Source organism: Rhizobium sp. L51/94 (assembly GCF_019355555.1).
GTDB classification, from domain to species: domain Bacteria; phylum Pseudomonadota; class Alphaproteobacteria; order Rhizobiales; family Rhizobiaceae; genus Rhizobium; species Rhizobium rhododendri.
In genome coordinates, this window is sequence record NZ_CP072141.1 from 2490960 (window position 1) to 2548630 (window position 57671).

The 57671-nt window shown below is 60.8% G+C and carries 55 protein-coding genes and 1 tRNA gene (2 of these 56 cut by a window edge); 35 read left to right on the plus strand and 21 right to left on the minus strand.

Annotated elements, in window-relative coordinates; translation table 11 throughout:
• The 5 genes from cysG to J5274_RS12305 all read left to right on the plus strand — a co-directional run.
• Positions 1–855: the 3' portion of a siroheme synthase CysG gene (gene cysG / locus J5274_RS12285; protein ID WP_142822589.1), read on the plus strand. Its footprint begins 582 nt before the window's first position; only the last 855 of its 1437 coding nucleotides appear in the window; its start codon lies beyond the left edge, outside the window; the stop codon is at positions 853–855.
• A 1-nt stretch (position 856) separates the two neighbouring features.
• Positions 857–1171, plus strand: a complete 315-nt coding sequence (locus tag J5274_RS12290; RefSeq protein ID WP_142822590.1) for a DUF2849 domain-containing protein — start codon at positions 857–859, stop codon at positions 1169–1171.
• 8 nt (positions 1172–1179) lie between these two features.
• Positions 1180–2850, plus strand: a complete 1671-nt coding sequence (locus J5274_RS12295) for a nitrite/sulfite reductase (RefSeq protein WP_142822592.1) — start codon at positions 1180–1182, stop codon at positions 2848–2850.
• Between the two features lie 9 nt (positions 2851–2859).
• Positions 2860–3372, plus strand: coding sequence for a DUF934 domain-containing protein (locus J5274_RS12300; protein ID WP_142822594.1), 513 nt, complete (start codon positions 2860–2862; stop codon positions 3370–3372).
• 175 nt (positions 3373–3547) lie between these two features.
• Entirely contained in the window at positions 3548–4360 is an 813-nt protein-coding gene (locus J5274_RS12305) for a ferredoxin--NADP reductase (protein WP_142822596.1), read from the plus strand.
• An 83-nt stretch (positions 4361–4443) separates the two neighbouring features.
• Here J5274_RS12305 and J5274_RS12310 read toward each other — a convergent pair whose 3' ends face one another.
• From J5274_RS12310 to J5274_RS12325, 4 genes are all read right to left on the minus strand, one after another.
• Positions 4444–4650: a hypothetical protein gene (locus tag J5274_RS12310; protein WP_142822598.1), complete on the minus strand. Its 207-nt coding sequence runs from the start codon at positions 4648–4650 to the stop codon at positions 4444–4446.
• A gap of 32 nt (positions 4651–4682) precedes the next feature.
• Entirely contained in the window at positions 4683–4937 is a 255-nt protein-coding gene (locus J5274_RS12315) for a GlsB/YeaQ/YmgE family stress response membrane protein (protein WP_111215590.1), read from the minus strand.
• Positions 4938–4951: 14 nt separating this feature from the next.
• Entirely contained in the window at positions 4952–5161 is a 210-nt protein-coding gene (locus tag J5274_RS12320; RefSeq protein WP_142822600.1) for a hypothetical protein, read from the minus strand.
• 38 nt (positions 5162–5199) lie between these two features.
• Positions 5200–5275 (minus strand) — tRNA-Lys (locus tag J5274_RS12325).
• A gap of 196 nt (positions 5276–5471) precedes the next feature.
• On the opposite strand from J5274_RS12325, the gene J5274_RS12330 reads away from it, so the two are divergent.
• Both J5274_RS12330 and J5274_RS12335 read left to right on the plus strand, forming a co-directional pair.
• Entirely contained in the window at positions 5472–6224 is a 753-nt protein-coding gene (locus J5274_RS12330) for a cytochrome c biogenesis CcdA family protein (RefSeq protein WP_142822601.1), read from the plus strand.
• Between the two features lie 45 nt (positions 6225–6269).
• Positions 6270–7232 carry an AEC family transporter gene (locus tag J5274_RS12335; RefSeq protein ID WP_142822603.1) on the plus strand — a complete coding sequence of 321 codons (963 nt, stop codon included), beginning with the start codon at positions 6270–6272 and terminating at the stop codon, positions 7230–7232.
• Here the strand turns inward: J5274_RS12335 and J5274_RS12340 are convergent.
• Positions 7200–8411, minus strand: coding sequence for a UbiH/UbiF family hydroxylase (locus tag J5274_RS12340; protein WP_142828851.1), 1212 nt, complete (start codon positions 8409–8411; stop codon positions 7200–7202). The two genes, J5274_RS12335 and J5274_RS12340, sit on opposite strands and share 33 nt — an antisense overlap.
• A 202-nt stretch (positions 8412–8613) precedes the next feature.
• Between J5274_RS12340 and pcsA the strand changes: the two genes are divergently transcribed.
• The 13 genes from pcsA (at position 8614) to J5274_RS12405 (ending at position 24054) form a co-directional block, all read left to right on the plus strand.
• Positions 8614–9339, plus strand: a complete 726-nt coding sequence (pcsA, locus tag J5274_RS12345) for a phosphatidylcholine synthase (protein ID WP_111215597.1) — start codon at positions 8614–8616, stop codon at positions 9337–9339.
• Between the two features lie 190 nt (positions 9340–9529).
• Positions 9530–11104, plus strand: a complete 1575-nt coding sequence (locus tag J5274_RS12350; RefSeq protein WP_142822608.1) for an ABC transporter ATP-binding protein — start codon at positions 9530–9532, stop codon at positions 11102–11104.
• Positions 11094–12188 (plus strand): ABC transporter permease, encoded by a 1095-nt coding sequence (locus tag J5274_RS12355; RefSeq protein WP_142822610.1) that lies wholly within the window; start codon positions 11094–11096, stop codon positions 12186–12188. Before J5274_RS12350 ends, J5274_RS12355 begins: the two co-directional genes overlap by 11 nt.
• On the plus strand, positions 12185–13105 hold the full coding sequence (locus tag J5274_RS12360; protein WP_142822612.1) for an ABC transporter permease: 921 nt from the start codon (positions 12185–12187) through the stop codon (positions 13103–13105). The genes J5274_RS12355 and J5274_RS12360 overlap by 4 nt, the downstream gene beginning before the upstream one ends.
• A 52-nt stretch (positions 13106–13157) precedes the next feature.
• On the plus strand, positions 13158–14231 hold the full coding sequence (locus tag J5274_RS12365; RefSeq protein ID WP_142822613.1) for a BMP family ABC transporter substrate-binding protein: 1074 nt from the start codon (positions 13158–13160) through the stop codon (positions 14229–14231).
• A gap of 145 nt (positions 14232–14376) precedes the next feature.
• On the plus strand, positions 14377–15339 hold the full coding sequence (gene ytfQ / locus J5274_RS12370; protein WP_142822615.1) for a galactofuranose ABC transporter, galactofuranose-binding protein YtfQ: 963 nt from the start codon (positions 14377–14379) through the stop codon (positions 15337–15339).
• Between the two features lie 120 nt (positions 15340–15459).
• Positions 15460–16983, plus strand: a complete 1524-nt coding sequence (gene ytfR / locus J5274_RS12375) for a galactofuranose ABC transporter, ATP-binding protein YtfR (RefSeq protein ID WP_142822617.1) — start codon at positions 15460–15462, stop codon at positions 16981–16983.
• A complete protein-coding gene (locus J5274_RS12380; RefSeq protein WP_142822618.1) occupies positions 16980–18023 on the plus strand; it encodes an ABC transporter permease in 1044 nt (347 codons plus the stop codon). The genes ytfR and J5274_RS12380 overlap by 4 nt, the downstream gene beginning before the upstream one ends.
• Positions 18020–18988 (plus strand): galactofuranose ABC transporter, permease protein YjfF, encoded by a 969-nt coding sequence (gene yjfF, locus J5274_RS12385; RefSeq protein WP_142822620.1) that lies wholly within the window; start codon positions 18020–18022, stop codon positions 18986–18988. The genes J5274_RS12380 and yjfF overlap by 4 nt, the downstream gene beginning before the upstream one ends.
• Positions 18989–19000: 12 nt before the next feature.
• Entirely contained in the window at positions 19001–19747 is a 747-nt protein-coding gene (locus J5274_RS12390) for a FadR/GntR family transcriptional regulator (protein WP_142822622.1), read from the plus strand.
• A gap of 98 nt (positions 19748–19845) precedes the next feature.
• Positions 19846–21207: a bifunctional UDP-N-acetylglucosamine diphosphorylase/glucosamine-1-phosphate N-acetyltransferase GlmU gene (gene glmU / locus J5274_RS12395; RefSeq protein ID WP_142822623.1), complete on the plus strand. Its 1362-nt coding sequence runs from the start codon at positions 19846–19848 to the stop codon at positions 21205–21207.
• Between the two features lie 108 nt (positions 21208–21315).
• The gene (gene glmS, locus J5274_RS12400; RefSeq protein ID WP_219274612.1) at positions 21316–23142 is read left to right on the plus strand and encodes a glutamine--fructose-6-phosphate transaminase (isomerizing); all 1827 of its coding nucleotides are present in this window, start codon (positions 21316–21318) and stop codon (positions 23140–23142) included.
• 165 nt (positions 23143–23307) lie between these two features.
• Complete coding sequence (locus tag J5274_RS12405; protein ID WP_142822627.1) at positions 23308–24054, plus strand: DUF502 domain-containing protein; 747 nt, start codon at positions 23308–23310, stop codon at positions 24052–24054.
• Here J5274_RS12405 and recG read toward each other — a convergent pair.
• Positions 24010–26112 (minus strand): ATP-dependent DNA helicase RecG, encoded by a 2103-nt coding sequence (recG, locus tag J5274_RS12410; protein WP_142823582.1) that lies wholly within the window; start codon positions 26110–26112, stop codon positions 24010–24012. The two genes, J5274_RS12405 and recG, sit on opposite strands and share 45 nt — an antisense overlap.
• A 176-nt stretch (positions 26113–26288) precedes the next feature.
• Here recG and J5274_RS12415 point away from each other — a divergent pair, with 176 nt between their 5' ends.
• Together J5274_RS12415 and mfd are read left to right on the plus strand one after the other, a co-directional pair.
• Entirely contained in the window at positions 26289–26606 is a 318-nt protein-coding gene (locus J5274_RS12415) for a succinate dehydrogenase assembly factor 2 (protein WP_111215621.1), read from the plus strand.
• Positions 26603–30103 (plus strand): transcription-repair coupling factor, encoded by a 3501-nt coding sequence (mfd, locus tag J5274_RS12420; protein ID WP_142822629.1) that lies wholly within the window; start codon positions 26603–26605, stop codon positions 30101–30103. Before J5274_RS12415 ends, mfd begins: the two co-directional genes overlap by 4 nt.
• A 63-nt stretch (positions 30104–30166) precedes the next feature.
• On the opposite strand, the gene J5274_RS12425 is transcribed toward mfd, so the two are convergent.
• Together J5274_RS12425 and J5274_RS12430 are read right to left on the minus strand one after the other, a co-directional pair.
• The gene (locus J5274_RS12425; protein WP_219274613.1) at positions 30167–30838 is read right to left on the minus strand and encodes a DsbA family oxidoreductase; all 672 of its coding nucleotides are present in this window, start codon (positions 30836–30838) and stop codon (positions 30167–30169) included.
• Between the two features lie 81 nt (positions 30839–30919).
• Positions 30920–32731: an extracellular solute-binding protein gene (locus J5274_RS12430; protein WP_142822632.1), complete on the minus strand. Its 1812-nt coding sequence runs from the start codon at positions 32729–32731 to the stop codon at positions 30920–30922.
• A 268-nt stretch (positions 32732–32999) separates the two neighbouring features.
• Between J5274_RS12430 and J5274_RS12435 the strand changes: the two genes are divergently transcribed.
• Positions 33000–33644: an invasion associated locus B family protein gene (locus tag J5274_RS12435; RefSeq protein ID WP_142822634.1), complete on the plus strand. Its 645-nt coding sequence runs from the start codon at positions 33000–33002 to the stop codon at positions 33642–33644.
• Positions 33645–33768: 124 nt separating this feature from the next.
• On the opposite strand, the gene hspQ is transcribed toward J5274_RS12435, so the two are convergent.
• The 3 genes from hspQ to J5274_RS12450 form a co-directional block, all read right to left on the minus strand.
• Positions 33769–34098 (minus strand): heat shock protein HspQ, encoded by a 330-nt coding sequence (gene hspQ / locus J5274_RS12440; protein WP_111215626.1) that lies wholly within the window; start codon positions 34096–34098, stop codon positions 33769–33771.
• A 177-nt stretch (positions 34099–34275) separates the two neighbouring features.
• Positions 34276–35685, minus strand: coding sequence for a type I glutamate--ammonia ligase (glnA, locus tag J5274_RS12445; RefSeq protein WP_142822635.1), 1410 nt, complete (start codon positions 35683–35685; stop codon positions 34276–34278).
• Between the two features lie 53 nt (positions 35686–35738).
• A complete protein-coding gene (locus J5274_RS12450; protein ID WP_003579240.1) occupies positions 35739–36077 on the minus strand; it encodes a P-II family nitrogen regulator in 339 nt (112 codons plus the stop codon).
• A gap of 341 nt (positions 36078–36418) precedes the next feature.
• On the opposite strand from J5274_RS12450, the gene J5274_RS12455 reads away from it, so the two are divergent.
• Positions 36419–37894, plus strand: a complete 1476-nt coding sequence (locus J5274_RS12455) for an NAD(P)H-hydrate dehydratase (protein ID WP_142822637.1) — start codon at positions 36419–36421, stop codon at positions 37892–37894.
• Between the two features lie 6 nt (positions 37895–37900).
• Here the strand turns inward: J5274_RS12455 and J5274_RS12460 are convergent, their stop codons facing one another.
• On the minus strand, positions 37901–38710 hold the full coding sequence (locus J5274_RS12460; protein WP_142822638.1) for a DUF72 domain-containing protein: 810 nt from the start codon (positions 38708–38710) through the stop codon (positions 37901–37903).
• A 63-nt stretch (positions 38711–38773) separates the two neighbouring features.
• Positions 38774–41698, minus strand: coding sequence for an excinuclease ABC subunit UvrA (uvrA, locus tag J5274_RS12465; protein ID WP_142822640.1), 2925 nt, complete (start codon positions 41696–41698; stop codon positions 38774–38776).
• Between the two features lie 248 nt (positions 41699–41946).
• Here uvrA and J5274_RS12470 point away from each other — a divergent pair, with 248 nt between their 5' ends.
• Together J5274_RS12470 and J5274_RS12475 are read left to right on the plus strand one after the other, a co-directional pair.
• Positions 41947–42504, plus strand: a complete 558-nt coding sequence (locus J5274_RS12470) for a single-stranded DNA-binding protein (protein WP_219274614.1) — start codon at positions 41947–41949, stop codon at positions 42502–42504.
• Between the two features lie 71 nt (positions 42505–42575).
• Complete coding sequence (locus tag J5274_RS12475; protein ID WP_142822644.1) at positions 42576–42830, plus strand: RDD family protein; 255 nt, start codon at positions 42576–42578, stop codon at positions 42828–42830.
• A gap of 15 nt (positions 42831–42845) precedes the next feature.
• Here J5274_RS12475 and J5274_RS12480 read toward each other — a convergent pair whose 3' ends face one another.
• Complete coding sequence (locus tag J5274_RS12480; protein WP_142822645.1) at positions 42846–43475, minus strand: MarC family protein; 630 nt, start codon at positions 43473–43475, stop codon at positions 42846–42848.
• Positions 43476–43700: 225 nt separating this feature from the next.
• On the opposite strand from J5274_RS12480, the gene gyrA reads away from it, so the two are divergent.
• Positions 43701–46523, plus strand: a complete 2823-nt coding sequence (gyrA, locus tag J5274_RS12485) for a DNA gyrase subunit A (RefSeq protein WP_224127673.1) — start codon at positions 43701–43703, stop codon at positions 46521–46523.
• A 172-nt stretch (positions 46524–46695) separates the two neighbouring features.
• Here gyrA and J5274_RS28790 read toward each other — a convergent pair whose 3' ends face one another.
• The 3 genes from J5274_RS28790 to J5274_RS12495 all read right to left on the minus strand — a co-directional run bounded on the left by J5274_RS28790 (position 46696) and on the right by J5274_RS12495 (position 47339).
• Positions 46696–46830, minus strand: a complete 135-nt coding sequence (locus J5274_RS28790) for a hypothetical protein (RefSeq protein WP_257623361.1) — start codon at positions 46828–46830, stop codon at positions 46696–46698.
• Between the two features lie 39 nt (positions 46831–46869).
• Positions 46870–47025, minus strand: coding sequence for a hypothetical protein (locus J5274_RS12490; protein ID WP_162854755.1), 156 nt, complete (start codon positions 47023–47025; stop codon positions 46870–46872).
• A 131-nt stretch (positions 47026–47156) separates the two neighbouring features.
• The gene (locus J5274_RS12495; RefSeq protein WP_142822647.1) at positions 47157–47339 is read right to left on the minus strand and encodes a hypothetical protein; all 183 of its coding nucleotides are present in this window, start codon (positions 47337–47339) and stop codon (positions 47157–47159) included.
• 201 nt (positions 47340–47540) lie between these two features.
• Here J5274_RS12495 and coaD point away from each other — a divergent pair, with 201 nt between their 5' ends.
• The 5 genes from coaD to tgt all read left to right on the plus strand — a co-directional run bounded on the left by coaD (position 47541) and on the right by tgt (position 51446).
• On the plus strand, positions 47541–48035 hold the full coding sequence (gene coaD / locus J5274_RS12500; RefSeq protein ID WP_142822648.1) for a pantetheine-phosphate adenylyltransferase: 495 nt from the start codon (positions 47541–47543) through the stop codon (positions 48033–48035).
• Between the two features lie 30 nt (positions 48036–48065).
• On the plus strand, positions 48066–48635 hold the full coding sequence (locus tag J5274_RS12505; protein WP_142822649.1) for a peptidylprolyl isomerase: 570 nt from the start codon (positions 48066–48068) through the stop codon (positions 48633–48635).
• A 23-nt stretch (positions 48636–48658) separates the two neighbouring features.
• Positions 48659–49168: a peptidylprolyl isomerase gene (locus J5274_RS12510; RefSeq protein ID WP_142822650.1), complete on the plus strand. Its 510-nt coding sequence runs from the start codon at positions 48659–48661 to the stop codon at positions 49166–49168.
• A 73-nt stretch (positions 49169–49241) separates the two neighbouring features.
• Positions 49242–50315: a tRNA preQ1(34) S-adenosylmethionine ribosyltransferase-isomerase QueA gene (queA, locus tag J5274_RS12515; protein WP_142822651.1), complete on the plus strand. Its 1074-nt coding sequence runs from the start codon at positions 49242–49244 to the stop codon at positions 50313–50315.
• Positions 50316–51446 (plus strand): tRNA guanosine(34) transglycosylase Tgt, encoded by a 1131-nt coding sequence (tgt, locus tag J5274_RS12520; protein ID WP_142828847.1) that lies wholly within the window; start codon positions 50316–50318, stop codon positions 51444–51446.
• 3 nt (positions 51447–51449) lie between these two features.
• Here tgt and J5274_RS12525 read toward each other — a convergent pair whose 3' ends face one another.
• From J5274_RS12525 to J5274_RS12540, 4 genes are all read right to left on the minus strand, one after another.
• Positions 51450–51875, minus strand: a complete 426-nt coding sequence (locus J5274_RS12525) for a DUF4864 domain-containing protein (RefSeq protein ID WP_142822653.1) — start codon at positions 51873–51875, stop codon at positions 51450–51452.
• A 204-nt stretch (positions 51876–52079) separates the two neighbouring features.
• Positions 52080–52442 (minus strand): DUF4189 domain-containing protein, encoded by a 363-nt coding sequence (locus tag J5274_RS12530; RefSeq protein WP_142822654.1) that lies wholly within the window; start codon positions 52440–52442, stop codon positions 52080–52082.
• Positions 52443–52602: 160 nt separating this feature from the next.
• Positions 52603–53559: a bile acid:sodium symporter family protein gene (locus J5274_RS12535; protein ID WP_142822655.1), complete on the minus strand. Its 957-nt coding sequence runs from the start codon at positions 53557–53559 to the stop codon at positions 52603–52605.
• Positions 53560–53716: 157 nt separating this feature from the next.
• Positions 53717–54157 carry a hypothetical protein gene (locus J5274_RS12540; protein ID WP_142822656.1) on the minus strand — a complete coding sequence of 147 codons (441 nt, stop codon included), beginning with the start codon at positions 54155–54157 and terminating at the stop codon, positions 53717–53719.
• Positions 54158–54262: 105 nt separating this feature from the next.
• Here J5274_RS12540 and J5274_RS12545 point away from each other — a divergent pair, with 105 nt between their 5' ends.
• The 3 genes in view from J5274_RS12545 to J5274_RS12555 are tightly spaced (each overlapping or abutting the next) and all read left to right on the plus strand, a layout consistent with a single transcriptional unit that may run on beyond the window.
• The gene (locus J5274_RS12545) at positions 54263–54919 is read left to right on the plus strand and encodes an ABC transporter ATP-binding protein (RefSeq protein ID WP_142822657.1); all 657 of its coding nucleotides are present in this window, start codon (positions 54263–54265) and stop codon (positions 54917–54919) included.
• Positions 54919–57327: an FtsX-like permease family protein gene (locus J5274_RS12550; RefSeq protein ID WP_219274615.1), complete on the plus strand. Its 2409-nt coding sequence runs from the start codon at positions 54919–54921 to the stop codon at positions 57325–57327. Before J5274_RS12545 ends, J5274_RS12550 begins: the two co-directional genes overlap by 1 nt.
• Positions 57317–57671, plus strand: partial view of a lipocalin-like domain-containing protein gene (locus J5274_RS12555; RefSeq protein ID WP_142822659.1) — the beginning only. 722 nt of this gene lie beyond the right edge of the window; 355 of the gene's 1077 nt are visible here — the first part of the coding sequence; it begins with the start codon at positions 57317–57319; the stop codon falls past the right edge of the window. Before J5274_RS12550 ends, J5274_RS12555 begins: the two co-directional genes overlap by 11 nt.

Sequence of the window (57671 nt, forward strand, 5' to 3'; positions counted from 1 at the left end):
GCCGATGCCATGGTCACCGGCGATGTCACGCAGGCACAGCATGTTGCAGACGGGCTGCTCGCACAATCCGGGCGTGCAGAGGGGCACGTCTGGCTGGTTGGCGCAGGACCCGGTGCCGAAGACCTGCTGACGCTGCGAGCCCAGCGGGTGATGATGGAAGCCGACGTGCTGGTCTATGACGCACTTGTTCCGCAGGCCATCGTCGACATGGGCCGCCGCGATGCCGAGCGCCTGTCGGTGGGCAAGCGCAAGGGCTGCCATTCGAAGTCGCAAGCCGAAATCAACGACCTGCTGGTACAGCTCGGCCGCGATGGCAAGCGGGTCGTGCGCCTGAAATCGGGCGATCCGCTGATCTACGGGCGTGCTGCCGAGGAAATGGCCGCACTTCGGGCAGCTGGCATATCCTATGAAATTGTTCCCGGCATTACCTCTGCGCTCGCTGCGGCCGCGGATTTCCAGCTGCCGCTGACATTGCGCGGCGTCGCCTCGTCGCTGGTTTTCACGACAGGCCACGACCTTACCGGCGACGCCTTGCCGGATTGGGCAAGCCTGGCGATATCGGGCGCCACTATCGCCGTCTACATGGGACGTACCGTGGCCGCCTCGGTCGCCGGCCGGCTGATGGAAGCCGGACTTCCGGCGGAGACGACGGTCGCCGTCATTGAGAACGCCAGCCGTGCCGATCGCCGCCTGTTGCACGGCACGCTGAAGGATCTTCCGGATCTGGAGTTCCGCGACGAACTCACCGGTCCGGTCATGGTCATCATCGGCGAAGCCGTGGCGGGCGCCAATTTCGATCACTCCGAGCCGCTGGTGCACCAGCAGTCCGTGGCTCAAGAACGTGCAAGGAACTGAGATGGCAGACAAGGTCCTGACCGCTAACCGCCTGACGGACGGCATTTCCGTCTGGCTTGACGCCAACGGCCAGTGGGCCACGTCTTTGCAGGAAGCGCTTGTCGCGCGCCATGCCGAGGCTGTGGCTGCCCTCGAGGCGATTGGCAAACAGTCCTATGCGGATAACAAGGTCGTTGACGTCAATCTCATCGACGTTCAAGAAACGGACGGTGTCCTGTGGCCGTTGCGTCTTCGCGAGCGCATCCGCGCCGAGGGCCCGACCATGGAATACGCACCGGGCTATCCGGTCGCCGATCCCAAATTCATTGATGCCTGAGGAAGACGATGTATCGCTACGACGAATTTGACCATGCCTTTGTCGCCGAACGCGTCGCCCAGTTTCGCGATCAGGTCGAGCGCCGGCTCTCCGGCGAACTGTCCGAGGATGCCTTCAAGCCGCTGCGCCTGATGAACGGCGTATATCTGCAGCTCCACGCGTACATGCTGCGCATCGCCATTCCCTACGGCACGCTTAGCTCCAAGCAGATGCGTATGCTGGCGCATGTGGCGCGCACCTATGACCGCGGTTACGGCCACTTCACCACGCGCCAGAACCTGCAGTTCAACTGGCCGAAGCTTTCCGACATGCCGGCGGTTCTCGACGACCTGTCGAAGGTCGAGATGCATGCCATCCAGACATCTGGCAACTGTATTCGCAACGTCACCGCAGACCATTTTGCCGGCGCCGCGGCCGACGAAGTTGCCGATCCGCGCCCCTATGCCGAAATCCTGCGCCAGTGGTCGTCCGTTCATCCGGAATTCTCGCTGCTGCCGCGCAAGTTCAAGATTGCCGTCACCGGCGCCGAGCGCGACCGTGCCGCCATCCAGGTGCACGACATCGGCCTGCACCTGAAGAAGAACGACAAGGGTGAGATCGGTTTTGCCGTCTATGTCGGCGGTGGCCAGGGTCGCACGCCGATGATCGCCAAGCTGATCCGCGAATTCCTGCCGGAAGAGGATCTGCTGTCCTACACGACGGCTATCATGCGCGTGTACAATCTGCACGGCCGCCGCGACAACAAGTATAAGGCGCGCATCAAGATCCTGGTGCACGAGACCGGTGCCGAGGAGCTCGCCCGCCAGGTGGAGGTCGAGTTCGCGCAGCTGAAGGACACGGAACTGAGATTGCCGGAGGCCGACGTCCAGGCAATAACATCCTATTTCGCACTGCCTGACATGCCGGAGCGTCCCGAAGGCTGGGAAAGCCTGGCGCGTTGGAAGAAGGCCGATCCGGATTTTGCCCGCTGGGTCCAGCAAAACGTCCAGCCGCACAAGAACCCCGACTATGGCATGGTGACGATCTCCCTGAAGCCGATCGGCGGCATACCGGGCGATGCGACCGATGCGCAGATGGAAATCGTCGCCGACATCGCCGAGGAATTCGCCTTCGACGAGATCCGCGTCAGCCATGAGCAGAACCTCATTCTGCCGCACGTGGCACTGGCGGATCTGGAATCGGTCTATCGCCGACTGCAGGGCACCGGTCTCGAAACGGCCAATGCCGGGTTGATCACCGATATTATTGCCTGTCCCGGGCTGGACTACTGCGCGCTGGCCAATGCCCGTTCGATCCCGCTGGCGCAGGAAATCTCCACGCGCTTCGGCTCGTTCAAGCGTCAGGCGGAAATCGGTGAATTGAAGATCAAGATTTCCGGTTGCATCAACGCCTGCGGCCATCATCATGTCGGTCACATCGGCCTGCTCGGCGTCGAGAAGAAGGGCGCGGAGCTTTACCAGATCACGCTCGGCGGCTCCGGCGACGAAAACACATCCATCGGAGAAATCATCGGTCGCGGTTTCGATCCGGACAAGGTGACCGATGCCATCGAGACGCTGGTCAATACCTATCTCGGTCTGAGGCTGGATCCGTCCGAGATTTTCCTCGCCGCCTACAGGCGTGTCGGGCCGCAGCCCTTCAAGGAAGCGCTCTACGGCTCGGCAGCGGAAGCGGCATAGGGGATGGCCATGACACGTATCTGGAGAGAGACCGGTTTTGTCGACAACGATCCTTGGGTCGCCGAAACCGAAGAAGTCCAAGCAACGGAAAGCCAGACCCGGCTGCTCGACATCGACACGTTGGTGGCACGCGCCGAGGAAAGCAATGACGTCGGTCTCGGCGTGCTGTTGAAGCCTGCCGACGACGTCCTGCGGCTGGAGCCCTATCTCGATCGTCTTGCCATCGTCGCCGTATCGTTTCCGGCTTTCAACGATGGTCGTGGGTTCAGCCAGGCCTCGCTGCTTCGCCAGAGGCTCGGCTACGCCGGCGAGGTTCGCGCCATGGGAGACGTGCTGATCGACCAGGTGCCGCTGATGCTGCGCTGCGGTTTCGACAGCTTTTCCGTGACCAATGCGACGGCCTTGAAGCGCCTTTCGGAAAATAGGCTGCCCGGGATCCAGTACCACTACCAGCCGACGGCCCAGCCGGCAGAGGCAGGGCAGGGTTACAGCTGGCGCCGGATCTCGCCGAAGACGGCCTGATACTGGTTGCGCTTGACCGCATCGCGGTGTCCTGCAGGCTTGAAACTTGACTAGTAGGTGCATATTTCCGCTCCTCGCTGCATTGCGGAACGGCATGCCTTCAAATTGCGGGCATTGTGGAATATCAGCCTGCGATCGATAGAAGTCGCACACGCATTATGGGATCTGAAATCGCATGAACGCCCCCACGACGACAGATGAGTTTGCATCGACCGTACCCGCCGGCGTTTTCGCCGAGACGGTTTTGAGTGTCACCCACTATACCGATCGCCTTTTCCGCTTCACTATGACGAGACCGCAAGGTTTCCGCTTTCGCTCGGGCGAGTTCGCGATGATCGGTCTGATGGTCGACGGCAAGCCGATTTACCGCGCCTATTCGATCGCCAGCCCGGCCTGGGCCGACGAACTCGAATTCTTCTCCATCAAGGTACCGGACGGTCCCCTGACGTCGCACCTGCAGGGCATCAAGCCTGGCGATCAGGTGCTCATGCGCAAGAAGCCCACGGGTACGCTGGTGCTTGATGCGCTCACCCCCGGAAAACGCCTCTATATGTTTTCCACCGGTACCGGCATCGCGCCGTTCGCCAGCCTTATCCGCGACCCAGAGACCTACGAGAAGTTCGACGAAGTCATCCTGACGCACACCTGCCGCGAAATCTCCGAGCTGAAATATGGATTCGATCTCGTCCACGAGATCCAGCACGACGAGTTGCTGAGCGAGATCGTCGGGTCGAAGCTTCGCCACTATGCGACTGTTACACGCGAGGATTTCGAGTATCGCGGCCGGATCACGGATCTCATCTCCTCCGGCAAGCTGTTCACCGATCTTGGCGTCCCGCCCATCGATCCCGCCATCGACCGCGGAATGATTTGCGGGTCTTCAGAGATGCTGAAAGAGACGAAGGAAATCCTGGAGAAGGCCGGTCTCGACGAAGGCGCCAACAACAAGCCGGGCGAGTTCGTCATCGAACGGGCATTCGTCGGGTGATCGTGGCCTAACCGCACAGCAAAAGGGCCGTGCGACGAACACACGGCCCTTTCTAGGACGCAAAACGCTATACGTTCAATCCCTTAGCGATCTACCGTCGTATCGGTTGCCGGCGGCCGTCTCTTGGCCGCCATGAGCAGGTCTAGTTCTGTCGAAGAAGGACCGAACTTGGTGAAGAGGCGCTCAGCCTCTTCTGCTTCGAGACTGTATTTCTCCGCAAACTCGCCGACGCTGTAAGGACGACCCCGGCTGACTTTGCGGTTGGTTGAAGCGATCGATATTTCCGTCATTTCGTTCTCCCCACAAAACGAAGTGCGTCAGGTTAGCGGCGAATAAGACGTCCGACGGCGATCAGGATGCAGGCGCCGATGAAGCCAGCGATCAGGTATGCAATCCAGCCGGTGCCGAGGCTGATGTGAAGTGCGCCGAGGATAAAGTTGGCGACGATAGCGCCGACGATACCGAGAATGATGTTCATGATGATGCCGGTGTTGCTTTTCATGAACATTTCGGCCAGCCAGCCTGCGAGGCCACCGATAACAATTGCTGCGATCCAACCAATTTGTGCGTCTTGCATAATATTCTCTCCGGTTAAGTAAAATCCCACGTAAAATGCACTTCACGCAGATTTGTTCCACGAGCGGCGTGAATTAAATGCGCCAATTCAACTCGGTAGCCGAAGATATTTGCTGCAGCGCAAACGCCGATGCGGTCAACGCTTTGTTTGGTAGACTTGGCAATCGATATTGAGGTGATCAATTTGGATCGGGAGATCGCTTCGTCACCTGCCTCGGCGATCAAGCGATTTGCTATGTCTCGGGAATGGAAAAATATTGAAGTGGTGGGCGGGATGGGACTCGAACCCATGACCATTCGATTAAAAGTCGAATGCTCTACCAGCTGAGCTACCCGCCCCACCGTTGGCCTTGGGTCTCTGAAACGACCCTGCCGGAAGTGCGCGGAACATAGGCAGACGTCCCGATGCGGTCAACCCGGAAAATCGTGCTTTTTCGTCGCACAAACCGGTTTTCTTCTGCCTTCCTCAAAAGGTGATTGGCTTTGGCGGAATGCCGGCGATAGGTAGGCGATCTCGCTGGATCTGGAGTGTTTCGTGTCGATTGCCGATATTTCGCTGCTCAGTGCTCTGCTGGCCGGTGCGTTGTCCTTCCTGTCGCCTTGCGTCCTGCCGCTGGTGCCGCCTTACCTCTGCTACATGGCGGGTATCTCGGTGGAGCAGTTTCGTGGCGGTAACGCAGTGGTCACGGATCGATCGCAGGTGCGCGGCGGCGTGCTGCTTTCGGCGCTGTTCTTCACGCTGGGTTTTTCCACCGTCTTCGTGGCGCTCGGTGCCGGGGCCTCGACTATCGGCCTGATGCTGCGCCAGCATCTCGATCTGCTGGCCCAGGTCGGCGGTTTCATCATCATTGTCATGGGGCTGAATTTCCTTGGCATCTTGCGGTTCGGCCTGCTGTCGCGTGAGGCGCGGTTCCAGGGAGGCGGCAAGCCTGCGACCTGGACCGGCGCCTATATCATGGGTCTGGCCTTTGCCTTCGGCTGGACGCCGTGCATCGGCCCGGTGCTGGGCGCTATCCTCGGAGTTGCCGCCTCGCGTGAAACCGTAGGTGCCGGAGCAGGGCTGTTGGCCGTCTATTCGCTGGGCCTTGCCGTGCCGTTCTGGATTGCCGCCGGATTTTCGGGCGCCTTCATGGGCTTTCTAGCCCGCTTCCGCCGTCATCTCGGCCTGGTCGAAAAGGTGATGGGGGCGTTCCTGGTGCTGACCGGGCTGGCCTTCATGTTCGGCTTCGTCAGTCAAGCCGCGATCTGGTTCCAGCAGACCTTTCCCATCCTCATGCAAATCGGGTAGCAAGGCGAACTAATATTCTCCTGCTTTTCGAATCGGAAATGCCTGATGGCTGACATTGTCGGTCTGCTTTTACCGTTTTTCGGCCTGATCCTGATCGGTGCGATCGCGGCGCGCATTACGAAGCAGCCGGCCGAGGCTCTTGGCTGGCTCAACACCTTCATCGTCTATGCTGCTCTGCCGGCGCTTTTCTTCAAATTGGTGTCGCAGACGCCGATCGAGCAATTGACGCGCCTGGGCTTCATCGGCACCGATCTGGCGGCGACCTATTCCATCTTTGTCCTGCTGCTCATCGTCGGGCGGTTCGTGCGACGAAACTCGTTGCCGGAAAGTACGATGCAGGCCTTTGCCGGGGCCTATGGCAATATCGGCTATATGGGGCCGGCCCTGGCGCTGCTGGCCTTTGGCGAGAAGGCTGCAGTGCCGGTGGCGCTGATCGTCTGCCTGGAGAATGCGCTACATTTCATCGTTGCACCGGCGCTGATGGCAATCGAGGGAAAGGACAAAAGGACGAAGGCGCGTCTTGCTTGCGACGTCGCGCGAAAGGTCCTGTTTCACCCCTTCATCCTGTCCACGGCGCTCGGGTTTGTCGCTGCCGCAACCGCTGTAGATCAGCCATTGGCGTTCCGCCGGTTCGTCGACTATCTCGCGCAGGCTGCAGCGCCTTGCGCCCTGTTTGCGATGGGTGTCACCCTTGCGTTGCGGCCACTGCGGCGTATTCCGGCAGAGATCGGCTACATCGTGCCAGCCAAGCTCATTCTTCACCCGCTTGTCGTCTACCTGGCACTGGAGGCGGTCGGCGGCATAGAGCCGATCTGGATCTATTCCGCCGTACTGCTCGCCGCGTTACCGACTGCCACGAATGTCTTCGTCATGAGCCAGCAATACGGTGTCTGGCAGGAGCGTGCGTCGGCGACCATCCTTATCAGCACGGCGGCCTCGATCGTCACGGTGTCGGCGATCCTCTATATGATCCGCTCAGGAAGCCTGCCGGCGCAGCTTTTCCATTAGGAACGTGGGGATAAAGCGCAAGCCTTTACCGGGCTCGATGCCTTCGCGCATGACGATGTTGCGCAGTGGCGTCAGCGAGGCGAGCACATGCAATCCCGCTGCTCGAAGCACTTGTACCGGCAGGAAATCCGACAGAAGAGAACGGTTGAGCAAATCGACGCTTGCTGTCCGGCTGAGGATATCGGCACGCCGCTTGCGGTCGAAGCGATCGCCTGAAAGCGGTGAAATTGCCTCCTGCGGATTGTCGCAAAGAATGTCGGTGAGCGCCATGATATCGCGCAGGCTGAGGTTGAGGCCTTGCGCGCCGATGGGCGGGAACACATGGGCTGCTTCGCCGATCAGCGCCGCGCGACCCTTGCCGAAATGCGCAGCGGTCATCCCGGAAAGTGGCCACACCTGCACGCCGTCCGCGACCGTCACCTTGCCCAGCAGCGACTGCATCCGTTCCTCGACGAGGACGCTAAGATCTTCAGGCGTCCTGGCTGCATTGCGCGCAGCCTCGTCCGGCTTCTGGACCCAGACCAGGCTCGATCGGTTGCCGGGAAGGGGCACTTGCGTGAATGGCCCGCTCTCGGTGTGGAATTCGGTAGAGACGTTACGATGGGGAAGGGAATGCTCGAAATTCAGCACCATCGCAGACTGCGGGTAGGACCAGGTCTTTACCGAGATGTCGGCAGCGTCTCTCACCATCGAACTCCGACCATCGGCGCCGACGACGAAATCGGATCGCACGGTCTCACCGGTGTCGAGCGTCACGATGACACAATCGTCGCGGATGTCGATGCCAGCGGCTGTCGCCTCTACGGACCTGATGTTGCGTTCTTCACTGACGGCCTTGGCAAGTGCGGCCAGCAGCACCGAGTTCGGCATGTTGTACCCAAATGCCTCGAGGCCGATCTCGGCTGAATGGAAAGCGACGGTGGGTGAGCGCAGGAGGCGGGTGGTGCCGTCGATGATCTGCATGGTCGTCAAGGCAGCGGTGGACGGTGCAATCTCCTGCCACACGCCCAGCCTCTCGAGAAAGCGAATCGACTGGTCCATCAAAGCCGTGGTGCGCCGATCGGTTTTCGCCGGCGCCGGCGCGACGAAGGCAACTTGCCTGCCACCGCGGCCAAGCGCAATGGCGGCAATCATGCCAGCAGGGCCACCGCCGACAATCGTGATATCCATCTGCTCCATAGGTCCCGTCCTGTTGTTTCAGGCATCAGAGGTAGTCTCTCGCACCGGCGAAATCCATGGGATGAAATGGCGCAGGCAGCGAAAATCGGCGGGCACAACGGTTATAAATTGTGCTTTTGCGCTGGCAGCGTTGAACAAAGGATGCATATTGGGCAAAACATGCCTGCCGGGACGGGCTGATAGGGTGGCGATACGGGGACGCATGAAAATCTTTAAGTACAGGCGGGTGCCTTATGCGGAGATCCGTGCGTTCTCCGTCCACATCCTGACAGCCTCCGGCTCGTTCCTGGCGTTCCTCGGCGTCGTGGCGGCGGCCGAGCATCGTTTCGTGGTGATGTTCTGGTGGCTCGGGCTGGCACTGCTGGTGGACGGGATAGACGGTCCCATCGCCAGAAAGGTGCGCGTCAAGGAGGTCCTGCCGAACTGGTCGGGCGATACGCTCGACAACATCATCGACTATGTGACCTATGTCCTGCTGCCGGCCTTTGCGCTTTACGAGAGCGGCATGATCGGCGAGCCGCTTTCCTTTGCCGCCGCCGGCATGATCGTCGTCTCGAGCGCGATCTACTACGCCGACACCGGCATGAAGACGGAAGAGTATTTCTTCTCCGGCTTCCCCGTCGTCTGGAACATGGTGGTATTCACGCTTTTCGTCATCCAGCCCGGAGCGACGACCGCCATGGTCATCGTCAGTTTCTCGGTCGTGCTGACATTCCTGCCGATCAATTTTCTTCATCCGGTGCGCGTCAAGCGGCTGCGACCGCTCAATCTCTTCGTGTTCCTGCTGTGGTCGGCGCTCGGCATCTATTCGCTGCTGAGGGACTTCGTCATGCCCCAGTGGGCCCTCGTCCTGTTCATCCTGAGCGGCATCTATCTCTATTGCATCGGTGCCGTTCTGCAGTTCTTCCCGTCACTCGGTCGCCGCTGACGGGAAGTTCATCCACAGGATGAGCTTCGAGCCATTATTTGCTGTTGTGCAAAGCAACAAAGTCGGTATCAATATCAACCAGACGTCGCCGTGGCCCGTGCTTGCGGTTGCATGAGAACAGAGTGGAACGAGACTGCTGAGGCCTAGAAGATCCTGAGAGGACGAGGGCTGCAGGGAAAATGAGGAATCCGTGTCGTCATCCGATGCGTCGCCGAACGGCGCGTTACTGTCGGTCCGAAAGCTGACGAAACTGTTTGGCAGTTTCGCTGCCTGCAACGAAATAGATATCGACATCCAGCCCGGCGAAATTCATGCGCTGCTAGGCGAAAACGGCGCGGGCAAGTCGACGCTCGTCAAGATGCTGTTCGGCGTCCTGGAGCCCAGCGACGGCGATATCGTCTGGCAGGGCAACGCTGTGTCGATCCCTTCGCCCGGCGACGCCCGCAGGCTCGGCATCGGCATGGTATTCCAGCATTTTTCCCTGTTCGAGGCGCTGACGGTGGCCGAGAACATCGCACTTTCGCTGGACGACAATATCCCGATTGCCAAGATCGCCGAGGAAGCCGCCGCCCTGTCAGAGGCGTACGGACTGCCGCTCGACCCCTTTGCCCATGTTGCCGATCTCTCCGTTGGCGAACGCCAGAGGATCGAGATCGTCCGGGCGCTGCTGCAGAACCCGAAACTGATCATTCTCGATGAACCGACGTCGGTGCTGACGCCGCAGGAGGCCGATCGCCTGTTCGAAACGCTGTTCAAGCTGCGTGCGGAAGGTCGCTCGGTGCTTTACATCAGCCATCGTCTTGAAGAAGTGCAGCGTATCTGCGACCGCGCCACCGTGCTGCGCCATGGGCGCGTCACCGGCGCCTGCGATCCGAAGCAGGAGACGACAGGCTCGCTGGCGCGCATGATGGTCGGCAGCGACGTTGCCAGCATCAAGCACGGCGATCGCGGCGAAAAGGGCGAGATCCAGCTCGAGATTGCCGGTCTTTCCGTGCACGCGCGAACGCCGTTCGCCATTTCGCTGAGCCAGGTGTCGCTCCGCGTCCGCGCCGGCGAAATCCTTGCTATCGCCGGGGTTGCCGGCAACGGCCAGGGCGAACTTTTCGACGTCATCTCCGGCGAGTTCCCGGTGGTCTCCGACGACCTTATTTTCATCCGCGGCGAGCCGGTGGGGACAAGGGGCATAACCGCCCGCCGCCTGCTTGGCGCCGGTTTCGTGCCCGAGGAGCGCCACGGCCACGCTGCCGTCACGACCCTAAGCCTTTCCGACAATCTGGTGCTGGCCCGCAGCCAGTCCGACCGCAAGGCGTTTCTCGGCGGCGGCGCGTTGCAGATCATTCGTCGCGCTGCGGTGACGCTGGCGACAAAGCGGATTTCCGAGGCCATGGACGTGCGCAAGAGCGGCGAAGACCCGATGGCCGGCTCGCTCTCCGGCGGCAACCTGCAGAAGTTCATCGTCGGTCGTGAGCTCGATCGCCAGCCGGACGTGCTAGTTGTCAACCAGCCCACCTGGGGTGTCGACGCCGGCGCTGCGAGCCGTATCCGCCAAGCCCTGGTCGATCTCGCCAAGGCCGGATCGGCGGTACTGGTGATCAGCCAGGACCTCGACGAAATCTTCGAGGTCGCCACCGAGATTGCCGTCATATCGGACGGGCATCTGTCCCCGTCCTATCCGGCAGGCGAGATGACACGTGAAAAGATAGGACTGTTGATGGGTGGCACCCACGGCGTGTCGACAGAGGCGGAGCCGGCCCATGCGCATTGAACTCGAGAAGCGCGGCGGAGTCTCCAGGCTGTTCGGCCTGCTGTCGCCGCTTCTGGCCCTGCTGCTCACCCTGATTGCCGGGGGCATCATGTTCCTGCTCCTCGGCAAGGATCCGCTCGGTTCGCTCTATGCTTTGCTCGTGGAACCGCTGTTCGATCCCTGGTCGCTGAACGAGCTTGCCAAGAAGGCCGCACCGCTGATCCTGATCGCCGTCGGCCTGTCGGTTTGCTACCGCTCGAACAACTGGAACATTGGCGCGGAAGGCCAGTACAGCGTCGGTGCCATCGTTGGCTCGATGATCCCCGTCTATTTCTACGACTGGCAGTCGCCGCTGGTCCTGCCGCTGATGCTGGTCATGGGCGCGCTCGGCGGCGCCCTGTTTGCGACGATCCCGGCACTGCTGAAGACGCATTTCAACACCAACGAAATTCTCACCAGCCTGATGCTCACCTATATCGCCCAGCTGTTTCTCGACTGGCTGACTCGCGGTCCCTGGCGCAATCCCGATGGGCACGGCTTTTACGGGACGCGCGATTTCACGCCAGACCAAGTGCTGCCGCCGATCTGGGACGATATCGTCACGGCCCATTGGGGACTGATATTCGCCATCGTTGCGGCGGTGCTCATCTGGTTCATGATGCGCTTTACCCTGAAGGGCTTCGAGGTCGTGGTACTCGGCCAATCCGAACGGGCAGGGCGGTTTGCCGGCTTTTCGCCCCGTAAGATGGTTTGGTTCAGCTTCATCCTCTCGGGTGCGCTGGCGGGCCTTGCAGGGATCTCCGAAGTTTCAGGCTCCATCGGCCATCTGCAGCCCGATATCTCGCCCAGCTACGGCTTCACGGCCATCATCGTCGCCTTTCTCGGCAGGCTCAATCCGCTCGGCATCATTGCATCGGGCTTCGTCCTGGCGCTCACCTACATCGGCGGCGAGGCGGCACAGTTGTCGATCGGTGTTTCGGACAAGGTGACGCGCGTCTTCCAAGGCTTCCTGCTGTTCTTCGTGCTCTCCTGCGATACGCTGATCTACTACAAGGTGCGCATCGTCTGGTCGCGCATCCGGGCCCGGACAGGAGCCGCATCATGACCTTTTTCGAAGCCGTCCTGCTGACCATCATCACCGCATCGACTCCGCTCGTCATTGCCGCCATCGGCGAACTGGTGACGGAGCGGGCCGGCGTCCTCAATCTCGGCGTCGAGGGCATGGTGGTCATCGGCTCCGTCAGCGCCTTCGCCGCAGCACAACTGAGCGGCTCCGCCTATATTGGATTGCTGGCAGGGATTGCCGGCGGCGCGTTTTTCTCGCTGCTGTTCAGCTTTCTCACCCTGACGCTGGTTGCAAACCAGGTGGCGACGGGGCTGGCGCTGACGATTATGGGGCTCGGCGCCTCCGGCATGATCGGCGAGTCCTATGTCAGCGTTCCCGGCATCCGGCTACTTCCGATCGAGATCCCGCTGCTGTCGCAAATACCCTACATCGGCACCGTGCTGTTCAAGCAGGACATCGTCTTTTACGTATCCATCTTGCTCGTCATCGCCGTCAACTGGTTCCTGTTCCGCAGCCGGGCGGGGCTTAAACTCCGAGCCATCGGCGACAGCCACGGATCGGCCCATGCCCTCGGCATTCCTGTCATCAGGACGCGCTATCTGGCCGTGATGTTCGGCGGTGCCTGCGCCGGGCTGGCTGGCGCGCAGCTGTCGCTGATCTATACGCCGCAATGGACGGAGAACATGTCCGGCGGCCGTGGCTGGATCGCCCTGGCGCTCGTGGTGTTCTCGTCCTGGCGTCCGTGGCGCATATTAGCGGGCGGCTACCTGTTCGGGGCGGTGACGATCCTGCAGCTGCATGCACAGGCGTTCGGCATCGGCATTCCAGCCCAGTTTCTGTCGATGCTTCCCTATGCGGCGACAGTGATCGTGCTTATCATCATTTCTCAAAATCGGCGTATGACTCTCATCAATACGCCGGCATCGCTCGGCAAATCCTTCGTGCCGGACCGGTGATAAAATGCCAGAAGACGGGCTCTCGCCAACTTTACAAACAACAGGGGTTCTTATGAAAAAAATTGCAATTGCACTGGCAGCAACCGCCGCCGTGATCATCGGTTTCGGCTCGTCGGCCGAAGCGGCTGGCAAGACCAAGGTCTGCTTCGTCTATGTCGGTTCCCACACCGACGGCGGCTGGTCGCAGGCCCACGACATGGGCCGCCTTGCGGTCGAAAAGGAATTCGGCAGCAAAGTCGAAACCGCCTACCTCGAAAACGTTGCCGAAGGCCCGGACTCCGAGCGCGCCATCGAGCGCATGGCCCGTTCGAATTGCTCGATCGTCTTCACGACGTCGTTCGGCTTCATGGACTCGACGGTTGCAGTTGCCAAGAAGTTCCCGAAGGTCAAGTTTGAACACGCGACCGGATTCAAGACTGCCGACAACCTCGCGACCTACAATTCGCGCTTCTACGAAGGCCGCTACATCAACGGCCAGATTGCCGGCAAGATGTCGAAGAAGGGTATCGCCGGATACATCGCAACCTTCCCGGTTCCGGAAGTCGTCATGGGCATCAACGCCTTCGAGCAGGGCGCCAAGTCGGTCAACCCGAATTTCAAGATGAAGGTCATCTGGATCAACACCTGGTTCGACCCGGGCAAGGAAGCCGATGCGGCAAAGGCGCTGATCGACCAGGGGGTCGACGTGCTGACCCAGCACACCGATACCACGGCACCGATGCAGGTTGCCGAACAGCGCGGCGTCTATGCTTTCGGTCAGTCCTCGGACATGATCAAGGCCGGCCCCAAGGTACAGCTGACGGCGATCGAGGACACCTGGGGTCCCTACTACATCAAGCGCGTCAAGGCGCTGATGGACGGCACCTGGAAGTCCGAGCAGTCCTTCGACGGACTGAAGGCCGGCAACCTCACCATGGCGCCTTACACCAACATGCCGGATGACGTGAAGAAGATGGCTGAAGACACCGAAGCCAAGATCAGGTCCGGAGAGCTTGCACCGTTTACCGGCCCGATAAACAAGCAGGACGGTACGCCTTGGCTCAAGGCTGGCGAGAAGGCCGACGACGGCACGCTGCTGGGCATGAACTTCTACGTCGAAGGCGTCGACGACAAACTGCCGAAGTGAACAGTATATTCCATTGAACTAACGGAAAGGGCGCCGATTTGGCGCCCTTTTTGCTGCAGTGCGTCACACTATCCGCATTTACAAAAGTATTACTATATGATTTTTTAACGTTGGCCGCGTGGAGGCGGCCCAATGGGAGGAAATCATGAGATTGAAGACCGCACTCGCGAGTGCAACAATTCTTGCTGCCTGCATGTTTAATTCGGCCTACGCCAAGCCATTGGTCGTCGGCTTCTCGCAGATCGGTTCCGAATCGGGCTGGCGCGCTGCCGAGACGACGCTGACGAAGAACGAAGCCAAGAAGCGCGGCATCGATCTGAAGTTTGCCGATGCGCAGCAGAAGCAGGAAAACCAGATCAAGGCCATCCGTTCCTTCATTGCCCAGGGCGTCGATGCCATCCTGATCGCGCCGATCGTTGCAACAGGCTGGGACGCTGTCCTGAAGGAAGCCAAGGAAGCCAAGATCCCGGTCATCCTGCTCGACCGTGACATCGACGCACCGAAGGACCTGTACCTGACGGCCGTTACCTCCGACCAGGTCTACGAAGGCAAGGTTGCCGGCGACTGGCTGGTAAAGACCGTCGGCACGAAGAAGTGCGATATCGTCGAGCTTCAGGGGACAACCGGTTCATCGCCTGCCATCGCCCGCAAGAAGGGCTTCGAGCAAGCCATTGCCGGCCATGACAACCTGAAGATCGTCCGCAGCCAGACTGGCGACTTTACCCGTTCCAAGGGCAAGGAAGTCATGGAAAGCTTCCTGAAGGCCGAAAATGGCGGCAAGGACATCTGCGCCGTCTACGCACATAACGACGACATGGCTGTCGGCGCCATCCAGGCAATCAAGGAAGCCGGCCTGAAGCCAGGCAAGGACATCCTCACAGTGTCGATCGACTCGGTGCCGGATCTGTTCAAGGCAATGGCAGCCGGCGAAGCCAATGCCACGGTCGAGCTGACGCCGAACATGGCGGGACCAGCCTTCGACGCTCTCGAAGCCTACCTGAAGGACAAGAAAGAGCCTAAGAAGTGGATCCAGACGGACTCCAAGCTCTACACGCAGGCTGACGACCCGCAGAAGGTCTACGAAGCCAAAAAGGGCCTCGGCTACTGATTTGAACCATAGAACCGCACCGGCCCATCATGGGCCGGTGCGGAACAGCCTTGGCATCGTATCGGACATCATGTCCGCCGCCGTGGCCTGAACGCTCAATATCAGGAAACATATCCTTCCATGGCTCACGATTTCGAGAACATTCTCGCGGCCACCGATTTCTGCAAATATTTCCCTGGCTCAACCGCCCTCGATCACGTCAATTTCACATTGCGACGCGGCGAAGTGCATGCGCTGCTCGGCGAAAACGGCGCAGGCAAATCGACGTTGATCAAATGCATGACCGGCGCCTACCGCCCCGATGCCGGCACCCTCGTTCTCGATGGTGCTGAAATCCAGCCACACGACACGCTGTCGGCGCAAAAGCTCGGGATCGGAACTGTCTATCAGGAAGTTAATCTGCTGCCCAACCTGAGCGTCGCCGAGAACCTGTTTCTAGGGCGTCAACCGCGCAAGTTTGGCATGGTCAGCAGCCGCAAGATGAACGAGCAGGCCCGTACGCTGCTGGCGCAATACGGCATCGATCTCGATGTCGGCCGACAGCTCGACCGCTTTTCCGTTGCCATCCAGCAGGTCATCGCCATCGCCCGTGCCGTCGATCTCTCCGGCAAGGTGCTGATCCTTGACGAGCCGACTGCCAGCCTCGACGCCCAGGAAGTTGCGATGCTTTTCGGCATCATCAAGAACCTGAGGGCTCGCGGCCTAGGCATTATATTCATTACGCATTTTCTCGAACAAGTGTTCGAGATCAGCGACCGTATCACTGTTCTTCGCAACGGCAAGCTGGTCGGGACGCGCGACCGCGAGGGACTGGAGCGCCAGGCCCTGATCGAGATGATGCTCGGCCGTGAGCTGGCCGCAGCCGAGGCTGCCGTCCGGGTGGATCAGGACGCTGCCGGGCCGGTCAAGTTCCAGTTCAGGAATTTCGGCAAGCGCGGCAAAATCATGCCGTTCGATCTCGATGTTCGCGCCGGCGAAGTGGTCGGCGTTGCCGGCCTGCTCGGCTCTGGCCGGACGGAGACGGCGGAGGTCATGTTCGGCGTCGAACGAGCCGACAGCGGCGAGGCGACGGCAGACGGCAAGCCCCTGGCACTGTCCACACCACGCGCTGCCATCAAGAGCGGCTTCGGCTTTTGCCCGGAAGACCGCAAGACCGACGGCATCATCGGCGACCTGTCGATCCGCGAAAATATCGTCGTGGCGCTGCAGGCACGCCGCGGCTGGGCGCGGCCCCTTGCACGGAGCGAACAGAACGCTATCGCCGACCGCTACATCAAGGCCCTCGATATTCGCACGACCGACCGCGAAAAGCCCATCCGGCTTCTGTCCGGCGGCAACCAGCAAAAGGCCATCCTTGCCCGCTGGCTGGCGACCAACCCGAGCTTCCTCATACTCGACGAGCCGACGCGCGGCATCGATGTGGGTGCGCATGCCGAGATCATCCATCTCATCGAGGATCTCTGCGCCCAAGGCATGTCGCTGATCGTCATCTCGTCCGAGCTCGACGAACTCGTCGCCTACAGCTCGCGCGTCGTCGTCTTGCGCGACCGCGAACACATCGCCGAACTGACCGGCGCCGAAATCTCGGCCAACCGCATCGTCGAGGCAATTGCCGGCACATCCAGCAAAAAGGTGGATGCATGACTTCCGCATTCAAGCCGCTGCTGATCAGGCTGGCTCCGCAGCTGATCGCACTCGCTCTCATTCTTCTATTGAATTTCATCATGTTCCCGCAGTTCTTTCATCTGGAAATTCAGAATGAGAGGCTTTACGGGAGCCTGATCGACGTCCTCAACCGCGGCGCGCCGGTGGCGCTGCTGGCAATTGGCATGACGCTGGTGATCGCCACCAAGGGCATCGATCTGTCGGTCGGTGCTGTCATCGCGATCTGCGGCGCTGTTGCGGCATCCTCGATCGTCTCGGGCAATTCGGTCGGCTACACCCTAGTGCTGGCACTGGGTACAGGTCTGCTCTGCGGCGTCTGGAACGGCTTCCTCGTCGCAGTCCTCGACATACAGCCGATCATCGCTACCCTGGTGCTGATGGTGGCAGGTCGCGGCATCGCCCAGTTGGTGACCGAAGGCGTCATAATGACCTTCAACAATGACGGGCTGATCTTTTTTGGCAGCGGCTCGATTGCAGCCCTGCCGATGCCGGTCGTCATCTGGATCGTCGCCGGCATCGTCATCACGCTGTTGGTGCGACGGACCGCGCTCGGCATGCTGGTCGAAGCCATCGGCATCAACAGGCGGGCGAGCACGCTGTCGGGCATCCAGACACCGGTGCTGCTGATGGCTGTCTATGCACTGAGCGGCCTATGCGCCTCGGTCGCAGGCGTCGTCGTCGCTGCGGACATCAAAGGCGCCGATGCGAATAATGCGGGCCTCTGGCTGGAGCTCGATGCGATCCTTGCTGTGGTCGTCGGTGGAAACTCACTGCTCGGCGGCCGGTTCAGCATCGTCGGCTCGTTGCTGGGTGCGATAATCATCCAGTCCGTCAATACGGGCATTCTGCTGTCGGGCTTTCCGCCGGAGTTCAATCTGGTGATCAAGGCGGTCATCGTGATCGTAATCCTCGTCATCCAGTCGCCGGCCCTGAAATCCGTCGGTATTTTCTTTACTCGCCGCCCGGAGCGGCAGGTCGATATACCCAAGCCCGATAGCCAGAGGGAGCCGGCCAAGTGAACTCCAAATACCTGCCCTTGCTGGCCACCATCGTCATCTTCATCCTGGCCTACGCGCTCTGCGCGGTCCAGTATCCGACCATCCTCTCGACCCGGGTCGTCGGCAACCTCTTTACCGACAATGCCTTCCTCGGTATCGCGGCCGTCGGCATGACCTTCGTCATCCTTTCCGGCGGCATCGATCTGTCGATCGGCTCTGTGATCGCCTTCACCGGCGTGTTTCTGGCAGTCGTGCTGCGCGATACATCGATCCATCCGCTGGTCGCATTTGCGATCGTGCTCCTCATCACCAGCACCTTCGGCGCCGCGATGGGGGCGACGATCCACTATCTGCAAATGCCGCCCTTCATCGTGACGCTTGCCGGCATGTTTCTGGCCCGTGGTATCGCCTTCGTGGTTTCGATCGATAGCATTCCGATCAACAACGACTTCTACACGCAGCTCAGCGATTTCTATCTGCTTCTGCCCGGCGGTGGCAGGTTGACGTGCATCGGTTTCATTATGCTCGTCGTCTTTGCTGTCGGCATGCTGCTCGCCCACCGCACGCGTTTCGGCGCAAACGTCTATGCGCTTGGCGGCGGAGTGCAGACGGCAGCGCTGATGGGCGTTCCGGTGGCACGCACGACCATCCTGATCTACGCGCTTTCCGGTTTCCTGGCAGGCCTCTCCGGGATCGTCTTCTCGCTCTACACCTCAGCCGGCTATTCGCTGGCAACGGTCGGGGTGGAGCTCGATGCGATTGCGGCCGTGGTGATCGGCGGCACGCTGCTCACGGGCGGCGCCGGCTTTGTCGGAGGCACGCTGATCGGTATCCTGATCCAGGGCCTCATCCAGACCTACATCACCTTCGACGGCACGCTGTCGAGCTGGTGGACCAAGATCCTCATCGGCTTTCTGCTTTTTGCCTTCATCCTGCTGCAAAAGGGCCTGCTCCTGCTGTCACGCTATAACCGGCGTTTTGCTTGAGAGGATAACAAGTTGCGCAGCCGTTTGATCGACAGACAACAGCCGAACGGCAAATCGCGGAACAGCCATTCCCAGGTCGTCGACGATCTCGGCAAGGCCATCGTCAGCGGCTCCTTCGCCGTTGGCGAGATCCTGCCCGGCGACGGCGATCTGCTGCAGCGCTTCAAGGTGTCGCGCACCGTGCTGCGGGAGAGCATGAAGACCCTGGCGGCCAAGGGGCTTGTCGTGCCGCGAGCGCGCGTCGGCACCAAGGTCACTGAAAAGATCCACTGGAACATGTTCGACAGCGAGGTGCTGACATGGCATTTCGACAGCGGTGTCAATCGTGAATTCCTGTTGCATCTCTATGACATACGGCTTGCTTTTGAACCTTTTGCTGCAGGTCTGGTGGCCGAGCGCGCCGTCGAGTCGGAGATCGAGGATCTGCGGCTGCTGGCGACCGAGATGGCGGCCACGAACCACACGAGAGACAGTCTCGCCGTCGCCGACCTCAAGTTCCACATGGCCATCGCCGATATCTCCCACAACCCGTTCATGCGGACGCTCGGAAGCCTGATCGAGGCGGCGCTGGTCGGAATGTTCCGGATGAGCACGCCGCCTTCGAGCGAGGGCTTCAGCAACATTTCAGTCACCCACATGCAGATCGTCGACGCCATCGGCGCCCGCGATGTGAAGGCGGCCCGTGCGGCCATGGAATATGTGATTCTCGATGGTCGCGGCCATGTGCTGGAGGCTTTCGAGGCGCTGAGCAAACCCTGATCGGCCATCGCTTTTTGCTCTTGGTACCGCTCCGGTCTAGCTGCTATGAGACGCCCAAGCGGTGTTGACCGCACCAGATCCAGTCGCCGGAGCTCGCCATGGAACGCACCTGCCTTGCCGTCATTCTTGCTGCCGGCGACAGCACCCGTATGAAGTCGTCGATGTCGAAGGTGCTGCATCCCATCGCTGGTCGCCCGATGATCGCGCATGTGATGGAAGCCATTGCCAGGACCGATATTGGAGCGACAGCGCTCGTCGTCGGGCGCGATGCCGAGGCTGTCACCCGGGCAGCCCGGCGCGACGGCATGGAGATCCAGGCTTTCCTCCAGAAGGAGCGACGCGGAACCGGCCACGCCGTGCTGGCAGCGAAAGAGGCGATTGCATCCGGCTACGACGATATCCTGATTGCCTATGGCGATGTTCCGCTGATCACCGATGGACCGCTCCGGGCGGCGCGGGCAGGGCTTGCTGCCGGCAACGATGTCGTCGTGATCGGCTTTCACACGGACAAGCCGAGCGGTTACGGACGGCTTCTGGTCAGGGACGACGAACTGATCGCGATCCGCGAGGAGAAGGACGCGACCGATGAAGAGCGCGCCGTGACCTGGTGCAACAGCGGCTTGATGGCAATCAACGGTGCCAAAGCGCTGGACCTGTTGTCGCGTATCACCAACGAAAATGCCAAGGGCGAATATTATCTGACCGACCTCGTCGAGATCGCCCGCTCCGAGGGCGGCCGCGTGGTTGCGGTCGATGCGCCCGAGTCAGAGGTCATCGGTTGCAACAATCGCGCTGAACTGGCCGTCATCGAGCGCCTCTGGCAACAGCGACGCCGATACGAGGTCATGCTGTCGGGCGTGACGATGATCGCCCCGGAGACCGTTTATCTCTCCTACGACACGATCATCGGCCCCGATGCGCTGATCGAGCCGAATGTCGTCTTCGGCCCCGGTGCTGTGGTCGAGGGCGGGGCGGTGATCCACGCCTTCTCCCATGTCGAAGGTGCGCGCATCAGCGAGGGTGCAACTGTCGGTCCGTTTGCGCGCCTGCGTCCCGGCGCCGATCTGGCGACAGGCGCCAAGGTCGGCAATTTCGTCGAGATCAAGAACGCGAAGATCGGCGAGGGCGCCAAGGTCAGCCACCTCACCTATATCGGCGATGCCACCGTTGGGGCCGACAGCAACATCGGCGCGGGCACCGTGACCTGCAACTACGATGGCATCAACAAGCACCACACGACCATCGGCGCCGGCAGCTTCATCGGCTCGAACTCGTCCCTCGTCGCCCCGGTCACCATCGGTGATGGCGCCTATGTGGCATCCGGCAGCGTGATCACTGCCGACGTGCCGGCCGACGCTCTGGCGCTCGGACGCGCGCGGCAGGAGATCAAGCCGGAGCGTGCGCGGCTGATCCGCGAACGGTCGCGAGCGCTGAAGGCGGCAAGGTCGGCAAAATCCTGAAAATCGGCTGCGTAACGGTCGGAAATTCAATGTGACCGCCAGTACGATTGAGTAACGCCGAAGAACCGCTAGAAGTCGTTGCATCGAAGAGTTGAGACGGAGAAGTTCATGTGCGGCATTGTCGGTATCGTAGGAGCCAAGCCTGTGGCCGGCCGTTTGGTGGATGCGCTGAAGCGTCTCGAATATCGCGGCTACGATTCGGCCGGCGTCGCCACCATCCATGACGACATTCTCGAGCGCCGCCGCGCCGAAGGAAAGCTGTTCAATCTCGAAAGCCTGCTCGACCGCGAGCCGCTGGACGGATCGATCGGCATTGCCCATACGCGGTGGGCGACCCACGGCATTCCGAATGAAACCAATGCCCATCCGCATTTCGTCGATGGCGTCGCTGTTGTCCACAACGGCATCATCGAGAACTTTTCCGAGTTGCGCGAAGAGCTGAAAGGCGAGGGCGCAGTCTTTACCACCCAGACCGACACCGAGGTTGTTGCCCATCTGCTGGCAAAGTCGATCCGGGACGGCCTTGAGCCGCAGGCAGCGATGCTCCGCATGCTCAACCGCGTCACCGGCGCGTATGCGCTGGTGGTTATGTTCAAGGATCATCCCGATGTGCTGATGGCTGCCCGCTCGGGCCCACCGCTGGCCATCGGCTACGGCCGTGGCGAGATGTTCCTCGGCTCGGACGCCATCGCGCTGTCGCCTTTCACCAACGACATCGCCTATCTCGTCGACGGCGACTTCGCCATCGTGACGCACGAGACTGCCGAGATCTTCGATTTTGCCGGCACGCCGGTCCAGCGGGCCCGGCAGATCTCGCAGGCGACCGCCTTCGTCGTCGACAAGGGCAATCACCGGCATTTCATGGAAAAGGAAATCTATGAACAGCCGGAAGTCATCTCCCACGCGCTGGGCCATTATGTCGACTTTGCCAGCAACCGCATCAATGCCAATGCTTCGGCAATCGATTTCAGCAAGGTGACCGGCCTTGCGGTATCTGCCTGCGGCACTGCATTTCTTGCAGGCCTGATCGGCAAATACTGGTTCGAGCGCTATGCGCGCCTCCCGGTTGAAATCGACGTCGCATCCGAGTTCCGATACCGCGAGATGCCACTCTTGCCGAGCCAGGCAGCGCTATTCGTCTCGCAGTCCGGCGAGACGGCAGATACGCTGGCGTCGCTCCGCTACTGCAAGGAAAATGGCCTGAAGATCGGCGCCATCGTCAACGTTCGCGAATCGACCATTGCCCGTGAATCCGATGCTGTCTTCCCGATCATGGCAGGCCCCGAGATCGGCGTCGCTTCGACCAAGGCCTTCACCTGCCAGCTGGCCGTCCTGGCAGCGCTCGCAATTGGAGCCGGTCGAGCGCGCGGGACTGTCAGCGCCGACGAGGAGGTGACCCTTGTCCGCCATCTGGCAGAGATGCCCCGCATTATGAGCCGGGTGTTGAACCTTATCCAGCCCCAGATGGAAAGCCTTGCGCGCGAAATCGCCAAGTTCAAGGACGTCCTCTATCTCGGTCGCGGCACCAGCTACCCGCTGGCCATGGAAGGCGCGCTGAAGCTGAAAGAAATTTCCTACATTCACGCCGAAGGCTACGCGGCAGGCGAGCTCAAGCACGGACCGATCGCCTTGATCGACGAAAACATGCCGGTCATCGTCATCGCGCCCTACGATCGCTTTTTCGAGAAGACCATTTCGAACATGCAGGAGGTCGCGGCACGCGGCGGGCGCATCATCTTTATTACCGACGAGGCAGGCGCTGCCGCCTCCAACCTGCCGACCATGGCGACTATCGTCCTGCCGGTCGTCGATGAAATCATTGCGCCGATGATCTTCTCCATGCCGATCCAGCTGCTTGCCTATCACACGGCAGTCTTCATGGGTACCGACGTCGACCAGCCCCGCAATCTGGCGAAATCGGTCACGGTTGAGTGATCCGAGGCGCGACATTGTCGATTGCGGTGTCCTGATACGTTAACCGTTGGGTAGCAAGCGTTGCTGCGGGTTGTGCGTCGCAGCAACTTCTGGCAATTTCAACTCTGTCGGCAATGGGGATTTTGCTGGCGAGGCGGCAGGCTGAACGGAGTTCAGAAACGACAAATGGCGGAAAATCCCGAAAAGACGACGACGAGACTGTCGGTCGCGGCACGCATCCGCAATAATTTTCTGACGGGGCTCATCATCTGCGCACCGATCGCCATTACGCTGTGGCTGACCTGGTCCGTCGTCCACTGGGCTGACAGCTGGGTTGAACCCTACATTCCCGCCCGCTACGACCCCGAGAGCTACCTCAACTTCGCCGTGCCCGGAACCGGCCTTGTCATGGCGATGATCTTCATCACTATCATCGGCTTTCTCGGCAAGAACCTCATCGGCCAAAGCATCGTCCAGTTCGGTGAATCCTTGGTGCGCCGTGTGCCGCTAGTCCGCACCATTTACAAGAGCCTCAAGCAGATCTTCGAAACGGTGCTGAAGGAGAAGAGCAATTCTTTCAAGCAGGTGGGGCTGATCGAATATCCGAGCCCCGGCCTCTGGTCGCTTGTCTTCGTCGCAACCGATGCAAAGGGCGAGATCGCATCCAAGTTCAACGCCATGGGTGTGGACATGGTCAGTGTCTTCCTGCCGCCGACGCCAGTTCCGACCGCAGGCTTTTTGGTTTTCGTGCCGCGCGAAAAAATCGTCATTCTCGACATGAGCCCGGAAGACGGGGCGAGGCTTCTCATTTCAGGCGGACTGGTGACGCCGGATCACGTCGATGCTTTGCCCACATCGGAACTCCACACAGCTTACAAGGCAAAGCGCCTAGCCCGCGCGGAGAAAGCGGATCGCCTCATCACGCCGGAATAGATAGAGCAGCGTCCTGACGGCCTGGCCGCGATCGCTGACGAGATCTGCGTCCCGTTCAATGAGATAGGCGGCGTCTTTCCGGGCAATTTCCAGAAGATCGGCATGGGCTTCGATGCTGGCGATGCGAAAGCCCGGGGTGCCCGACTGACGGGTGCCAAGAAGCTCACCTTCGCCGCGCAATTTCAGGTCTTCCTCGGCGATTCGAAAACCGTCCTCGGTGTCGCGCATGATCGATAGCCGCGCATGGCCGGTTTCGCTGAGCGGTCCCTTGTAGAGAAGGATGCAGCTCGACGCCTCGTCACCGCGTCCGACACGACCGCGCAACTGGTGCAGCTGCGCCAGCCCGAAGCGCTCGGCGTGCTCGATGACCATGATCGTCGCATCCTGTACGTCGACGCCGACTTCCACAACAGTAGTCGCCACCAGCAGCCTGGTTTCGCCGTTCTTGAAAGCCCGCATCGCGGCATCCTTTTCCGGCCCGCTCATCCGCCCGTGGATGAGCCCGACCTTGGGCCCGAAGAACTGCGCGAGTGTCTCGAAGCGTTCCTCGACGGACATCAGGTCGGATTGCTCCGACTCTTCCACCAGCGGGCAGATCCAGTAGGCCTTCTTGCCATCGGCAAGGGCGCCGCGGAGCCGCTGGACGATATCGCCGACGCGTTCCGTGGGAACGGTCACGGTATGGATAGGCTTGCGGCCGGCCGGCTTTTCCGTCAGCTTCGAGACATCCATGTCGCCGAACGCGGCCAGCACCAGCGTTCTGGGGATCGGCGTCGCCGTCATCACCAGCATATGCGGTGAGATTCCCTTGGCCGTCAGGCGCAGCCGCTGGTGGACGCCGAACCGGTGCTGCTCATCGACGACAGCCAGCATCAGGTTTGCATAGGAGACGCTGTCCTGAAACAGCGCATGGGTGCCGATGACGATCTGGGCCTGACCGGACGCAATGCGCTCGAGGATCCCGTCACGCTCCTTGCCCTTCGTGCGGCCTGTGAGGACTTCGATAGAAAGTCCTGCAACCGCAGCGAATTTCGAGATCGTGCTATAGTGCTGGCGGGCGAGGATTTCCGTTGGCGCCATCAGCACCGCCTGTCCGCCGTTCTCGATCACAGCGGCAATCGCCATCAATGCCACCAGCGTCTTGCCGGCACCTACATCCCCCTGCAGCAGGCGCAGCATGCGGTCGCTGCCCGCCATGTCCTTCAGGACGTCGGCGATTGCCGCCGTCTGGCTGCCGGTCAGCGAGAAAGGCAGCGCCCCAAGAATCCGGCTGCTGATCTTACCGGTCGCATGAACTGGCTGGCCCGGCACGCGACGCAGCCGCTGGCGGACAAGTGCCAGAGACAACTGGCCAGCCAGGAACTCGTCATAGGCAAGGCGACGGCGGGCAGGTGCCTGCGGGTCGATGTCTTTAGCATCGCGCGGATCGTGCAGCATCCGGAAGCTCGTCGCGAAATCGGAAAATCCCTGCTTCGTCACCAACGCTGCGTCGTCCCATTCCGGCATATCCGGCATGCGCGTCAGCGCCGCCTCAATCGCCTTGCGGACGGTGCGCAATGTCAGGCCGGCGCTCAGCGGGTAGACGGGCTCCACCAGCGGCAGCGTCTCGCCTTCGCTTTCGCGGACGATGTAATCCGGATGCACCATCGACGGACGGCCGTTGAACCAGTCGACCTTGCCGCTGACGGTGACGGTCTCGCCGAGCGGCAGCTGCTTTTCTAGCCACTGTGCCTTGCCTCGGAAGAAGACGAGGCCGAGTTCGCCGGTCTCGTCATGCAGGAACACGCGGTACGGCTGGCTGGTGCGCGGCGGCGGCGCCTGATGGCGGTCGACCCGACCGGTGATGGTGACGATGGTCCCCTGCGGCGCCCGTGCAATTCCCGGCTGTTCGCGCCGGTCGACGATTGATGAGGGGGCATGGAACAGCAGGTCGACGACCCTGGTGTCCTCAAGATTTTCGCGGCCAAGCAGCTTTACCAGCAGGTCGGCCACTTTTGGCCCGACGCCCGGCAGCGAGGAAATGGAAGCAAACAGCAGATCGAGAATGGCAGGGCGCATGATGGCGGCAAAATGCGACGGCGGACACCGCTTTGGCAAGGCCGGATAATGCGATCCGCCGACAGTTCTCGACATGCCCCCGGAAAAATCCCCGGCAACGTCTTTTTTCCGAAAAACCGGTTCCCACATTTCGAAGCGATGCTTTATAGAGACGCAGCAACAAGAAGGTGTGTGAGATGACAGGCGTAACACTGAGCAGCGCGCTCCTCGATCCACGCCGCAAGCGGATTCTGTTTCGTTGCTGGCATCGCGGTCTCCGGGAAATGGACCTCGTGTTCGGCCAGTTCGCCGACGCCGAGCTGCCCACGCTGTCGGAGACCGAGCTCGACGAGTTCGAGATCATCATGGATGAGGAAGACAACGATCTGAACCGCTGGATTCTAGGCACGCTGCCGGTGCCAGAACGATTCCAGACGCCGCTGTTTGCCCGTATAGCCGCCTATGCGCCGGATTTCGAACAGATGACCGCCGACCTGCGCAGGGTCGCGGAATGATTGCAGGTATCGACGTCAGGAAGCTTGCAGCGGCGCCGGTGCCGCTGACGATCGGCAACGTTCCGGCCGGCCTCGATCCATTTATCATCGCCGAACTGGCGCGGTCCGGCGAACCGGTCGCCTACGTGCTGTCGGACGGACAGCGCATGGCTGACATCGAGCAGATGCTGTCCTTCATTGCGCCTGAAATCCCGGTGCTGACCCTTCCGGCCTGGGACTGCCTTCCCTATGACCGCGTTTCCCCAAGTTCCGACACGTCTGCACGCCGGCTGGCGGCACTTGGCGGGCTGATCGCATACCACAAGAAGCCGCATGCGGCGATCGTGCTCGTGACCGTCAATGCCCTGCTGCAGAAGGTCGCCCCGCAGGACGTGATCGAAAGCCTGGCCTTCTCGGCAAAGCCCGGCAGCCAGTTGCGCATGAACGATATCGCCGGCCGCCTGGAGCGTAACGGTTTCGACCGGGTCGCGACCGTGCGCGAGGTCGGTGAATTCGCGGTGCGCGGCGGTATTCTCGATGTCTTCGTGCCCGGGTCCGAAGAGCCCGTGCGCCTCGATTTCTTCGGCGATACGCTGGAGAGCATCCGCAGCTTCGATCCGGCAAGCCAGCGGACGACCGGGCAGGTGCGCTCGCTCGATCTCAATCCGATGAGCGAAGTGACGCTGACGCCGGATACGATCAGCCGCTTCCGTACCAATTACCTGGCGACCTTCGGCGCTGCCACCCGCGACGACGCCCTGTATGTCGCCGTCTCCGAAGGCCGGCGGTATCCCGGCATGGAGCACTGGCTGCCCCTTTTTTATGAAAAGCTCGATACGATCTTCGACTACCTGAAGGGCTTCCGCTTCATCACCGACCATACGGTGCGCGAGGCCGCCGAGGAGCGCTCGAAGCTCGTCCGCGACTATTACGAGGCGCGCCAGCAGTCCGGCGAGCAGCGCAAGGGCGCGATGACGCAGGGCACCCCCTACAAGCCTGTGGCCCCCGGCGAGCTTTACCTCGACGGCAAGATGTTTGGCGCGACGCTCGATGCCTTCAACGCCATACGGATGTCGCCGTTCAACGAGCACGAGGGCGCGACCCGGATGGTGGTCAATGTCGATGCGCGACAGGGGCCGCGCTGGGCTCGCGGTGCCACCGAGCAAGTCGATGCCGAGCGCGTCAACGTCTTCGATGCCGTCGTCAAGCATATCGCAGATCGTCGTGCGGCCGGTGGCAAGGTACTCGTCACCGCCTGGACGGAAGGCTCGCTGGAGCGCCTGCTACAGGTGCTCGCCGAGCATGGCCTGCAACGCGTCAAGACCATCGAGGCGATGAAGGATGTCGATGCGCTGGCCAAGGGCGAGGCGGCAGCGGCCGTGCTCAACCTGGAAAGTGGTTTCGAAACCGGCAATCTGGTCGTCATCGGTGAACAGGACATTCTCGGCGACCGCATGGTCCGCCGCTCCAAGCGCAGCAAGCGCGGCGCCAACTTCATCTCCGAAGTCGCAGGCCTCGACGAAGGCTCGATCGTCGTCCACGCCGAACACGGCATAGGCCGCTTTGTCGGTCTCCGGACAATCGAGGCAGCCGGTGCACCGCATGCCTGCCTCGAGCTGCTCTATGCCGACGACGCAAAGCTGTTCCTGCCGGTCGAAAACATCGACCTCCTGTCGCGCTACGGCTCGGAAACCAGCGACGCGCAGCTGGACAGGCTCGGCGGCGGTGCATGGCAGATGCGCAAGGCCAAGCTGAAGAAGCGGCTGCTGGATATGGCCGGATCCCTGATCCGTATCGCGGCCGAACGCCTGACGCGCCATGCGCCGGCGCTGATCGCACCCGATGGCATCTACGACGAGTTCGCAGCTCGCTTCCCCTACGACGAGACCGAGGACCAGGCGAACGCCATTGACGCCGTGCGTGACGATCTCGCAGCCGGCCGGCCGATGGATCGGCTCGTGTGCGGCGACGTCGGGTTCGGCAAGACGGAAGTGGCGTTGCGCGCCGCCTTCGTCGCGGCGATGAACGGCGCCCAGGTGGCAATCGTCGTGCCGACGACGCTGCTGGCCCGCCAGCATTTCAAGACGTTTTCCGAGCGTTTCCGTGGTCTGCCGATCCGCGTCCAGCAGGCTTCGCGCCTGGTTGGCGCAAAGGAACTGGCACTGACCAAGAAGGAAGTCGCCGAAGGCAAGACCGACATCGTCGTCGGTACGCACGCGCTGCTCGGCAACGGCATCAAGTTCGCCAATCTTGGCCTGCTGGTCATCGATGAGGAGCAGCATTTCGGCGTCAAGCACAAGGAGCGGCTGAAGGAGCTGAAGAGCGACGTCCACGTCCTCACCCTGTCGGCAACGCCGATCCCGCGCACCCTGCAGCTGGCCATGACCGGCGTCCGGGAACTGTCGCTGATCAAGACTCCGCCGGTAGACCGCATGGCGGTCCGCACCTTCATCTCGCCCTTCGATTCGCTGGTGATCCGCGAAACGCTGATGCGCGAGCATTATCGCGGGGGCCAGAGTTTCTATGTCTGCCCGCGGCTCGCCGACCTTGCCGATATTCACGCTTTCCTGCAATCGGATCTGCCGGAACTGAAAGTTGCCGTTGCCCATGGCCAGATGCCGGCGAGCGAGCTCGAAGACATCATGAATGCCTTCTACGAGGGCCGCTACGATGTGCTGCTGTCGACCACCATCGTCGAATCCGGCCTCGACGTGCCGACTGCCAACACCCTGATCGTCCACCGCGCCGACATGTTCGGGCTTGCCCAGCTCTACCAGCTGCGCGGTCGTGTCGGACGTTCCAAGGTGCGGGCCTTCGCGCTGTTCACGCTTCCCGTCAACAAGGTGCTCACCTCGACGGCGGAGCGCCGCCTCAAGGTGCTTCAGTCGCTGGATACGCTCGGCGCCGGCTTCCAGCTCGCCAGCCACGATCTGGATATCCGAGGCGCCGGCAATCTGCTGGGCGAGGAGCAGTCTGGCCATATCAAGGAGGTTGGCTTCGAACTCTACCAGCAGATGCTGGAAGAGGCCGTGGTCGAAGTGAAGGGCGTCGACGAGATCCAGGACACCGGCTGGTCGCCGCAGATTTCGGTCGGCACGCCGGTGATGATCCCCGACGACTATGTGCCCGACCTGCACCTGCGCATGGCGCTCTACCGCCGGCTCGGCGAGATCACCGATCTCAAGGAAATCGACGGTTTCGGCGCCGAGATGATCGACCGCTTCGGACCCATGCCGATCGAGGTGCAGCACCTGCTGAAGATCGTCTACATCAAGTCGCTCTGCCGCATTGCCCATGTGGAGAAGCTCGATGCCGGTCCGAAGGGTGTCGTCGTGCAGTTCCGCCACAAGGAATTCCCGAATCCGGCAGCCCTCGTCGGCTATATCGCCAGGCAGGGCTCAATGGCGAAGATCAGGCCAGACCACAGCGTCTTCCTCACCCGCGACCTCCCAACACCAGCCAAGCGCTTGGCGGGCGCCGCCGTAGTCATGACGCAGCTGGCGGAACTGGCAAAATAAAAGGCTGCGTGCCCTGACGGAGCGCGCAGCCTGATTTACAGGGTAAATGTGAGAAATGCTGCGCTAGTTGAGCGCCGCGCGGGCCTCGCCCTTCGTCTTGGCGATGTCGCGGAGCGCGTTGGCAATCACATCCGGCGTCTGCGCGCCGCTGACTGCATATTGCTGGTCGAAGATAAAGAACGGCACGCCGTTTACGCCCATTTGCCGTGCCGACTCGATTTCCGCGACGATCAGGTCGCTGTCGGCGTCGGATGCGAGGAGGGCCTCGATGACAGCGCGATCCAGTCCGGCGGCTTCGGCGATGTCGAGAAGTACGGCGTGGTCGCCGACATTTCTGCCTTCTTCGAAATTCGCCTTGAAGAGGCCATCGACCACCCGGTTCTGGAGCTCGCGATCTTCGGTCACAGCCCAGTGGATCAGTCTGTGGGCATCGAGCGTGTTCGGGCCGATGGTGATGGCATCGAAATTGAATGCAATTCCGACCTCGCAGCCAAGACCTGCGAGCATCGCGTGAGCGCTGGCCACCTTGTCTGCACCGCCGAGCTTTTCAGCCAGCTTCTGCTTCTGGTCGACGCCTTCAGGCGGATAATCCGGATTGAGGCGGTAAGGGCGCCAGTTAATGTCGACACCGACTTCGTCCTGCACTTCGGCAATCGCCAGTTCGAGCCGCGCCTTGCCGAGGTAGCACCACGGGCAGACGACGTCCGAGACGATATCGATTGTGATGCGTTCCATGGTCGTTGCCCTTTCCTGTTGATCGGACCGAAATAGTCTCTTTGCCGCCGGGCTTCAACCAGGCACCAAAAAGGAACCACCTCACTGCACCGAAGCATCCCACCACACAGGCAGCTGATAGCCGTACAAGGGAGTGACATCCGGATGCCCTATCCGCTTGTGCCGTGCCACATATTGCTGGTCGATATGATAAAGCGGCACGAAGTAATGCCCGGAAAGCAACAGCCGGTCGAAGGAACGGACGGCATCGCGAAAATCCTCAACGCCGCGCGCCGAGAGAATGTGGCCGATCAACGTATCCACATCGGGATCGGCAACGCCCGCGAAGTTCTCGCTGCCCTGTCGATCACGCGCCACCGAGCCCCATCGCCCGACCTGCTCGATGCCCGGCGAGAGGGAAGATGTGAACGATTTGATGATGATGTCGTAGTCGAAGCTGATTGTCCGGCGCTGGTACTGCGAATCGTCGACGGTGCGGATCGCCACCTCGATCCCCAGCAGGTTCAGCGTTCTCCGGTAGGCGATGGCTAGTCTCTCCTGGTCGGCATTCTGTGTCATGATCTCAAACGCCAGCTGATGCCCGCCGGCATCGACCATCTTGCCATCCTTGATCGTGTATCCACCTGCCTTCAGCAGATCCACGGCCCGGCGCAGCACAGCGCGGTCGCGGCCGGAACCGTTGGTCACGGGCAGTTTGTATGTGCCATCGAGCACGGCCGGATCGATGCGCTTGCTGATCGGACCCAGCATTTCGAGCTCGCGGGCATCGGCGGATACGCCGAAGGACGACAGGTCCGAGCCCTGCCAGTAGCTCTCCGTTCGCGTGTAGGCGCCTGACGATAGGTTCTTGTTGACCCACTCGAAATCGAAGGCCAGCGAAAGACCTTCGCGGACTTTTACATTGGCAAAGATCGGTCGCCGAGTGTTGAAGACGAAGCCGAACATGCCGCTGGGAAGCTTGGGATTGAAGACATCCTTCACAACCTCGCCGGAGCGCGCCGCCGGAAAATCATAGGCATTTGCCCAGTGGCCCGGGCTGCCATCCGCATAGATATCGACATCGCCCTTTTTGAATGCCTCGAACAGCGTGTTTTCCTGCAAGAAGTAATGAACGGTCAGCAGGTCGTAATTGTCGACCCCGACCTTGGCCGGAATATCCTTGCCCCAGTAATCCGGGTTCCGCGCAAAGACGATGCTGTCGCCCGGGTTCACCGTTTTCACCCGGTAAGGCCCGGATCCGATGGGTGCCACCAGCGTCGTCTGGTCGAACTTGTCCGGATCGATCGCATGCTGCGGCAGGATCGGCGTCGAGCTGGCAATGATCATCGGCGTTTCGCGGTCGGCCTTGTCGTTGAAGGTGAAGCGGACACTGTGCTCGCCGACCTTCTCCATCTTGGCAACGGCATTCAGCCGGTTTGAGTAGGGCACGCGGCCCTTGTCGCGCAAAAGGTTGAAGCTGAAGATCACATCATCCGGCGTCACCGGCTGGCCATCCGACCATTTGGCGGCGGGATTGAGATTGAACTGGATATAGGACCGCTTGTCGTCCCATTCGGCGGTCTGGGCGAGCAGACCGTAGAGAGTGAACGGCTCGTCGCGCGAGCGCTGCATCAGCGTTTCGTAGACGATGTTGCCGTAGTCCGGATCCCACATGCCGCGCGCCGTGGTCCGCATGCTCTTGAGGATGAACGGGTTGAGATTATCGAAGGTGCCGACCACACCGTAGCTGATATGGCCGCCCTTCTTGACGGACGGATTGACGTAAGGGAGGGCCTTGAAGTCGGCGGCAAGCGCGGGATCGCCGTGCATGGCAAGGCCGTGCACGGGGTCCGCCTGAGCGGTCTTGCAAAGCATTGCCGCAGCTAGATAAATCGCGACCCGGAGCGCTCGCATGGCATCCTTTCCCATAAGGGCATGATTCGTGACGGCGACCTTATCATGGCCTCCTCGATCCAAGACATAGGCATCGGATTTGTCCATCCTGCGGCCGAAACCTGCAAAGAAAAGCTGGATATCCGAAGCAACGCCATGTAACAGGTGATCCACAGTTCGGAGTCATGCATTTGCCTTATTCTTTCGACAGGTGGACAGCAGTTTGACCCGAAAGGCATGAGGTGGCAGAAGGCTGCTTTGCATCGGATTTCAGGAGGCGGATTTCGCTATGACGTTCAAAACTGACAAAACAATTCGCGCGGCTCTGTCTGCACTCGCACTCGTGATCGGCGCTTCCGCGCCCGCTTTTGCGCAGGATGCACCGGCTGCTCCGGCCGATGGCGCCGCTCAGACCCCGCGTCTCGGCTGGTACAAGACATGCGCCAAGCAGGATGACAACGACATCTGCATCGTCCAGAACCTGATCATGGCCAACAGCGGCCAGCTGGTGACGGCAATCGGACTGATCTCCATCGATGGCAAGGTCAACCGCAAGATCCTGCAGATCTCCGTCCCGACAGCCCGCCTGATCGGACCTGGCATCACCATGCAGATCGATGGCGGCAAGGGCCAGAAGGTCGACTACGCCGTCTGCCTGCCAGACAAGTGCACGGCTGAAATTCCGCTGACGGATGCCACGATCGCATCTCTGAAGAAGGGCACGGACGTGACCTTCACATCGATCAACTTCCGCCGCGCTCCGAACCCAATCAAGGTCTCCCTGACCGGCTTCGGCGCCGCTTATGACGGCCCGGCGATCTCCGATACCAAGCTCGCAGAAAGCCAGCGCAGCCTGCAGGACAGCATGCAGAAGAAGGCTGAAGAAGCCCGCAAGAAGCTGGAAGACGCCCAGAAGGCCGCCAAGTCCCAGTAAGAATTACACATATCTGCATAAAAAGCCCGGTTCAGCCGGGCTTTTTTTATGGCTCACAGTCTAACGAAAATAAAAAAGGAAGCCGGTTTGTCGGCTTCCTTTTGCAGGCGTATCTGTGGAGGGATCAGTGGGCGAAGCTCATCTTGGGCTTGAGTTCGCCGGTCGTCTTGCGGTCGAAGATTTGGTAGACCTGCGGGTTGCGGAGAGGTTCTCCGCTGTCGTCGCTGACGAGGTTCTGCTCTGAGACATAAGCGACATATTCCGTCTCCTCGTTTTCAGCCAGCAGGTGATAGAACGGCTGGTCCTTGCTGGGACGAACCTCGGTCGGAATGGCATTCCACCATTCTTCCGTGTTGGCGAACTCCGGATCTACGTCGAACACGACGCCTCGGAACGGAAACACCCGATGCCGGACCACTTCGCCGATATTGAATTTTGCATCTTTTTGTTTCATGGCGCGACTTCCTTTCACGCAATTATGTGGGACGATGCGCCACATTTTTCAAGCCTTTTGCCGCCGTTGTCCCACAGCGCTGCCATAGTCAGGCGGCCGACAAGACCAGTAAAGCACGCCGCGCTGGCTCGGCGCAGAAAAAAGTCCCGGCGATGACCGGGACTTTCTGGTTGAGGACTAGGCCGAGTAGTACATGTCGAATTCGACCGGATGGGGTGTCATTTCGTAGCGCATGACCTCCACCATCTTCAGTTCGATGAACGAATCGATCTGGTCGTCGTCAAACACGCCGCCGGCCGTCAGGAACTTGCGGTCCCGATCGAGGTTTTCCAGCGCTTCACGCAGCGATGCGCAGACGGTCGGGATCTTCTTCAGTTCCTTCGGCGGCAGGTCGTACAGGTCCTTGTCCATCGGCTTGCCGGGATGGATCTTGTTCTTGATGCCGTCAAGGCCGGCCATCAGCATGGCGGCAAACGCCAGGTATGGGTTGGCAGTCGGATCCGGGAAGCGAACTTCTACGCGCTTCGCCTTCGGGTTGGAGCCGAAGGGAATACGGCAGGAAGCCGAACGATTGCGAGCCGAATAGGCAAGCAGCACCGGAGCCTCATAGCCCGGGACGAGACGCTTGTAGGAGTTCGTCGACGGGTTTGTGAAAGCGTTGATGGCCTTCGCGTGCTTGATGATGCCGCCGATGTAATAGAGGCAGGATTCCGACAGGCCGGCATACTCGTCGCCGGCGAAGGTCGGCTTGCCGCCCTTCCAGATCGACTGGTGCACATGCATGCCCGAGCCGTTATCGCCGAAGATCGGCTTGGGCATGAAGGTCGCCGTCTTGCCATAGGCGTTGGCGACCTGATGAACGACGTACTTGTAGATCTGGATCTTGTCGGCGTTGCGCACCAGCGTGTCGAACTTGACGCCGAGTTCGTGCTGTCCCGCAGCCACTTCGTGATGGTGCTTTTCAACCACGACGCCCATTTCGCCGAGAACCGTCAGCATCTCGGAGCGCATGTCCTGGCAACTGTCGATCGGCGGAACTGGAAAATAGCCGCCCTTGACGCGAGGACGGTGACCGAGGTTGCCGGTCTCGTAGTCGGTGTCGTCGTTCGACGGCAGTTCGCTGGAATCGAGCTTGAAGCCGGTGTTGTAGGGATCGGCTTTGTACTTGACGTCGTCGAATACGAAGAACTCAGGCTCCGGGCCTACGAAGATCGTGTCGCCGATGCCGGAAGCCTTCAGGTAGGCTTCTGCCTTCTTGGCGGTACCGCGCGGATCGCGATTGTAGGATTCGCCGGAAACCGGGTCCAGGATGTCGCAGAGGATGACCATGGTCGACTGCGCGAAGAACGGGTCCATGTGAACCGTTTCCGTGTCGGGCATCAGCACCATGTCGGATTCGTTGATGGCCTTCCATCCTCCGATAGAGGAGCCGTCGAACATGACGCCATCGGCGAACATGTCTTCATCGACGCAGGCAACGTCCATCGTCACGTGCTGCAGCTTGCCCTTCGGGTCCGTAAAGCGCAGGTCGACGAACTTGACGTCGTTGTCCTTGATCTGTTTCAGAATTTCGTTTGCGGTCGTCATGGGATGCTTCCTCGGTTTTTTATGACGATTTTGCCCTGGCCACCGGCGAGGGCTTAGATGGCATCTATACCCGTCTCTCCCGTACGGATTCGGATGACCTCTTCGATATTGGAAACGAAGATCTTTCCGTCGCCAATTCGTCCGGTCTGCGCCGCCTTGCGGATCGCGTCAATAACCGCTTCGGCATTTTCGTCTGCCAACACAACTTCGACCTTCACTTTCGGAAGGAAATCGACGACATATTCGGCACCACGGTAGAGTTCCGTGTGACCTTTCTGGCGACCGAAGCCCTTGGCTTCCGTGACAGTGATACCCTGCAAGCCGACTTCCTGAAGGGCTTCCTTCACTTCGTCCAGCTTGAATGGCTTTATGATCGCTTCGATCTTTTTCATGAGAAAATGTCTCTCCGCTTCTCCCGTTAGAGCGGACATTGCCCGCTCGCCCTTGTTGATGCACGTATCATGCCAGATTATCCAGAGATGTTTCGGTAAATGTTGCAGTTTTGAGCAATTTTGAGGCTGATACAGGGTTGTTTGACATATCGTGCCCCGAATTGAATATGCGCAGACACGTTTCGGACGATATCCGGAATGGAGGGCGGACCGCAGCGGTTGGAACGGCCTACACGCCCTGAATTCGACTGATTAAAAAGCGTGCTTTTGCTCAAATTTAAGTCGGCGGCACGCGGGATTTTTTGATTGTTTTTCAGGCGTCGTTGCGATCATTATCGTCCATGACACACACCCTAGCTGAACTCCTCCTGACACCCCAATCGATGGCGGCGGTCGACAAGGCCGCTGCGGCTTCAGGAATTGACTCTTTCGGACTGATGCAGAAAGCCGGCCGGGCGGTGGCGGCTGCGGCCTTGCGGGACTATCCGGAGACGCTGCGATACGCGGTCCTGTGCGGCCCCGGCAACAATGGCGGAGATGGCTACGTGGCCGCTTTGGCGTTGCACGAATGCGGTGCCGAGGTCGACGTATATCACCTCGGAGATGCAGCCGTGCTGAAGGGCGATGCGGCGCGCGCCTTTTCCGCCTGTCCGGTTGCCGGCTCGCCACTCGGTTCCTATCTGCCCCGGGCCGGCGACCTCGTCATCGATGCGATTTTCGGTGCCGGCCTCGCGCGGGATGTGCCTGACGCCGTCGCAGCCGTGATCGAACGAACACGTGCCGCTTCCATCCCGGTTATCGCCGTCGATTTGCCGTCGGGCGTCAACGGCGCTACCGGCCGAGTGCTGGGCGCCGCCTTTCGCGCTTCCCATACGGTAAGCTTCATGACGCGCAAACCCGGGCATCTGCTGATGCCGGGCAGGGAGCTGTGCGGCACGCTAGAGATCGTCGACATCGGCATTCCAGCCCGCATCGTCCGGGAAAACGCCAATGCGCTGATCGCCGAGAACACACCGGAACAGTGGCGGTCGGCCATGCCTGTAGCGTTAGTGGAGACCCATAAGTACAAACGCGGGCATCTGGTGGTCTTTTCCGGCAGCGAGACGGCGACGGGTGCGGCCCGCATGTCGGCCATGGCGGGTCTGAAGGCTGGGGCAGGGCTGGTCACGATCGCCTCTTCCAAAGCCGCGCTCAAAGTCAATGCCGGGGCGCTGACGGCGATCATGCTGCGCGAAATCGATGACAGAGCCGCTCTTGAGGAGTGGCTCGACGATGCGCGGCTATCGACCTTCGTTCTCGGCCCGGGTTTTGGCACGGGCGAAAAGGCACGGCAGTTCGTGGCGGCGCTGGTGGATCGACATCTCGTGCTCGATGCGGACGGCATCACCTCCTTCAAGGACGATCCATCTGCGCTCTTCGATGCTTTTGCGACGGGGCCGACGCATCTGGTTCTGACGCCGCACGAAGGCGAGTTCGGCCGTCTTTTCCCCGATATCGCCAAGGATGAAGCTCTCGGCAAGATCGAGAAGGCAATCGCAGCCGCAATGCGCTCGCACGCGGCAATCGTCTACAAAGGCGCCGACACGGTGATCGCCGCGCCAGACGGGCGGGCACTGATCAACTGCAATGCGCCGCCATGGTTGGCAACTGCCGGTTCCGGCGATGTGCTGGCGGGGATCATTGGCGGACTTCTGGCGCAGGGCATGCCGGCCTTCGAGGCCGCGGCCGCCGGTGTCTGGCTGCACGGCGAAGCGGGAAACCGGGCCGGCAAGGGCCTGACGGCCGAAGACCTGATGGGCCACGTCAGGCCGCTCTGACCGGTGCTAGGATTTGGCAAGCACGCCCTGCAGGGCAATGGCGCCCTGCGGTGCGTTGACTTTTCCATCGTGGATCATGAAGGCGAAAACATCCCGCGGCTGGACCTTCACCTTACGTGCAGCATCGATCAACGGCAGGTCGGCGGGCACCTTGCCTTCGGCCCAGGTCTGAAGGCGCTCCGCCCACTCTTTCAGTTCCTTCGGCGGATAGCAGGTCTTGATTTCATCGGAGCCCTTCTGCAGGCGGCCGTAGACGAAATCGGCGGTCACATCGGCGATCATCGGATAGTCGTGATGGTCGGCACAAACCGGGGCCACCTGGTATTTCTCCAGCAGCGCGACGAACTCCGGCACCTTGAACGAATCGTGGCGTACCTCGACCACATGCCGCAGCGGCAATCCGTCCTGCTTCTGTGGCAGGAGCTTCAGGAATCCTTCGAAGTCATCCGCATCGAATTTCTTCGTTGGTGCGAACTGCCAGAGCAGAGGGCCCAGTCGGTCGCCGAGCTCGCTGATGCCGGACTTCAGAAACCGCTCCATCGATTCCCCGGCTTCCACCAGTATCTTGCGATTGGTGACGTAGCGCGTCGCCTTCAGGCTGAAGATGAAGCCATCCGGCACCTCGGAGGCCCATTTTGCAAAGGTCGCCGGCTTCTGCGTCGCATAGTAGGTCCCGTTGACCTCGATCACCTTCAGCTTGCTGCTGGCGTAGCGCAACTCGTCTTTCTGCTTGAGATCGTCGGGGAAGAACGTCCCGCGCCAGGGCTCGAACGTCCAGCCGCCAATGCCGGTCCGAATGGTGCCTGACGCTGTCATATGCTTTCCCCGTTCATTTATGATGCCGGTATCCGGCGCTTCGAGTGTCCGTTCGCCGGGAGATCACTCTGCCGCAGCCACGACCTTCTTGACGGGCCGCCGCTCCAGCAATTCCTTGAGGAAGTGTCCGGTATAGGACCGCTTCTCCTTGACGATTGTCTCAGGCGTGCCAACTGCCACGATCTCACCGCCGCCGTCGCCACCTTCGGGGCCGAAGTCGAGCACCCAGTCGGCGGTCTTGATGACCTCGAGATTGTGCTCGATGACGACAACCGAATTGCCTTGGTTCACCAATTCGTGCAGCATCTCCAGCAGTTTGGCGACGTCGTGGAAATGAAGCCCCGTCGTCGGCTCGTCGAGGATGTAGAGCGTGCGCCCGGTCGAGCGTTTCGACAGCTCCTTGGCAAGCTTGACGCGCTGCGCCTCGCCGCCGGAGAGCGTGTTGGCCTGCTGTCCGACCTTGATATAGCCGAGACCGACGTCCTTCAGCGATTGTAGCTTGTCACGCACCGCAGGCACCGCAGCAAAGAAATCGACACCTTCCTCGACAGTCATGTCGAGCACGTCGGCAATCGACTTGCTCTTGAAGGTGACGTCGAGCGTCTCGCGGTTATAGCGCTTGCCGTGGCAGACATCGCAGGTGACGTAGACGTCGGGCAGGAAGTGCATCTCGATCTTGATGACGCCATCGCCCTGGCAGGCCTCGCAGCGTCCGCCCTTGACGTTGAACGAGAACCGGCCCGGCTGGTAGCCGCGCGCCTTGGCTTCCGGCAATCCGGAAAACCAGTCGCGGATCGGCGTGAAGGCGCCGGTATAGGTGGCCGGGTTGGATCGTGGCGTCCGGCCAATCGGCGACTGGTCGATGTCGATAACCTTGTCGATATGCTCGAAGCCATCGATGCGGTCATGCTCGGCCGGCGTTTCGCGGGCGCCCATGACGCGGCGGGCTGCCGACTTGTAGAGCGTCTCGATCAGGAAGGTGGACTTGCCGCCGCCCGAGACGCCGCTGACGGCGGTGAACACGCCGAGCGGGATCGCGGCGGTGACGTTCTTCAGATTGTTGCCGCGGGCGCCGAAAATCTTGATTTCCTTGCCCTTCTTCGGCTTGCGTCGCTCCGAAGGCACGGGCACGCCGAGATGGCCGGACAGGTAGCGGCCTGTGAGCGAATTCGGGTTTGCCATGATCTGCTGCGGCGTGCCATGCGCAATGACCTCGCCGCCATGGATGCCGGCTGCCGGGCCGATATCGACGACATCGTCTGCCTGCATGATCGCATCCTCGTCATGCTCGACGACGATGACCGTGTTGCCGATGTCACGCAGATGCTTCAGTGTCTCCAGCAGGCGCGCATTGTCGCGCTGGTGGAGGCCGATGGAAGGCTCGTCGAGGACGTAGAGCACGCCCGTAAGGCCGGAGCCGATCTGGGAGGCGAGTCGGATGCGCTGGCTCTCGCCGCCCGAGAGCGTTCCTGAATTGCGCGAAAGGCTCAGATATTCAAGCCCGACATCGTTGAGAAACCGCAGCCGATCGCGGATTTCCTTGAGGATACGGACGGCGATTTCGTTCTGCTTGGAAGTGAATATCGCCGGCAGCGTCTCGAACCAGTCGCGGGCGTTGCGGATCGACATTTCCGAGACCTGGCCGATATGCAGCGTGGCGATCTTCACCGCCAGCGCTTCCGGTTTCAGTCGGTAGCCGGCGCAGACGGGGCAGGGAGCCGCCGACATGTAGCGCTCGATCTCTTCGCGGGCCCAGGCGCTGTCGGTTTCCTTCCAGCGGCGCTCGAGATTGGGCACGATGCCTTCGAAATTCTTGTGGGTCGTGTAGGCACGCGCACCATCGGCGTACTGGAACTCGATCTTGTCTTCCGTGCCGTGCAGGATCACTTCCTTGGCCTTCGCAGGCAGGTCGCTCCAGCGGCTCGAGAGCTTGAAGCCGTAATGCTTGCCGAGCGCTTCCAGCGTCTGGTTGTAATAGGGAGACGTCGATTTGGCCCACGGGGCAATCGCGCCGTCGCGAAGGGTGCGCTCGTGCTCGGGGACGATCATCTCGGGATCGATCTTCTGCAGGGAGCCGAGACCGTCGCAGGAGGGGCAGGCGCCGGCTGGATTGTTGAACGAGAACAGGCGGGGTTCAATCTCTGGAATGGTAAAGCCGGACACCGGGCAGGCAAACTTCTCTGAAAACAGCACCCGTTCGTGGGTCTCGTTCAGCGACTTGTTGGCGGAACCGCCGGCAGAGGTTTCCTCGGGCGGCAATGGCCTATCGGCAAACTCCGCAACAGCCAGTCCGTCCGCCAGCCGCAGAGACGTCTCAAAGCTGTCAGCCAGACGCGCCGCGACATCAGCGCGCACGACAATGCGATCGACGACCACGTCGATGTCGTGCTTGTACTTCTTGTCGAGGGCAGGCGCATCGGCGATTTCGTAGAACTGTCCGTCGATCTTGACGCGCTGGAAGCCCTTTTTCATGAGCTCGGCAAGCTCTTTCTTGTATTCGCCCTTACGCCCGCGCACCATCGGCGCCAAAATATAAAGGCGGGTGCCGTCGCCGAAGGCGAGCACACGGTCGACCATCTGGCTGACGGTCTGGCTCTCGATCGGCAGGCCCGTCGCCGGCGAGTAGGGCACGCCTACCCGCGCAAACAGCAGGCGCATGTAGTCGTAGATTTCCGTAACGGTGCCGACCGTCGAGCGCGGGTTGCGCGACGTCGTCTTCTGCTCGATGGAGATCGCCGGGGACAGGCCCTCGATCAGATCGACATCGGGCTTCTGCATCATCTCGAGGAACTGGCGCGCATAGGCCGACAGGCTCTCGACATAGCGGCGCTGGCCTTCCGCATAGATTGTATCGAAGGCAAGCGACGACTTTCCCGAGCCCGACAGGCCGGTCATGACGATCAGCTTGTTGCGCGGCAGATCGATGTCGATACCCTTGAGATTGTGCTCGCGCGCACCCCGGATGGAGATGGTCTTCAGTTCGCTCATCGTTTTCCGCTAAATCCCTGTTCAGCCCTTATCTAGTGATGAAGGCCGGCGAGTCGAGGTTGAAATGCGACTCTCCGCCCGCTTTTCGATTCGGTTGACAAAATCATAGCCGCTGACTAGAACAAAGAAAGAACAAAATTCCTTGTGGATGACCGCCGCTTAGATCGCACCGGGCGGGGCCGATGGTTTAAGGTGCGTGCAATTATGTTCCAGGGCCGCCGGTGGGCGCGGCGAGCAGGGTGATCGGTATGGCGGGTAGCGTAAACAAGGTAATTCTGATCGGGAACCTCGGGGCTGATCCGGAAATCCGCCGGACCCAGGATGGTCGCCCGATCGCCAATCTGAATATTGCAACTTCCGAAACTTGGCGGGACAAGTCGTCCGGCGAGCGCAAGGAAAAGACCGAGTGGCACCGCGTGGTGATCTTCAACGAGGGTCTGTGCAAGGTTGCCGAGCAGTATCTGAAGAAGGGTGCCAAGGTTTACATCGAGGGCGCCCTGCAGACCCGCAAGTGGACGGACCAGGCCGGCATCGAGAAATACTCGACCGAAATCGTCCTTCAGGGCTTCAACTCGACTTTGACCATGCTCGACGGTCGCGGTGACGGAGCCGGCGAAGGCGGTGGTCGCGTCATGCAGCGCAGCGGCGGTGGCGGCAATGATTTCGGCGGCGGCGGTTCGGGCTACGGCGACGACTACAACCAGTCCTCGCCATCGTCGTCATCCGGTCGCGGCAATGCCGGTAACGCCGGCAATAGCGGCGGCGGAAACTTCTCGCGCGAACTCGATGACGACATTCCGTTCTGAGATTGGACTATCCGATGCACCCTGCGGGGTGCATCTTTCGTTTTGCGGCCGGAATAACAGGGACTTCAGCAATGTCAGACGCACTCGTGCCAAGAAATCCGTCGACATGGAGACGCGTGGTGGCGCTTATCCTCGACCTGATCACCGCTTTTTTCGGCCTGGGTTACCTCGTGGCGCTGCTGACGGGCGGCATGACTGAAGATGGTTTCCAGCTGAACGGCTGGCCGGCAATGCTGCTGTTCGCGCTGGTCATCGCCTATTTCGTCATTGCCAATCGATTTTTCGGCGGCACGATCTGGAAATACATATTGAAGGCGCGCACCTAACCCGCGCACACCCGGTCAGATCGCAAAGGCCGATCGGATGCCATCGACGACGAACTGTGTGGCAAGCGCTGCCAGGATAACGCCGAGGAGGCGCGTAAGGATCGCACGTCCCGTCATGCCGAGGAAGCGGTCGAGACGCTCGGCAATCAGCAGGGCTGCAAATGTCAGCACCAGGCAGGCCGCGATCACGACGATCAACTGCGAGCGGTCGACGGAGCTCTGCAGCGAGCCAGAAAGCAGGATCGTCGCGGAGATTGCGCCAGGTCCCGCGATCAGCGGCAATGCCAGCGGGAAAACCGAGATGTTATGGATATGATCCCGGGTGATTGCCACCTCGGCGGTCTTTTCCTTGCGGTCCTGGCGTTTCTCGAAGACCATCTCGAAGGCGATCCAGAATAGCAGGAGCCCGCCAGCAATCCTGAATGCACCGATCGATATGCCGAGTACGCCAAGCACGCTTGAGCCGAACAGCGCGAAGGCGGCGAGGATACCAAAGGCAATCAGCGAACCGCGCAACGCGACCTGCGTCCGCTGGCTGCGGTTCATGCCTGTCGTCAGCGCCAGGAACAGCGGTGCCAGCCCGGGTGGGTCGATGGTCACCATCAATGTGGTGAAGGCATTGATGAGACTGTCTACGCTCGCCATAATTTCCCCCGGATCGTCAACTTCACTTATGAAACTGACCCTTAAGCGCTGATCGCCGTTTGGCAAAGCGTTCGCAGCGACGAGCTTTTCCCACATGTCGCAAAAATGTGCTATTGAAACGTTCCAGAGGCTAAAAGCCTGTTCAAAACCGTTGGCGAAATTAGCGCCTTTGTCCGCTTTCCGCTATAAATTCCACAGTGATTCTTAAAGAGATCGTGATCTGTTTTGACTGAGCAATCCACACCCGGTGGCGGGAAGCTCCCGCCTGGTATCGAGCCAATTTCCATCATCGAGGAAATGCAGCGGTCCTATCTCGACTACGCCATGAGCGTTATCGTCAGCCGCGCCCTTCCGGATGTCAGGGACGGTCTCAAGCCTGTTCATCGACGCATCCTTTTCGGCATGTCCGAACTCGGGATCGACTGGAACAAGAAATACGTCAAATGCGCCCGCGTGACCGGGGACGTGATGGGTAAATTCCACCCGCACGGCAATTCGGCCATTTACGATGCGCTGGCCCGCATGGCGCAGGACTGGTCGCTTCGGTTGCCGCTCATCGACGGCCAGGGCAATTTCGGTTCAGTCGATGGCGATCCGCCGGCAGCCGAACGCTACACAGAGTGCCGGCTGCAGAAGGCCGCCCACGCGCTGCTCGACGACCTCGACAAGGATACGGTCGATTTTCGCGAGAACTATGATGGAACGCTCAGCGAGCCGGTCGTGGTGCCCGCGAAGTTCCCGAACCTGCTGGTCAACGGCGCCGGCGGTATTGCCGTTGGCATGGCCACGAATATTCCGCCGCACAACCTGATCGAAGTGATCAACGCTTGCATCGCGCTGATCGACGATCCGGCCATCGAGCTCGCCGATCTGATGCAGATCATTCCGGGCCCCGATTTCCCGACCGGAGCCAAGATCCTCGGTCGTGCCGGCATCCGCTCGGCTTATGAGACCGGTCGCGGTTCGGTCATCATGCGCGGCGTCGCAGCCATCGAGCCGATGCGCGGCGATCGCGAACAAATCATCATCACCGAAATTCCCTTCCAGGTGAACAAGTCGACGATGATCGAGAAGATGGCCGAACTGGTGCGCGAAAAGCGCATCGAGGGCATCTCCGACCTGCGCGACGAATCCGACCGCCAGGGCTACCGCGTCGTCGTCGAGCTTAAGCGCGACGCCAATGCCGAGGTCATCCTCAACCAGCTCTATCGCTATACGCCACTGCAGACGTCCTTCGGCTGCAACATGGTGGCGCTGAACGGCGGCAAGCCGGAACAGATGACGCTGCTCGACATGCTGCGCGCCTTTGTTTCGTTCCGCGAGGAAGTCGTTAGCCGGCGTACTAAGTATCTTCTGCGCAAGGCCCGCGACCGCGCCCACGTATTGGTCGGCCTCGCTATTGCGGTTGCCAACATCGACGAAGTCATCCGCGTTATCCGCCAGGCGCCGGATCCGCAGTCTGCCCGCGAAGAGCTGATGACGCGCCGCTGGCCTGCATCGGATGTCGAAAGCCTGATCCGGCTGATCGACGATCCGCGCCACCGCATCAATGAAGACCTGACCTACAATCTGTCGGAAGAGCAGTCCCGCGCCATTCTCGAATTGCGCCTTGCCCGCCTGACAGCCCTCGGCCGCGATGAAATCGGCGACGAACTGAACAAGATCGGCGACGAGATCAAGGATTACCTCGACATCCTGTCTTCCCGCGTTCGCGTCCAGACCATCGTCAAGGATGAACTGACGTCGGTGCGCGATGAATTCGGCACGCCGCGCCGCACCGAGATCATCGATGGCGGCCTCGAGATGGATGACGAGGATCTCATTTCCCGCGAGGACATGGTCGTCACTGTTTCGCATCTCGGCTACATCAAGCGCGTGCCCCTGACCACCTATCGCGCCCAGCGTCGCGGCGGCAAGGGCCGCTCCGGCATGGCGACCCGCGACGAGGATTTCGTCAACCGGCTTTTCGTTGCCAACACCCACACGCCGGTGCTGTTCTTCTCCTCGCGCGGCATCGTCTACAAGGAAAAGGTCTGGCGTCTCCCCATCGGCACGCCACAGTCTCGCGGCAAGGCGCTGATCAACATGCTGCCGCTCGAAAAGGGCGAACGCATCACAACGATCATGCCGCTGCCCGAGGACGAGGCGAGCTGGGAAAATCTGGACGTCATGTTCTCGACAACGCGGGGCACCGTTCGACGCAACAAATTGTCGGACTTCATCCAGGTGAACCGCAATGGCAAGATCGCCATGAAGCTGGACGAGGACGGCGATGAAATCCTGTCCGTCGAGACCTGCTCGGAACATCAGGACGTTCTGATGACCACGGCGCTTGGCCAGTGCATACGCTTCTCCGTATCCGACGTCCGCGTCTTTGCAGGCCGCAACTCTATCGGCGTGCGCGGCATCACCATGGCCGAAGGCGACCGCATCATCTCGATGACGATCGTCAGCCATGTCGACGCCGAGCCGTGGGAGCGGGCTGCCTATCTGAAGCGGGCCGCCAATGAGCGGCGCCTGACAACGGGCGAAGCCGAAGATATCGCACTTGTCGGCGAGGAAGTCGTGGAGGAAGGCCAGTTGAGCGACGAGCGCTACGAGGAACTGAAGGCGCGCGAACAGTTCGTGCTGACGGTTTCGGAAAAGGGCTTCGGAAAACGCTCATCTTCTTACGATTTCCGTATATCCGGCCGAGGCGGCAAGGGCATCCGTGCGACCGACACGTCTAAGACCGGCGAGATCGGCGAACTTGTTGCGGCCTTCCCTGTCGATGACGGCGATCAGATCATGCTTGTCTCTGACGGTGGCCAGCTCATCCGAGTGCCCGTCGGCGGTATCCGCTTCGCCAGCCGCGCTACCAAGGGCGTGACGATTTTCTCCACCGCCAAGAACGAGAAGGTCGTGTCGGTCGAGCGGATAAACGAGCCGGAGGACGACGAGGAAATCGTCGACATCGCCGAAGATGGCACAGTGGCTCCCCTCGATGTGGAAGCTGCAGACAGCGAGACGCCGCCAGCCGGTTCGACGGATGAACGCAGTCCGGAATAGCAGCTTATAAAATATGCCAGCCATACCAAAAACCGGGCGCAGTTTTTGCGCCCGGTTTTTTGTTGAGGAAGGGAATAAAACAATGAAGCCGAACGATGGAAGGATCGTTCAGCTTCATTATTTGATAATTAATGGTATTGAGAGCGTGTGAGAAATCTACCGCAGCGGACGTTCAAAACGCCTTGTGCTGCTTGGTGATCTGCTTCATCTCTTCGCTTTCGCGACGCAGTGCCGAAACGGTTGACGCCACGGACACGACGAACATGACGCTGATAACGGCAGTGAGCAATGTCAAAATCGTGAACATGGGTTTCTTCCTTCTTCGCAACTCCGTGCGATCAGATCCTTAATATTGGCTCGCCACGTAGGAGTGAGCCGATGCATATGGACCATAGACAGGAGACTGATCGGTCTTCTGACCGTAGAGAGCAACTGTGAAAGCCAGCATGCCGGTAATGACTGTCATCCAGACGACGTTGATGAGGATGACTTTGTCCGGCATGGCTTTTTTCCTTCGTGTTACTGTGTTCATGTCTGTGTTCCGATCTGATAACGTGTCCTTTGGAAATTGGTTCCGCCGGATGTTGACAACTATTTAACGAAGGTTCGCTGAAGCAACTTTGAATAGGTCGTTCATTTACCGTTCATGTTTGCGGCCGCCCGCCGAAGTGTCGCCACGACGTCCAAAGCGAGTGCATTTTCGGGGACTGGAGTGGCCGTCGGCCATTCGATTTCGTAGGTCGAGTTGAACCGGCGAACGAGCATCTCGACGATCAGCGAGCCGATGATGGTGGCGGTAGCGAGAAGGATCAGCATGATCGTCAGCCTCGAAACGGAGCGTTGAACTCACCGTCCTCGTTGCTTTCGACGGTATGGCCCTTTTAATCACGGCCTGCCTGAAACGGCCTTGAACGCCGCATTCATCTTCCATTCAGCCGCCGGTTGCCGTGCCGCAAATGACTTGCGATAGCGCCCCATCCATGACAAAAGGCCAGCGAAACAACCGGCCGGTAGAGAATGACGATAGCTTTCTATCCCGGATCCTTCGATCCGATGACAAACGGACATCTCGACGTTCTCGCCCAGGCGTTGAACGTCGCGTCGACTGTTATCGTCGCGATCGGGGTGCACCCGGGAAAGACACCGATGTTCTCCTTCGAGGAGCGCGCCGAACTGGTCCGGCAGTCGCTGGCCGCCGCTCTTCCCGGCAAGACTGACGCCATTTCGGTGGTCTCGTTCGACAATCTGGTGATCGACGCCGCCCGCAGTCATGGTGCGTCACTGCTGGTGCGCGGCCTGCGCGATGGCACCGATCTCGATTACGAAATGCAGATGGCCGGCATGAACCGCCAGATGGCGCCCGAGCTGCAGACCATCTTTCTGCCGGCCGGCACCGCCTTCCGGCCGATAACGGCCACATTGGTTCGCCAGATTGCAGCCATGGGCGGCGATGTCAGCGCGTTTGTGCCCGCACCGGTTCTTGTCGCCCTGAAGGCCAAGGCGAAACGCTAGGCCCCAACGATTTTCCCAACGGAGCATTCCATGAAGTTCATCCACATCGCTTTCGCCGGACTTATGTGCCTGGCATCCCTGACAGGCGCTGCTTCTGCTGCCGACGACAACGACATCACGATCCAGCTGAAGGACGGCCCGGTCGTCATCCAGCTGATGCCGGAAATCGCCCCGAAGCATGTCGCCCAGATCAAGGCGCTGGTCGCCAAGGGTGCCTATGACAACGTCGCTTTCCACCGCGTCATCGACGGCTTCATGGCCCAGACGGGCGACGTCAAGTTCGGCAACATGGCCAAGGGTTACAATGCCCAGCAGGCCGGCATGGGCGGCTCCGACATGCCCGATATCAAGGCCGAGTTCTCCAAGACGCCTTTCGTGCGCGGCACGGTCGGCATGGCCCGCTCGCAGGATCCGAATTCGGCAAACTCGCAGTTCTTTATCATGTTCAAGGACGGACCTTTCCTTAACGGCCAGTACACGGTCGTCGGCAAGGTCGTGTCCGGCATGGAATTCGTCGACAAGATCAAGAAGGGCGAGGACGACAGCGGTTCCGTTACCGACCCTGACCGGATGATCAAGGTCACCCTGGGCAAGAAGTAAGAAGTTCAAAAGAGGAAAACACAATGGCTGAGATAAAAGATCCGGAAAACACCATCATCCTGGAAACCACCAAAGGCAACGTCGTCATCCAGCTGCTGCCGGAAGTGGCACCAGAGCACGTTGCGCGCATCAAGGAGCTGGCTCGCGAAAAGGCCTATGACGGCGTGGTCTTCCACCGCGTCATCAACGACTTCATGGCCCAGACCGGCGACGTCAAGTTCGGCAAGACCGGCGGCGCAGAGTTCAACCCGGCCCGCGCGGGCATGGGCGGTTCGTCCAAGCCAGACCTGAAGGCTGAATTCTCTGCGACCAACCACACCCGGGGCATCTGCTCCATGGCCCGCTCGCAGGCTCCGAACTCGGCCAATTCGCAGTTCTTTATCTGCCTGGCCGATTCACCATGGCTCAACAAGCAGTACTCGGTCTGGGGCCAGGTCATCGAAGGCATGGATAACGTCGACAAGATCAAGAAGGGCGAGCCCGTCAAGGATCCGGATTCGATCGTCACCATGCGGGTTGCCGCCGACGTCTGATCGTGATTACTCCTGAAGCCCGCCCTTCGCGCTCCCGGCGCGGGGGCGGGTTTCACTTTGTCTGGAATTGCCCATGCGCGTAGACCTATTCGATTTCGACCTCCCGGATGAGCGTATTGCGCTGCGTCCCGCCGAGCCGCGCGACAGCGCCCGGCTGCTGATTGTCGATCCCCACGCAACACCCGAATTGTCCGACCATCTCGTTCGTGACCTGCCATCGTTCCTGCGCCCTGGCGACGCCGTGGTGTTCAATGACACCCGCGTCATCCCGGCCCAGCTCGAAGGCATTCGCCATCGCGACGGTGCGACCAGCCAGCAGGTTTCAGCCACGCTTCACATGCGGATGTCGCCCGGCAGCTGGAAGGCTTTTGCCAAGCCGGGAAAGCGCATCAAGACCAGCGACCGCATCCAGTTCGGCAGCGAAACCGCCGAGATCGCCCTTGAGGCAACTGTCGGCGAGAAAGGCGAGGGCGGGGAAATCACCCTGCATTTCGATCTCTCCGGTCCGGAGCTGGATGCAGCGATAGCTGCCGTCGGCCACATCCCGCTGCCTCCCTATATCGCCGCCAAGCGTCACGAGGACGAGCGCGACAGTACCGACTACCAGACGATCTATGCCCGGGAAAAAGGCGCCGTTGCGGCACCCACGGCCGGGCTGCATTTTACCCCGGAGCTGTTCGATGCCCTGGACCGGATGGGCGTCGAGCGGCATTTCGTGACGCTGCACGTCGGCGCCGGAACGTTCCTGCCGGTCAAGGTCGACGATACCGAAGACCACAAGATGCATCAGGAGATCGGCCATGTCAGCGCCGCAACGGCTGAAGCGCTGAATGCGGTCAAGGCGCGGGGTGGGCGGATCGTCTGCGTCGGTACGACATCGCTGCGGCTGATCGAGAGCGCGGCTACAGACGATGGCATCATCGATCCGTGGTCCGGGCCGACGGGCATTTTCATCACCCCCGGCTACCGCTTCAAGTCGGTCGATATCCTAATGACCAATTTTCACCTGCCGCGCTCGACGCTGTTCATGCTGGTCTCCGCTTTTGCCGGCTTCGAGACGATGCACGCGGCCTACGCCCATGCTATCGGCACCGGCTACCGTTTCTATTCCTATGGCGATGCCAGCCTCCTGTTCCGGAAAGACTAGATGAGCCAGACCTTTCAGTTCCAGTTGAAGAAGACCGATGCGGGCGCCCGTCTCGGTGAAGTATCGATGCCACGCGGTTCGATACGCACACCGGCCTTCATGCCGGTCGGCACCGTCGGCACGGTCAAGGCGATGTATCTCGACCAAGTGCGCGACAGCGGCGCCGATATCATCCTCGGCAACACCTACCACCTGATGCTGCGTCCGGGCGCGGAGCGCGTCGCCCGCCTTGGCGGCCTGCACGAATTGATCCGCTGGCCTTATCCAATCCTTACCGATTCCGGCGGCTTCCAGGTGATGTCGCTGTCGGGGCTGCGCAAGCTCGACGAGCAGGGGGTCACCTTCAAGTCCCACGTCGACGGCAGTACGCATTACATGTCGCCGGAGCGCTCGATCGAGATCCAGGGCCTGCTGGACAGCGACATCCAGATGCAGCTCGATGAGTGCGTGGCGCTGCCGTGCGAGCCGAAAGAGATCCAGCGCGCCATGGAAATGTCGCTGCGCTGGGCGGAACGCTGCAGGGTGGCGTTCGGCGAACAGCCCGGCAAGGCGATGTTCGGCATCGTCCAGGGCGGTGACATTCCCGATCTTCGCATCCGCTCGGCGCAAGGGCTGACCCAGCTGGACCTCAAGGGTTATGCCATCGGCGGCCTCGCCGTCGGCGAGCCGCAGGACGTCATGCTGAAGATGCTGGAGACGACCTTGCCGGTGTTGCCGACGGACCGGCCACGCTATCTGATGGGTGTCGGTACGCCTGACGATATCCTGAAGTCGGTGGCACGCGGCATCGACATGTTCGACTGCGTCATGCCGACCCGCTCCGGCCGCCACGGCCTCGCCTTTACCCGGCGGGGTAAGGTGAACCTGCGCAACGCACGCCATGCGGAAGATATGCGCCCGCTCGACGAACAATCGAATTGCCCGGCATCGCGCGACTATTCCCGCGCCTACCTGCACCACCTGACGCGCACCGGCGAAGCGCTGGGCGGCATGCTGTTGTCATGGCACAATCTCGCCTACTACCAGGAACTGATGCAGGGTATCCGCCAGTCGATCGAGGAGGGCCGCTTTGCCGATTTCATGGCGGAAACGCAGGAGAACTGGGCCAAGGGCGACCTCGAGCGGATCTGACGATCAGATACCCTTGCTCGTCGTGTTCGGCACGATCTGCACGCCGTTGATCTTGTAGCCGCCGTCAGGCTGACGAGCCAGTTGGTAGATCGCCGACCAGTCCTGACCGTCGCGGCCGGTAATCAGCACTTCCTGGTAGAGAACGGCATCGTCGCTTTCCGATTTGCTGCGACCGAAGGCATAGTTACCGGGATGATAGACCGGCTGATAGCTCTTCTTCACCATGGCGAAGAAGGCGTCCTTGTCCGGAAATTTAGCGGCAATGCCCGGCGCTGCAAAAGAGTAGGCCGCGTCCGCATCGTCGTGAAGAAAGGCCTGTATCTGCTTCTCGATGACCTGCTGGGCCGCCAGCGCAGCATCCGCCGCCGAAGCAGGCGTAAGACCCAGGCAAAAAAGGAAGGCGAGGAAAGCGTAAGGCAGCGTGCGCATGCGAGGACCTCCTGTGGCGGAAGCCCATAAAATAGCGCGTTCAGCGAATTTTAAAAGGGAACATACGTCGTCGCTTATTTAGCTCGTTCGAGCAAAGTACATGCAGGCGATGGTGCTGTGCTTCGACATATTGATAGTAGTGAGAGTGACGGCTGACGCGAATGCAGGCCGTCACTCTTCAGTAACGTTTCGAGCTTGGGTGCCTTAGTTCTGGCAGTCCGAAACGATCACTCGGCAGTTCGGGCAATCTTGCAGCGCCTTCTTTTCGGCTTCGCGCTTGGTGTCGCCGTAGCCTATGCCGTAGTTGACCTTGTCGCCGACATAGGCGCCGCACGTCTCGAACCAGACGGCAATTTCACAGCTGTCGTTGCCGGCTTCCTTGCAGGACTTCATCGCATCCCGCTCGGCTTCCTTGCGGGTCGAGCCCCAGCCCGTGCCATAGCCGACGTCGCTCGCCGATGTACCCTTGCTGTCGTTGACGGCGAAAGCGCCGAACGCGAATGCAGTGCTTGCCTGAACCGAAAGCAGAAGTGCGATCGATATGCCAAGTGCAGCTTTATAACCCATGATGAACCCCTACAAAAATGGTAACCGCCCTCTCGCGGCGGGGTATCATAGCATCTCACGGGTCATGAAGAACCGAGCCTATACTTCCAGCGCAGCCCATTTTTGGTAGGATTTATTAACCTTATAGAGTTTGGAAATATAAAAATTTTCCTAAATTGCTTCAGGAAGCCGGAGAGATATCTGATTTTTCCTGTTCTGTTTGCCGTGAGAAGTAATTGGCAATCAATGCTCCGGAAATATTGTGCCACACGCTGAAGATCGCGCTCGGAACTGCGGCGATCGGCGAAAAATAAGCATTGGCAAGTGCTGCACCCAGTCCGCTGTTCTGCATGCCAACCTCGATGGCCAGTGCCTTGCGTTTCGGCAGCGAAAGTCCGAAGGCCTTGGCGGCGAAGAAGCCGAAAAGATAGCCCAGGCCGTTGTGGAGGACGACGACCGCAAAGATCAGCAGCCCTGACTGCGCGATTGCGCCCTTGCTGGCGCCAACGACGGCACTGACAATCAGGACGATGCCGATGACGCTGACCAGCGGCAGCACCGGAATGGCCGCCCGTACGAGCGACGGGACAAACTTCTGGAACAGGAGCCCCAATGCCAGCGGCAGCAATATGACCTGGACGATGCTAAGAAACATCGCGACGGGATCGACCGGCAGGTATTGGCTGGCAAACATCCAGACCAGGAACGGCGTGACGATCGGTGCGGCCAGCGTCGTCACGCTTGTGCAGGCGACGCTGAGGGCGACATCGCCTTTCGCAAGATAGGTCATGACATTGCTGGACGTACCGCCCGGGCAGCAGCCGACGAGGATCACGCCTGCCGCGACCTCCGGCGGCATCGGGATGATGCGTGTCAGCAGAACTGCAAGTGCCGGCATGATGATGAAATGCGCGAGGACACCGATTGCGACCTCCAGCGGACGCCTGACGAGCGCCTGGAAATCATCGAGCGAAAGCGTCAGGCCCATGCCGAACATGATGATGCCGAGCAGGATGACGATGTAGGGCGCAATCAGCTTGAACGTGTTTGGAAACAGAAATCCAAGGACCGCAAACAGGATGACCCAGAGGGCAAAGGTCCTGCCGACGAATGCAGACAGCGATACGAGTGTTTTCACGAGAAGCCTCCCAAATAGCAGGGTCTGGCTTTATCGGCCTGCCTCCGCCTGTCAAGGTCAGGCCTGGACGGGTTGGTTCTGAAGCAGCACCAGCGACAAATTATGGGCCAATCAAAGCTTCATGCACAAAGCGTGTGGAAGCGTTCAGATCCGGAAGTCAGTCGGGGACGTATTTGTTTTCGTAACGGACGCGGAAATTACGCCGGTGGAAATCCTCGCGGAAACAGATGAAGACCAGCTCAAGATCGCCATCGTCATGATTGTGACCGAGCAGGCTGAGGGCGATGACGACCGTGCCGCTGTAGCCCCGCGTCAGGCGGATGGCGGCATTGCGGATCTCGTTGGCTGTTACCGGGTCGCTCTCGGTCCGGCGATACACGAGCCAGAAAGGAGCGGTTTGTTTGGCTTCCGCAAGCGCAACGTCCACTTGGTCGCGGAATTCGCCGGTATGCCGTCCTCTTTCCGAAGCTGCTGCCCGCTCCATATCCTCGGTCATGACGTTCAGGTAGCCATCCCGGCCACTGCCGTCCAGGATCGTGGCTTCGACTTTCTCCAACGCCTTGTCTTCACTTAACGCGGTCTTGAACAGGATCGCCATCGAATCGCCTATACTGAATATACGGGGTCAAATTAGTCAGTCCTATGGACCTAGGCCACCGCGAAGCAGGAGGTCAGCCGCTCCGTGGACCTTATAAGGAATACAATGGTTCTCGCAATGCAAGGTGTGAGCAAGTCCTACCAGACGGTCGAGGGACCACTGGAAGTGTTGCATTCCATAGATCTCGGTCTGGACGCTGGCCGCAGCCTGGCACTCACGGGCGAATCGGGCAGCGGCAAGAGCACTTTGCTGCATCTCGCAGCCGGTCTCGACAGCATCGATGCCGGCAGCATCGCCATCGCCGGCACGGATGTCACGCATCTGCGCGATGTCGGCCGCGCCGCGCTGCGCCGCACCGTGGTCGGTCTCGTGTTCCAGCAGTTCAATCTCATTCCCTCGCTCGACGTCGAAGCCAATCTTGCCTTCCACGCCCGTCTTGCCGGACGGCACGACACCGGCTGGCAGAAAGAGCTGACGGAGAGGCTGGGGCTGGCGGGCTTGCTGAAACGTTACCCGGAGCAACTCTCCGGCGGCCAGCAGCAGCGTGTTGCCATAGGTCGCACGCTGGCGGCACGACCAAAGCTGGTGCTGGCCGACGAGCCTACCGGTAATCTGGATGAAGCGACGGGCGACGCGGTGCTTGACCTGATGCTGTCGCTGGTGGCCGAGACGGGCGCCGCGTTGCTGATGGTCACGCATTCGCTGCGCCTCGCCGAACGCCTCGATGCACGCATCCATCTGCGCTCGGGGCGGATCACCTGATGCTGGCAGTCAGCCTCTCCGCGCTTCTGTCCCACTGGCGCCGCCGACCGATGCAACTGGCCATGCTGCTGCTCGGCCTCTCCCTGGCCACGGCCTTGTGGTCAGGCGTGCAGGCGATCAACGCCGAAGCCCGTGCCAGCTATGACCGAGCGGCAGCCATGCTCGGCCAGGACCGGTTGCAGCAGATCGTCTCCGCCGATGGCGAACTGATACCGCAGTCCGATTTCGTCGCTCTCCGGCGTGCCGGCTGGCTGGTCTCTCCCGTCATCGAGGGCGACCTCCGGTTCGGTACCGTCAGGATATACGTCATAGGCCTCGATCCGGTCAGCCTTCCCGCAGAGGCGCAACAGGTGAACGTCAGCGCAGGTAATGATATCCTGAGCTTCATCACGCCACCGGGCCGCATGTATGTCTCGCCGGCCACTGCCACGCAATTGGCCGGCCAGCTGACGCCGCCGCTGGAGAAGGCCGATGGCCTGCCGCCCGGAACGGCGCTTGCCGACATCGGCATCGCCCAATCCCTTCTGGACAAACACGGACAGGTCAGCCGACTGATCCTCGACCCCCACCAGCCGGCCGGGCTCGCACCGCTGGCGTCGATAGCACCAGGTCTCGTCATTCACGCGCCGGACCCGCAGGGCGACCTCGTCCGGCTGACCGACAGCTTCCATCTCAACCTGACCGCCTTCGGACTGCTGGCCTTCGCCGTCGGGCTGTTCATCGTCTACTCGGCTATCGGTCTTGCCTTCGAGCAGCGTCGCCAGACATTCCGGACGCTCCGGTCTCTGGGCCTGTCCGCCCGGGCCTTGATCGGACTGTTGCTGGCGGAATTGCTCATCCTCGCCCTGGTTGCCGGGCTTGGCGGGGTGGTGCTCGGTTATTTCGTTGCATCCGCCCTTTTGCCGGATGTGGCTGCCACATTACAGGGGCTCTATGGTGCCGCAGTGCCGGGCACGCTGACGTTGCGGCCGGAGTGGTGGGCTACGGGTATGGCCATTGCCGTCCTCGGCACCCTCGTGTCGTCGGCACAGAGCCTCTGGCAGGTCTGGAGACTGCCATTGCTGGCGCCCGCGCAGCCGCGCGCCTGGGCGAGGGCGTCGGAGGCAGCCCTCCGGGTCCAGTCGGGTCTGGCGCTCGGTTTTTTCGCGGTCGGTCTGACGCTGGCGTTCTGGGGCTCCGGTCTGGTGGCCGGGTTTGCGGTTTTGGCCGGCCTGCTGCTCGGCTCGGCGCTGCTTTTGCCCGTGGTCATGACCTTGATGCTGTCGGTCATGCAGCGCCTGGCACGCGGTCCCCTGACGCAATGGTTCTGGGCCGATACCCGCCAGCAACTGCCCGGACTTTCCCTGGCGCTGATGGCGCTGCTGCTGGCCCTGTCAGCGAATGTCGGCGTCGGCACGATGGTCGCGAGTTTTCGCCTGACCTTCATCGGCTGGCTCGATCAGCGGCTGGCAGCCGAACTCTACGTCACCGCCCGCAACGAGGGCGAGGCATCGGCCTTGCGCACATGGCTCGCCCCCCGCGTCGATGCCGTGCTGCCGATCTGGAATGTCGAAGGTACCGTCGCCGGTCGCCCGGCGCAGGTCTTCGGCGTCGCCAACGACCGTATATACCGGGACAACTGGCCGATGCTGCAGGCCGTCCCCGGCGTCTGGGACCGGATCGCTGCAGGAAATGCCGCGCTGATCAACGAGCAGATGTCGCGCCGCGAGAAACTCAGGGTCGGCGACCCCCTGGTCCTGCCGGGCAACTGGAAGACCACCATCGTCGGCGTCTATTCCGACTATGGCAATCCGATCGGTCAAGCCATTGTCGGTATCGATGCGCTGACGACCCACTATCCGAACGTGTCTCGGCTCCGTTACGGGCTGCGTCTCGACCCGGCCAAGACCCCGGCGCTTGTCGAAGCCTTGGAGGCACAGTTTCACCTGCCGTCGCAGAACGTCGTCGACCAGGCGAGCATCAAAGCCAAGTCGCTGGAGATCTTCGAAAAGACATTTGCCGTCACCGGCGCCCTCAATGTGTTGACGCTCGGTGTCGCCGGTCTCGCGATGTTTGCCAGTCTCATGACCCTGTCAGGCATGCGCTTGTCGCTGATCGCGCCGGTCTGGGCTATGGGGCTGACCCGTCGCCATCTAGTGGCGCTCGAAGTGGCGCGCACCATGGTGCTGGCGGCACTTACCCTCCTTGCGGCGCTGCCGGTCGGTATCGGTCTTGCCTGGGTGTTACTTGCGATCGTCAACGTCGAGGCATTCGGCTGGCGCCTGCCGATGCACCTGTTTCCCTCGGACTGGCTGCGGCTGGCTGTCTTTGCGCTGGTTGCAGCGTTGCTGGCGGCGCTCATCCCCCTCCGCCGACTGGCGACGGTTTCGCCGTCCGATCTGCTGAAGGTTTTCGCCAATGAGCGTTAGAGCATTGCTGTTTTGCATCGCACTCGCCGTCGGTTTTCAAGGCGGGATGGTCAACGCCCAGGGGTTCGCCGGTCTCGGCACCAGTGCCGATGGCTTCGCCGTCCCCAAACCAGGTGTGCCCTTCAGCTTTCCGGCAGACCATGGCCCGCATCCGGACTACCGCATCGAGTGGTGGTACCTGACCGCCGATCTCAGGGGGGCGGATGGAAAGGACTACGGCGTGCAGTGGACGCTGTTCCGCTCGGCGCTGTCGCCCGGCGCGAAGGCGAACTGGTCCAGTCCGCAGATCTGGATGGGCAACGCCGCCGTGACCACGCCGACGCAGCATTTCGTCGCCGAAAAGT

Coding starts and splice junctions, on each gene's coding strand:
- J5274_RS12490 (WP_162854755.1), bottom strand. CDS start 47,025: ATGCCGGACAAAGTCATCCTCATCAACGTCGTCTGGATGACAGTCATT.
- J5274_RS12545 (WP_142822657.1), top strand. CDS start 54,263: ATGGTTCTCGCAATGCAAGGTGTGAGCAAGTCCTACCAGACGGTCGAG.
- uvrA (WP_142822640.1), bottom strand. CDS start 41,698: ATGAGCGAACTGAAGACCATCTCCATCCGGGGTGCGCGCGAGCACAAT.
- J5274_RS12310 (WP_142822598.1), bottom strand. CDS start 4,650: ATGACGGAAATATCGATCGCTTCAACCAACCGCAAAGTCAGCCGGGGT.
- J5274_RS12295 (WP_142822592.1), top strand. CDS start 1,180: ATGTATCGCTACGACGAATTTGACCATGCCTTTGTCGCCGAACGCGTC.
- recG (WP_142823582.1), bottom strand. CDS start 26,112: ATGCGCCCTGCCATTCTCGATCTGCTGTTTGCTTCCATTTCCTCGCTG.
- J5274_RS12550 (WP_219274615.1), top strand. CDS start 54,919: ATGCTGGCAGTCAGCCTCTCCGCGCTTCTGTCCCACTGGCGCCGCCGA.
- hspQ (WP_111215626.1), bottom strand. CDS start 34,098: ATGAAACAAAAAGATGCAAAATTCAATATCGGCGAAGTGGTCCGGCAT.
- pcsA (WP_111215597.1), top strand. CDS start 8,614: ATGAAAATCTTTAAGTACAGGCGGGTGCCTTATGCGGAGATCCGTGCG.
- J5274_RS12365 (WP_142822613.1), top strand. CDS start 13,158: ATGAAAAAAATTGCAATTGCACTGGCAGCAACCGCCGCCGTGATCATC.
- J5274_RS12505 (WP_142822649.1), top strand. CDS start 48,066: ATGAAGTTCATCCACATCGCTTTCGCCGGACTTATGTGCCTGGCATCC.
- J5274_RS12425 (WP_219274613.1), bottom strand. CDS start 30,838: ATGGAACGCATCACAATCGATATCGTCTCGGACGTCGTCTGCCCGTGG.
- J5274_RS12525 (WP_142822653.1), bottom strand. CDS start 51,875: ATGCGCACGCTGCCTTACGCTTTCCTCGCCTTCCTTTTTTGCCTGGGT.
- J5274_RS12540 (WP_142822656.1), bottom strand. CDS start 54,157: ATGGCGATCCTGTTCAAGACCGCGTTAAGTGAAGACAAGGCGTTGGAG.
- J5274_RS12480 (WP_142822645.1), bottom strand. CDS start 43,475: ATGGCGAGCGTAGACAGTCTCATCAATGCCTTCACCACATTGATGGTG.
- J5274_RS12530 (WP_142822654.1), bottom strand. CDS start 52,442: ATGGGTTATAAAGCTGCACTTGGCATATCGATCGCACTTCTGCTTTCG.
- J5274_RS12415 (WP_111215621.1), top strand. CDS start 26,289: ATGACAGGCGTAACACTGAGCAGCGCGCTCCTCGATCCACGCCGCAAG.
- glmS (WP_219274612.1), top strand. CDS start 21,316: ATGTGCGGCATTGTCGGTATCGTAGGAGCCAAGCCTGTGGCCGGCCGT.
- J5274_RS12360 (WP_142822612.1), top strand. CDS start 12,185: ATGACCTTTTTCGAAGCCGTCCTGCTGACCATCATCACCGCATCGACT.
- mfd (WP_142822629.1), top strand. CDS start 26,603: ATGATTGCAGGTATCGACGTCAGGAAGCTTGCAGCGGCGCCGGTGCCG.
- queA (WP_142822651.1), top strand. CDS start 49,242: ATGCGCGTAGACCTATTCGATTTCGACCTCCCGGATGAGCGTATTGCG.
- ytfR (WP_142822617.1), top strand. CDS start 15,460: ATGGCTCACGATTTCGAGAACATTCTCGCGGCCACCGATTTCTGCAAA.
- glmU (WP_142822623.1), top strand. CDS start 19,846: ATGGAACGCACCTGCCTTGCCGTCATTCTTGCTGCCGGCGACAGCACC.
- J5274_RS12450 (WP_003579240.1), bottom strand. CDS start 36,077: ATGAAAAAGATCGAAGCGATCATAAAGCCATTCAAGCTGGACGAAGTG.
- J5274_RS12510 (WP_142822650.1), top strand. CDS start 48,659: ATGGCTGAGATAAAAGATCCGGAAAACACCATCATCCTGGAAACCACC.
- J5274_RS12405 (WP_142822627.1), top strand. CDS start 23,308: ATGGCGGAAAATCCCGAAAAGACGACGACGAGACTGTCGGTCGCGGCA.
- J5274_RS12435 (WP_142822634.1), top strand. CDS start 33,000: ATGACGTTCAAAACTGACAAAACAATTCGCGCGGCTCTGTCTGCACTC.
- J5274_RS12430 (WP_142822632.1), bottom strand. CDS start 32,731: ATGCGAGCGCTCCGGGTCGCGATTTATCTAGCTGCGGCAATGCTTTGC.
- J5274_RS12460 (WP_142822638.1), bottom strand. CDS start 38,710: ATGACAGCGTCAGGCACCATTCGGACCGGCATTGGCGGCTGGACGTTC.
- J5274_RS12470 (WP_219274614.1), top strand. CDS start 41,947: ATGGCGGGTAGCGTAAACAAGGTAATTCTGATCGGGAACCTCGGGGCT.
- glnA (WP_142822635.1), bottom strand. CDS start 35,685: ATGACGACCGCAAACGAAATTCTGAAACAGATCAAGGACAACGACGTC.
- J5274_RS12335 (WP_142822603.1), top strand. CDS start 6,270: ATGGCTGACATTGTCGGTCTGCTTTTACCGTTTTTCGGCCTGATCCTG.
- J5274_RS12315 (WP_111215590.1), bottom strand. CDS start 4,937: ATGCAAGACGCACAAATTGGTTGGATCGCAGCAATTGTTATCGGTGGC.
- J5274_RS12495 (WP_142822647.1), bottom strand. CDS start 47,339: ATGCTGATCCTTCTCGCTACCGCCACCATCATCGGCTCGCTGATCGTC.
- J5274_RS12340 (WP_142828851.1), bottom strand. CDS start 8,411: ATGGAGCAGATGGATATCACGATTGTCGGCGGTGGCCCTGCTGGCATG.
- J5274_RS12300 (WP_142822594.1), top strand. CDS start 2,860: ATGACACGTATCTGGAGAGAGACCGGTTTTGTCGACAACGATCCTTGG.
- J5274_RS12475 (WP_142822644.1), top strand. CDS start 42,576: ATGTCAGACGCACTCGTGCCAAGAAATCCGTCGACATGGAGACGCGTG.
- J5274_RS12355 (WP_142822610.1), top strand. CDS start 11,094: ATGCGCATTGAACTCGAGAAGCGCGGCGGAGTCTCCAGGCTGTTCGGC.
- J5274_RS12380 (WP_142822618.1), top strand. CDS start 16,980: ATGACTTCCGCATTCAAGCCGCTGCTGATCAGGCTGGCTCCGCAGCTG.
- tgt (WP_142828847.1), top strand. CDS start 50,316: ATGAGCCAGACCTTTCAGTTCCAGTTGAAGAAGACCGATGCGGGCGCC.
- J5274_RS28790 (WP_257623361.1), bottom strand. CDS start 46,830: ATGTTCACGATTTTGACATTGCTCACTGCCGTTATCAGCGTCATGTTC.
- J5274_RS12305 (WP_142822596.1), top strand. CDS start 3,548: ATGAACGCCCCCACGACGACAGATGAGTTTGCATCGACCGTACCCGCC.
- ytfQ (WP_142822615.1), top strand. CDS start 14,377: ATGAGATTGAAGACCGCACTCGCGAGTGCAACAATTCTTGCTGCCTGC.
- J5274_RS12455 (WP_142822637.1), top strand. CDS start 36,419: ATGACACACACCCTAGCTGAACTCCTCCTGACACCCCAATCGATGGCG.
- J5274_RS12290 (WP_142822590.1), top strand. CDS start 857: ATGGCAGACAAGGTCCTGACCGCTAACCGCCTGACGGACGGCATTTCC.
- coaD (WP_142822648.1), top strand. CDS start 47,541: ATGACGATAGCTTTCTATCCCGGATCCTTCGATCCGATGACAAACGGA.